We start from the raw sequence: 56,066 nt of genomic DNA, 5'->3' as shown, positions 1-56,066 counted from the left end.
GAGGATTACCGCATAGGCTGGGCAACAGCCAGAGTCCATCAGGTGATTGAAGCAGCAGAGGGCGTAATCGAAGAGGGTGACGTTCTCACTCTGAAGTACCCGATCTCAAGTTGTGGCCCTTGGCATAAACCCGGCGAGACTGGTGCCATCATCGCGATTACAGGCACCGACAGCGATAGCAGTGTTGTGTGGTTTCCATATTTCTATCGTGAAAGTGACGATAGAACCTTTGCTCCAGAGACGGAGTTTGATTGGTGAGTGGCGCGCCACAATACGGTCGCAGAGCGGCCTGATCAACAATCCCGATAAACGTCTTTCCCGCGCAGGCGGAATCCAGTGATACGGCCAGCCCGCTTGGATCCTTGCCTGCGCGAGGATGACGAGTGGGGGTGTCGTCATGCGCTCGGCAACAACCGCGCAGCCCTATTTCCCCAACACCAACTCCCGCGCCAACGCATTGTGCTCTTCAATAATCAGCGGCAGTTCCCGCGTCAGCAGCACGCCGTCCTCAATAACCTGTCGACCGTTGATGATGCTGTGGGCGACGCGTTGCGGGGTGCAGAAGACGAGGGCGGCGATGGGGTCGATGAGGGCGCCGGCGAGGGCGATGTCGTCGGTGCGGAAGGCGATGATGTCGGCGCAGTAGCCGGGCTGGACACGGCCCAGCACATCGCTGCGGCCGAGCACGTCGGCGCCGCCGCGGGTGGCGATGTAGAGGGCTTCGCGGGCGCTCATGGCGGTCGGGTTTTCATCCCGTACGCGGGCCGAGAGCATGGCCTGGCGGGCTTCGTCGAGCAGGTTGTTGGTGTCGTTGGAGGCACTGCCATCGACGCCCAGCCCGACCTTGACGCCAGCGTCGCGCATCTTGCGGATCGGTGCGATGCCGGAGGCCAGGCGCATGTTGGAGCAGGGGCAGTGGGCGACGCCGGTGCCGGTGCGGGCGAACAGGGCGATACCCGGGTCGTCCAGATGCACGCAGTGGGCGTGCCAGACATCGTGGCCAACCCAGCCAACGGATTCGGTGTATTCGGTCGGGGTCATGCCGTAGCGCTCCTTGCTGAAGGCGAGGTCCTTGGCGTTCTCGGCGGTGTGGGTGTGCAGGCCAACGCCGCAGGAGCGCGCCAGTGCCGCACCTTCGCGCATCAGGTCGGTGGTCACGGTAAAGGGTGAGCAGGGGCCGAGGGCGACCTTGATCATGGCGTCGGGCGTGGCGTCGTGCAGCTCTTCGACCACCCGCTGCATTTCCTTGAGGATGGCGTCTTCATCCTGTTCGACCAGCGCATCCGGCGGCAGCCCGCCCTTGCTCTGACCCAGACTCATGGCACCGCGCACGGCGTGAAAACGCATGCCCATTTCCTGCGCGGCCTGCACGCTGTCATCCAGCCGGGTGCCGTTGACGTAGAGGTAGGCGTGATCGGCCGCGGTGGTGCAGCCCGACAGCATCAGCTCGGCCAACGCGGTGCGGGTGGCGGCGCGCTGCATGGCCGGGGTGATGTTCTGCCAGACCGGGAACAGCGCGGTCAGCCAGTCGAACAGCTCGGCGTCCTGGGCGGCGGGCAGGGCGCGAGTCAGTGACTGGAACATGTGATGGTGGGTGTTGATCAGGCCGGGGATCAGCACATGGCCGGTCATGTCGATGACCTTATCGGCGGTGGATGGCAGCTCGCTGGCGGGGCCGACCGCTTCAACGCGGTTGCCGCGAATGAAGACCGAACCGTTGGCGATTTCACGTTGCTCGTCATCCATGGTGGCGATGACCAGCGCGTTTTTCAAAAGCAGGGTTGAAGACATGCAATGCTCCTGGACAGGGCGGCGACGTTGGCCGCCCTACTGTTGATTCACTTGGCAAACGCCAGCAGCGCCTCGGCCACCGCCGCGGTCTGCACTACCTGAGGTACGTGCCCGCAGGCCAGGCTGACCACCTGCGCGCCCGGCACCAGCGCCTGCATCTTGCGCTGCGCGGCCAGCACCACCGAACGATCCTCGGTGGCTTCCACATACAGCCGCGGCAGGCGGCCAAAACGCTCGGCAGTCCATTCGGCGACCAGCGCTCGGGTGCCTTCGGGCTGGCTGCAGAAGCGCTGCGCCGCTGCCATCGTCTGTTCGCGCGGCAGATCCTGCAGGAAGATTTCGCACACCGCCTCCGGCGGTACTGTCGAGGATTGGCGATCCTCCGCCCAGTGTAGATGCGGCCAGATGCCGGCGGCTTCGGGATGGCGCTGCATAAGCTCGGTGGTCAGCTCAGCAAAGCCGAGCCCGGAGGGGAGCATCATGCCGGCCAGGTAGGCTACGCCAACGACCCGTTCAGCGAGCATTTCTGCTGCCTGGGTGGCGATCACGCCGCCGCCGGAATGGCCGACCAGCAGCAGCGGACCTTCGATCTCGGCGCAGGCGGCGGCGATATGCGCCATGCAGCCGGCCATGCTGATGTCTTCGGCTGTGGCCGGATGCTGCGGGTTGCCCGGCATGTCGAGCGCCAGCACGCGATGGCCGGCGGCTTCGAGTTCCGGTTTGAGGGCATCCCATACCCAGCTGCCGGCCCAGGCGCCGTGGATCAATACAAAGGTCGGCTTGTTCACTGGCTCAGGCATAGGTCCTCCGGTACATCTCCTGCAGATGCGCCTCGACCGTGGTCACCGGATAACGCGGCGCATCGCCCGGCTGCAGACAGACCGGCAGACAGCGCACTTCGTGATCGGGGTTACCGCTGTAGAAGAACGGCACCGAGTAGCGCTCGGCACCGGAGGTGTTGACCACCCGATGCAACGTCGAGCGGTAGCGATCATTGGTCCAGCGGGCAATCATGTCGCCGAGGTTGACCACGAAGGTGCCAGGAATCGGGTTGGCGTCGATCCAGCGCTCGCCCTTGGCGTCCCAGACCTGCAGGCCGGGTTTGTCGTCGAGCAGCAGTACGGTGATGCCGCCAAAGTCGGTGTGTGCGCCGCAGCCCTTTTCGCCGGGCTCGGGATTGCCGGGCTGAGGCGGATAGTGCAGCAAACGCAGGGTGCACAGCGGCTGCTCGCAGAAGTCGGCGAAGAAGTCTTCCGGCAAGTTCAACGACAACGCCAGCGCGGCCATGATCTTGGCGCTGAGCTCAGTCATTGCGGCGTAATACTGCTCCATCGCCGGGCGGAAATCGGTAACACCCTGTGGCCATTGGTTAGGCCCCATATTGAAGCGGGTCAGCGCGCGCGGATCATCGGCGGGCACCTCCTCACCGATATAGAAGCCTTCCTTCAAATCCGGCGGCGCTCCGACCTCCAGCGTCTGGCCGCGCAGCGGCTCGTATCCGCGGTTTGCCTTGGACTGCGCCTTGTCGACCGCCAGCTTGTCGGTCATCGGCAGGCCAAAGAACTGTTTCGACGCAGCGAAGACCTGCTCGATCAACGCAGGTTCGATACCGTGACCGCTAACGTAGAAAAACCCGCTCTGCTCGCAGGCATCGCGCAGCGTCGCAGCCATCGCTGCCTTGCCCTGTGCCGAACTGCCGCGCATCGGGCTGATGTCGATCACCGGCAGGTTGGCTGCCTGCGCCCCGTACTGTTCTGTCATGTCATGCTCCGGAAGATGAAATACAAGGTTGTCCATCTGGTCAGGTATTCATATTGCATGCCAGCCCATGTAGCGATTTGTTCAAACTCACTCAGGAGCATCCATTCATGACCCCATCGCGCATCACCATCGTTGTTGATTCCCGCTACGGCACCACACTGACACTGGCCAAGGCCATCGCTGCAGGCGCTGCCCATGAGCAGGCTGAGGTCCGTTTGCGCCGGGTGGCATTGTCCGAACCGGAGTTCAGCGTCGATACCGAACGCGCCGATTTTATTGCCGCCCAGGCCGAATACCGTGATCTGCCGCAGGCCAGCATGGCCGATCTGGAGTGGGCGACCGGCATCATCTGGGGCTCGCCGACCCGCTACGGGCTGATGAGTACGCCGCTGCGTGCCTTTATCGACGAGGTCGCACCGCTGTGGCGCCAGGGCGCGCTGATCGGCAAGGTGGGCGCTGCCTTCACCTCCACCGGCGGCATGCACTCCGGCAATGAGATGACGCTGATCTCGCTGCTGCTGCCGTTCCTGCAGCACGGCATGATCCTCGCTGGCGTGCCGCACAGCGTGCCGGAGCTGGTGCACACCCGCAGCGGCGGCGCGCCCTACGGCGCCTCGGCGGTCACCGGTTTCAACGGCACGCTGGGCGTGGATGAGGGTGAGCAGGCGATTGCCCGCGCACTCGGTGCACGGGTTGCGCGTCTGGCCGGGCAGATCACCCCGGAACCGGCGTCGGTCGATCTGGCGGCGGGCCAGTCGCACTGAGCCGATAGCAACGACCCAATGCGGTGCGAAAACCGCGCCGCAACGGGTAGCTCGCCACAAAGCTGTGCAAAAGGTCAGCATTTACTAGAGAGGTTGGGGTTGCCAACAACAGGCTCGCTCCCCTATAAGACTCTCAAGTTCACTTGAGGTGTTGTCATGACCAAGGCGGCAGTGACCCAGCGCATTCTGAGCATCGGCGAGGTGAGCCGTCGCAGCGGCTTGCCAGCATCCACCCTGCATTTCTACGAGTCCATTGGACTGATCACCAGCACCCGCTCCGCCGGCAACCAGCGCCGGTATTCGTCCCGCGTGCTGCGCTATCTCGCGATCCTCAAGGTGGCGCAGCGCGTCGGCGTTCCGCTGGAAGACGTACGCGCCACCCTGGGCCCGTTCGACCCCACGGTAAAACCCTCATCTCGTCAATGGAAGGAAGCAGGCCAGCGCTGGCGAGCCCATCTGGATGAGCGCATTTCTCAGTTGCAACGGCTGCGCGACGAACTGTCCGGCTGCATCGGCTGCGGCTGCCTTTCGCTGGAAGATTGCCCTCTGCGCAACCCGAATGACGTGATGGGCGAAAAGGGCCCGGGCGCGCATATTCTCGAACGTCCCTGACGTACCTCCTACCCTCCATCGCGATGATTCTCGCAGTGTATTCGGCGCTTGACCTTAAGTTAGCTTGAGGATTTATAACTGCCGCCGCTTCCTGAGAACAGCCTTGCAGCAAGGAAGCTGCCTTTGCCGAATACACCCGTTTCTGCCTTGGCAGGCGGGGTGGCGTTTGCCCCCCGCCAATGCGCTTCCAACAGCACCTTGAACCACCCACGCCGACCAAAGAAGCCGGCGAGTTCAGGGTGCGGCTTGCGAGCCAACTGGCCGCGCAGGGGAACTCGACAACCGTCTGCTTTGGAGTAATTACCGCATGACTGATTCACTGCCATCCGGGCGTGGCACCGGCTGGAAGGCCATTGCTACCGTTCTTGTTGTTATCGTTCTGATCGTCGCCGGACTCTGGTTCTGGCGTGCCGCCCGCAACGACGGCGGGGGCTGGCACGGGGGCGGCCCGATTGACGTGATCGCGCGCCGCGTCATCCGGCAGGACGCGCCCGTCAGTCTGCGCGCCCTGGGCGAGTTGCGTGCGGCCCGTCAAGTGGTGTTGTCCGTCGAGGCCTCGGGCCGCGTCGCACAGATCGCCTTCGAGCCGGGCCAGCAGGTTGAGCGCGGCAGTCTGCTGGCCAGTCTGGATGATTCAGTCGAGCAGGCCGAGCTGATCGCCGCCCGCTCGCGCCTGACCTTCGCCAAGGAGCAGCTTGAACGCGCTCGGACACTGTCTGCCAGCGGCGCCATGTCCCGCGAGCTGCAGCAGCAGCGGCAGGCCGAGTACGACGACAGCCGCAGCCGGGTTGAACTGCTGCAGGCACAGATCAGCCAGAAGCACATTCGCGCGCCGTTCGCCGGTCGACTGGGCATTCGCCACATCGACCTGGGGCAGTACCTGAATCCGGGTGATCGCGCAGTCAGCCTGACTGACCTCAGTGAACTGCAGATCAACTTTGACGTGCCCCAGCAGGAGCTGGCCCGCGTGCGCCTGGGCCAGACCGTGCGCATCGACACGGGCCTGTCTGGCGTCGAACCAGCAACGGCAACCATCACTGCCATCGAGCCGCAGGTCGCTGAAGATACCCGCAATGCTAGCGTCCAAGCGACACTGCAAAGCCCTGGCGCGCAATGGCTGCCAGGTATGTACGCGAGTGTGGAGGTAATGCTACCGGCTGAACCCGAGGCGCTGCTGGTACCCGCAACCGCACTGATTACCAGTGCGTCGGGCAACCTCGCGGTGGTGGTACGCGAGATGAACGCCGAAGGCATGGGCAGCGCCGAGCAGGTTCCGGTCACGGTCAGCCGCTACATCGGCGAACAGGCCGTAATCGCCACCGGGCTGAACACCGGTGATCTGGTCGTGACCGAAGGTCAACTGCGCATCCAACCCGGCAGCACTGTGCATGTCGTGAGCCCGCAAGCGTCCGCGCCCGGGGGTGAGCAATGAAGTTCACCGACCTGTTCATTCACCGGCCAATCCTGTCGATTGCGCTCAGCGTGATGATTCTGCTCACCGGCCTGGCGGCGCTGTTTTCACTGCCGATCCGCCAATATCCGCAGATGGAAAGCGCGACCATTGTGATCACCACCCAATACCCCGGTGCGTCACAACAGACCATGCAGGGTTTTGTCACCACGCCGATCGCGCAGGCCATCGCCGGCGCCAACGGTATCGAATACCTGACATCAACGTCCACGCTCGGCCGCAGCGAGATCAAGGCCAAGCTGGTGCTGAACGCGAATGCCGACCGCGCCATGACTGAAATTCTGGCCAAGGTGCAGCAGGCCCGCTATCAGCTGCCGCCAGAGGTCTATGACCCGGAGATTCAGAAGCTCACCGACGGCGTGTCCGCGGTGCAGTACCTGACCTTCCGCAGCGATCAACACAGCATCGCACAGATCACCGACTTCATGGCGCGGGTCGCCCAGCCGCTGATCACCTCGGTGCCGGGGGTGGCGTCTGCGGACATCAGCGGAGGCCAGACCTACGCCATGCGGCTGTGGATTGACCCGATCAAGCTGGCTGCACGTGATCTGACCGCCAGCGATCTGGTCAACGCGCTGCGCAGCAACAACGTGCAGGCCGCGCCCGGTGCGTTGCGCGGCGACAACATTCTGGTGCCAATCACCGTCGCGACTGATCTGCGCACGCTGGATGACTTTCGCAGCATGGTGATCAAGCAGGGAGCAGGTGGCGTGGTACACCTGAGCGATGTCGCCACCGTCGAGCTGGGAGGTCAGAACTACGACAGCAGCTTCCTTGGCAACGGCGAATCAGCCGTATCGCTGGCCATCTCGCCAACACCCGACGGCAACCCGCTGGAGATCGTTGCCGGGGTCAACGCGCTGCTGCCTGAGCTGCAGGCAGCAGCGCCGCCCGGCATCAAGGTCGCCAACGTGTTCGACACTGCCCGCTTCGTCAACGCCTCGATCGACGAGGTGCTCAAGACGCTGCTGGAAGCCGTCATCATCGTAGTGGCGGTAATCTTCCTGTTCCTGGGCTCGTTCCGCACGGTACTGATTCCGATCGTCACCATCCCGCTGTCGCTGGTGGGCGCTGCAGCACTGATGCTGGCGTTTGGCTTCTCGCTCAACCTGCTGACGCTGCTGGCCATGGTGCTGGCTATCGGTCTGGTGGTGGACGACGCCATCGTCGTCGTGGAGAACATCCACCGGCATATCGAAGAAGGCAGCAGTCCGGTGCAGGCCGCACTGCTGGGTGCGCGAGAGATCGTCTGGCCGGTTATCGGCATGACCATCACACTGGCTGCGGTGTACGCACCGATTGGCTTGATGGGTGGCCTGACTGGCGCGCTGTTCAAGGAGTTTGCCTTCACCCTGGCTTGCTCGGTCATCGTCTCCGGGGTGGTCGCGCTGACGCTGTCACCGATGATGAGCAGCTATCTGCTGTCCTCCAAGGTCTCCGAAGGTAAGCTGGCCCAACGCATCGAGCACAGCATGCAACGGCTGTCAGCCGCCTACGGCCGCGTGCTCGGCCATGCTCTGCACGCCCGCAGCGCGGTGGTGCTGGTATGTGTTGCCGTGCTGGCGGGTATCGTCGTGCTATTCCTCGGGGTCAAGCGTGAACTGGCGCCCAGTGAAGATCATCGTCGTGCTATTCCTCGGGGTCAAGCGTGAACTGGCGCCCAGTGAAGATCAGGGCTACGTGTTTGTCGCCACGCGGGCACCGCAGTATGCCAGCGTCGACTACACCGAACGGGCGGCGCGCGCGGTAGAGCAGCAGTTCCGCGCGTTGCCGGATTATGAGGCCAGCTTTTTCGTCAACGGCACCAATGGCCAGAACAACGGCTTTGGTGGCGTGGTACTCACGCCCTGGGATCAACGTCAGATGACAGCTGCGCAGGTCGAAGGCGCACTCAACGCGGTCAGCTCGCGGATCACCTCGGCCTCGGTAACGGCTTTCCAGGCTGCTCCGCTGCCAGCCGGCAGCGACGGGCTGCCGGTGCAAATGGTATTGCGCGCACCGAACGATTTCAGCGCACTGTATCAGGCGATGGAACAGATCAAGGGCGCCGCCTGGGGCAGCGGTCTGTTTGCCTACGTCGAAAGCGATCTGGCGTTTGACAGCCCGCAGGCCCGGCTGACGATCAACCACGAAAAGGCCGGTGAAATGGGCATCAGCATGCAGGACATTGCCGATACTCTGGCCACGCTGGTGGGCGAAAACTACGTCAACCGCTTCAATTGGTTTGACCGTTCCTACGACGTCATCACCCAGGTGCCTCGCGCCCAGCGGCAGGCACCCGATGACCTGACCGGCTACTACGTGCGTGCCAGCTCCGGCGAGTTGGTGCCGCTGGCCACTGTGGTCGACGTGCACACCCAACCCGAAGCCAACCGGTTGCCGCAGTTCAACCAGATGAACTCGGCCACTCTGTCTGCCGTGCTGATGCCCGGTGTGACCATGGGGGCGGCGGTCGACTTCCTGAAGAACCAGCCGCTGCCACCCGGCGCCAGCATTGACTGGCTCTCCGACAGCCGCCAGTTCGTCAAGGAGGGCAACCGGCTGGTGGTGTCGTTCGGCTTCGCGCTGGTCGTCATCTTCCTGGTGCTGGCGGCTCAGTACGAAAGCTTCCGCGACCCGCTGGTGATCTTGATGACCGTACCGCTGGCGATCTGTGGCGCGCTGCTGCCGCTCTGGCTTGGCTTTGCAACCATGAACATCTACACGCAGATCGGACTGGTGACGCTGATTGGACTGATCTCCAAGCACGGCATTCTGATGGTGTCGTTCGCCAACGACATCCAGAAGCACGAGGGCCTGAGTCCGCTGGACGCCATGCACAAGGCAGCGATTATCCGCATGCGCCCGGTGCTGATGACCACCGCCGCCATGGTGGCAGGCCTGATCCCGCTGCTGTTTGCCGCTGGCGCCGGGGCCTCCAGCCGCTTCGCCATCGGTATCGTGGTGGTGGCCGGCATGCTGGTCGGTACGCTGTTCACCCTGTTCGTCCTGCCCACCCTATACACCTTGCTGGCCCGTGATCACCGCGCAGCCAGTGCCTCGACCCGCGCCCGCGAGCTGGCCGAAACGGAGCTTCAACATGCCTAGACTGCTTCCCTTACTGACCCTCGGGCTAGCCATCAGCGGCTGCTCGCTGGCACCGGAATACCAGCGCCCGACAGCACCGATTCCAGACCAATGGCAACTTGGCGGGGCCAACCGGGCAGTTACCGAACAACAAACTGACTGGCAACAGTTTGTCGTTGACCCTGGCCAGCGTGCACTGGTCAAACAGGCTCTGAGCAATAACCGCAGCCTGCGTCAGACCCTGCTGGACATGGAAGCGGCCCGAGCCCAGTACGGCATTCAGCACGCCGACCGAATGCCGAACATCGGGCTTGATGCCAGCGGCCAACGCCAGCGGATGCCCGCAGACGTCAGCACCAGCGGTGGTGCCGAAACACAGAGTCAATACCAGGTCGGGCTGGGGCTGGCCACCTTTGAACTGGATCTGTTTGGTCGCGTGCGCAATCTGTCGGAAGCCGCACTACAGAGCTACCTGGCATCCGAGCAGGCGACGCAAAGCGCGCGTATCAGCCTGATCGCCGACGTCGTAGCGGCCAGCCTGCAGCGGGCCGGCTCCCGGCGCCAGCTGGCTATTGCCGAAGAGACATTGGCTGCCCGCAATGCCAGCCTAGAGCTGATCGGCCTGCTACGCACGACCGGCGCCGCCGATGAGCTCGATTACCAGCAGGCGCTTGCCGAGCAACAGGCGGTGGTCGCGCAGATCGAGCAACTGGGCCGTGCCGTGGCCCAGGCCGAGAATGCCCTGCGCCTTCTCACCGGCGCCCAGCAGTTGGGCTCGCTCCCGCCATTGACCGCCGAGCCATTACAGCTTGGATCTCTGGCGCCCGGTGCTCCCTCCAGCTTGCTCGAAGCCAGGCCAGACATCCGGGCAGCAGAGCACCAACTGTTGGCGCGCCAGGCCAATATCGGCGCGGCGCGGGCAGCGTTCTTCCCACGCGTCAGCCTGACCGGCGCGCTTGGCAACACCAGCAGCGATCTGAGCAATCTGTTCAATAGCGGCCAGAACAGTTGGGCATTTAGCCCGCAACTGACCCTGCCGCTGTTCGACGGCGGGCGCAATCGTGCGGCTCTGGATCTGGCGGTCGCCCGCCGCGATGCTGCCGTTGCCGCCTACGAAGAGCGCATCCAAGTTGCGTTTCGCGAGGTTTCCGACGCGCTGGCCGCAACCGGTACGCTAGCCCGCGAGAGCGAGGCCCTCAAGCGCCGGTCTACTGCCAGCCAGCGGGCACTCGAGTTGGCTCAGACCCGTTACATGTCGGGCGCAACCGACTACTTCCGGGTGCTGGATACTCAGCAAAGCGAACTGCAGGCAAGGCTCGCGCATGTGCAGGTGCAAACCCGACAGCAACTCGCGCTGACGGACCTGTTCCGTGCGCTGGGCGGGAGTTGGCAGTCGACCAGACAACCCCGCTCGGCGCCCGTTCAGCAGGTCATCTCCCAGCGCTGAGCACATTGGCGGAGTCCCGTTGCGGATTCCGCCACTCCCACCTTGCCTCCCCGGGCGTTCATTTACGGTGCAGCGCCATCAGCAGGTGCACCCAAATTGCTGACTTTTCGATCAGGAAATGCCTCTAGCCCACCATATACAGCCATGGCATGGCTGTTGCTTTCTGATTTGCGCGTTACATAAAAAACTGATTACCTGGTCAGCTTTCAAAAAACCACAAGCTCAGCCCACTGAGCACTCGAACCTGAAGTCTGGGTTCGTCAACGCCCGCCCAACATTCAAAGCAGTCTAATGAACAGGGGTACTTGATGAACAAGGCAACACGTGCAGCACATTCCTCATTTCGTCAGCGCGCAGGCCAAAAGGCCATAGCAGCGCTGCTGGGTTCCGCTCTTCTGGCCATGCCGCTCGCAGCATCCGCGCTGGAAAAGGTCAGCTATCGAACCAACTGGTTTCCGGAAGCCGAGCACGGTGGCTGGTATCAGGCAGCCGTGGACGGCACCTACGAAAAATACGGTCTTGAGGTAGAACAGGAGCCGGGCGGCCCGCAGGTCAACAACCTGCAGTTGCTGCTGGCTGGCAAAGCCGATTTTGTCATGCTGCACTCCAGCGGGCAGATTCTCGAAGCCATTTCTCAAGGGCTGCCAATCGTCGCAGTCGCCGCCTTTTACCAGAAAGACCCGCAGGCCATCATGACCCACAAGGGCGTTGGCCACGACAGTCTGGAGGATCTCAAGGGCCAGCCGATTCTGTTGTCGCAGGATGCGCATCAGTCATTCTGGCCATGGCTGAAGTCGCAATATGGCTACACCGATGAGCAGATACGCCCCTATACCTTCCAGATGGGGCCGTTCATCGCCAATACCGGCGTGATCCAGCAGTGCTACATCAGCGCAGAGCCGTTCGTAGTCAAGCAGGCGGGTATCGACCCCAACCTGTTCCTGCTGTCCGACTATGGCTGGAACTCCTACTCGACCCTGATCGTCACCACCACCGATACCGTCGAGAACCGCCCCGAGCTGGTGGAATCCTTTGTCAATGCCTCGGTTGAGGGCTGGTACCGCTACCTGACTGATCCTGCGGCAACCAACATCGAGATCAACCGGCTGGATGCCAACCAAACGCCCGAGCAACTTGCCTACTCGTTCGACGCGATCACCTCACGCGCCATGCTGGTTTCCGGTGATGCGCTGGAGTTGGGCATTGGTGCCATGACCGACGCTCGCTGGAAAGACATCAGCGAACAGCTCAAGTCCCTCGACCTGCTCGACGCAGACACCGACTACACCAAGGCTTTTACCACTCGCTTCATCGGCACTGATGCGATCAAGGCGATGATGGCCGAGTATCCCGAGGCCGCTCGCGGCGCTGCCAACTAAGCACGCCCCACGCCGACGCCTTCGCGCGTCGGCTTTTTACTTCTACAGAGGCATCCGTAATGACACTTGAGGCCAATGCGCCCGCAGCCCGGCGCATCCTGACCGCCGCCATCGTTCTGCCGATGACCCCCGACAACCCGGTGCTGCAGCACGGCGCCGTGCTGGTGGAAGGCGACCGCATCGCCGCCGTCGGCCCGCTCGACGAGATTCGCACCCAGGCCCCCGAGGCCGAACTGATCGATTACGGTCAGGCCGTGCTGCTGCCCGGCCTGATCAATACCCACAGCCACTCGGGCTTTTTACGTGGTACCGCTGAAGACCTGCCGGTGTGGGATTGGCTGCGGCTGTTCATCGACCCGATGCACCGCGTACTGACCGCCGAGGACGCCGAGATCGCCTCCTGGCTGTGCTATGCCGAAAGCCTGCTGTCCGGTACTACCACTTCGGTCGACATGTGGCGCTACATGGCCGGCTCCGCCCGCGCCGCCGAAGCCCTTGGCAACCGCGTAGTGATGGTGCCTTACGTCGGCGAGGCCGAAGGCTACGACTACTTCGATACGCTCGATGACAACGAGGCGCTGATCCAGCAATGGCATGGCAAGGCCGATGGCCGCATCAACGTCTGGGTCGGGCTGGAACACATGTACTACGCCACACCGGAGGCGTGCCGCCGGGCGGTCGCCATGTGCGAGCGCTACAACACCGGTCTGCATACCCACTCCAACGAAGCGGAAGCGGAAATCGGCGAAGCCATGAAGCGCTTTGGCTGCAGCCCGATTCGCGCGCTGGAACAACTCGGCCTGCTCGAACCCGAGCGCGTGCTGCTGGCCCACTGCGTGTGGCTGGACGAGGATGAAATCGCGCTGCTGGCGGAGAAGAACATCGGCGTGGCGCACAACCCGTCGAGCAACATGAAACTGGCCAGCGGCTCGGCCCCCATCGAGCAGTTGATTGCCGCTGGCGTGGCGGTCGGTATCGGCACTGATGGCGAGAAGGAAAACAACAATCTGGACATGCTGGAGGAGATCAAGATCGCCTCGCTGCTGGCCAAACTGCGCTGCATGGATGCCGCCGCCTACGGCGCTTGGAACGTGCTGCGCAGCGCCACCATCGAAGGCGCCCGCGCCATCGGCATGGACGACCAGATCGGCTCACTGGAGCCCGGCAAGCAGGCCGACATCATCGCCGTACGCGCCGACACCCCGCGCATGACGCCGTTCCTCACCGACGGCCCGTTCATGAACGTGCACCACAATCTGGTGCATGGAGCGCTCGGTGGCGACGTCTGCATGACCATGGTCGCCGGGCGCATCGTCATGCAGGACCAGCAACTGCTCAACGGCGACCTACCGCGCTACATGAGCGACGCCGAACGCGCCTGCCGCGCCCTGCTGGAACGCCGCGCCGAATGGCTGGCCGAGCATGAGGATGGGGCGTTGTCGCCGTTGTGATGTACCGGCATGCGTTCCCACGCGGAGCGTGGGAACGATCAAACGAGGGGCCGTGCAATTTTGGCCTCGGGCACGGCGTGCCGTGCCCCTTGTATGTTGACTGTGGTTCCTGTGACCTGCGTTATCGGAATCGACATTGCCAAGCACACCTTCGACATCGCCAAGCCGCTGGAGCGCGATAAATACCGCACCAAAGCCAAACTGGCGAACTCCCCCGAAGGCTTCAAGCAATTTGACCAATGGTTAGAGAAGCATGCTGAGCCACATTGCTGGGTGCTGATGGAGGCAACGAGCGTGTACCACGAAGCGCTGGCGACGCATCTGCATCAGCAGGGCTATCAGGTCTGTGTCATCAACCCTGCACGCATCGCCAAATATGCGCAAAGCGAGCTGCGCCGGGTTAAAACCGACAAGACCGACGCCAAATTGATCGCCCGCTACGCATAGCGCCATCTGGAAGAACTGCGTCCTTGGGAGCCCGAGCCAGAGAGCATCCGTCAGCTACGCGGCCTGGTGCGTCGGCTTGCCGACCTGAAGGAGTTGGCGCAGATGGAGCGCAACCGTCTGGACGTCAGCGCAGAATCAGCCCAAGCCTCCATCCGCATTCATCTGGAGCACCTGGACGGCCAGATAGCCTTAATCAACACCGCTATCAACGACCACATCGACAATGACCCGGACCTACGAGAGCAAAAGCGGCTAATGAAGAGCATTGATGGTGTCAGTGATGGCACCACCGCCACGCTGCTGGCAGAGCTGGGCAGCCCCCTGCGATTCGACAGCGCAAGGCAGCTGGCAGCGTTCTGTGGTCTGACTCCGCGTTTGCAGGAATCTGGGATATACCGAGGCAAGTCGACCATCTCGCGCACCGGGTCAGGCCGGTTGCGCGCAGCGCTATACATGCCAGCGCTGTCGGCGATGGCCTACAACCCGGTCATCAAAGCGATGAAAGTGAGGCTGGCTGAACGCGGTAAAACTGGTCGGTTGGCCGTCTGCGCGGCCATGCGTAAGCTGCTGCACATCATCTACGGCGTACTGAAATCAGGTCAGCCGTTCGACCCGATCAGAGCGCTTGCACACTGATCAGGATGACGGTATCTACGATGTGATGTAATGCCGATCCATTTGTTTGCGTAGGGGCACAGCATGCTGTGCCCGGGTGGCGAATGTTGCTCGACAAATCATGCGCACAAAAAAGGCGACCCGAAGGCCGCCTTTTTCAGTTCCCGCTCGCTCACACGCTGAGCAAGACAAAATCATCCTTGGTTACCAGACATTCCGGGCACATCCAGTCGTCCGGGATATCCTCGAAGCGGGTGCCAGGGGCGATGCCGGAGTCCGGATCGCCGACGGTTTCGTCGTAGATCCAGCCGCACACCTGACAGATCCACTGCGGCTTGTCACTGCTCGGCAGCGCGGCGATGCTGTCGCGGGCGATGGCCTTTTCACGCAACCTGCGCTCGAAGGCCAAACGGCCTTTCTGCTCCAGTTCGAAGGCATCCCACACCCGCTTGGTGACACGCTCCTGCCGGTCAGCCGTGGTGGCGAAACGTTGTACCGCCATGCGCCCGAGGGAGACGTGAAACTTCTCGTCCGGGGTGATTTTGGCGAGCACCGCCTGAGTGGCCTCCGGGATGCGCGGCAGAATACCTTCAAAGGCATTAATCGCGCCCAGTTCCCCAGTGATGTTGTGCGCAGCAATACGCTCCAGTGTGTCGTCACCAGCTGCGTAGAACTCGCTGACCCAGGCGACCCACTCCGGTTCCGGCTTCCAGCCGTCCATCGAAGCACCGAGCGACTGCAGATGCGAGGCCAGCAGCTTATAGTGCTTGCCTTCGTCAGCGACCTGCCGGCAAAGGCCGACAAATACCTCGCTCTCGGGCGTATCACGCAGCCAGGAGCCAATGAAGCCAGCCGCTTCGCGCTCGTACCAGCACTGGAACTGCAGCCATTCGATCAGCTCCTCACGGCCAAGCGGGGCATAGCCACCAAAGCTCTGTTCCGCTTCCGACAACGCCTCGCGGCGGGCCGCCAGATCAGCCACCAACTGCTCGTAAAACTGCGTGGAATCCACCGCCGCCAGTGCGGCGACGGCCGTCACACGGCCTCCTGCAGCGCATCCGGTGCGCTCTTGAGGTCGTGCACAGCGTCATGCCAGATGCCGGCGCGCAGGCAGCCCACCGCGCGCAAGCGGCGGCTGGCTTCGATGGTTTCATGGCCGTCGCTCAACTGCACGGTACCTTCTTCGATGCGCAGCACGCTGACCTCGGCGCTGCGACCCACTTTCAGCTCACCGTATTCCTCACCACGCTTGATCGCAGCGGCGGCGTTGACGGTGTTCATGCGGATGATCTCAATCAGCGGCACGCCCAGCGCCCAGATCTTCGACATGGTGGTCGACAACGAGAATACCGGACCGTCGACGTTGAACACGTTGAGGTCAGTGGAAATGGTACTGGGCATGTAGCCGCGCTCGATCATCCGCCGTGCGGTACGGAAGTGGAAGTCACCGGCGGAGTGGCCGATGTCCAGCAGCACGCCGCGCTCGTAGGCGTCGATGAATGGCTTGGTCGGCTCACCTTGCGCATCGAGTTGACCGCCGCCGCCGCGGCAGGCGTGGGTGATGATGTCGCCCTTGCGCAGTTGATAAAGCAGCTTGTTAGTGTCCAGCACCGGGGTGTGCGGGAAGGAGCCGAGGTGAATCATGACCGGCAGGTCCGGGGCGATGGCGTGAGCGGCATCCAAGAAGGGTGAGCGGTCCGGATTGTCGGTGATAGTGGGGCGCACCTTGAAGCCGACAATCACGTCGCGATTGGCATCCACCACCGCCTTGGCGGCTTCGATATCGATATTGCGCTCGTCACCTGCGATACGCAGGTAATGGCAGATGAAACTCTTGTTGGCCAGATAGATCTGCGACGGATCCATCAGCGCGAACACCTTGGTCTTGGTATCCGGGTGGTCAATGATCGCCTTGCGCGCCAGCTCGATGATGGTGGTGCTGGCAGTGCCGGCATCGACAATCACCGGTACACCGGAGTCGACGCCCATCAGGTCGGTCGGCAGACAGAAGTCACCCAGGCCCGGGTAGCAGTGGGTGTGGATGTCGATCAGCCCCGGCGTAACCAGATGGCCGCTGACGTCGCGCACCTTGGCAGTGGGGTGATTGGCCGCCGCATTGGCGCCTACTTCGACAATGGTGCCATCCCGCACCACAACATCAGCGACGGCATCCAGCCCTGAAGCCGGGTCGAGCACCCGGCCGCCTTGCAATACCAGATATGCGGTTGACGCAGACATGGTGATTCCTCTTTCACGGATGAGAACCGTACGCCAGGGCGGCGTTATGACAGAGGAGCGTCATCTTGACTCAGGAGTCTGATCCAGGAGGTTCTCTCGGCCCGGAAATTCCCTGCCTGAGCCAAAGCAGGTTTTATACCAGTTGCCCATTTCGCCCCATTCGCAGTGGGCTTGCGACGAAATGTCGCTGTGCGTGTGCATTTGGGGTGCAGCGGTGCATGCAAAGGGCGCAATGCGGTGCACGATTTTTGCTGACCAACTGATCAGGAAATGTAAAACCGGGCCTTACAGGCATCTGGCACGGCGCTTGCTGGATAGCAAATATTGAATAACTGGTCAGCTATCACTGAATCGAAGGAGCACCACATGCGCCACTCCCGCAAGAACCTGAAGTCGTCTGCACTGCTCGGCATGGCCGGCGCCGTGCTTGCCAGCAGTCTGTCTGCGCCGTTGATGGCCGCCGACCTGGAGCACGTTGTCTTCGGCACCAACTGGTACGCCCAGGCCGAGCACGGCGGTTTCTATCAGGCCAAGGCCACCGGTCTGTATGAAAAATACGGTCTTGATGTCTCTATCGAGATGGGCGGCCCGCAGGTCAATGGCATGCAGCTGCTGGTGGCTGGCAAACGCGACTTCTCCATGGGTTACCCGATCGGCAACGTCAAAGCCGTGATGGAAGGCCTGCCGGTAAAAACCGTGGCTGCCGCCTTCCAGGGTGACCCGCAGGCGCTGATCGCCCACTCGGACGTGACCTCGCTTGAGCAGATCAAGGAGCGCAACATGCCGGTCTACATCGCGGCATTTGCCAACACCACCTTCTGGCCCTGGCTGAAATCCAAGTACGGCTACACCGACGACATGATCCGCCCGTATACCTTCAGCGTGGCGCCGTTCCTGGCTGACGACAGCATCGTTCAGCAGGGCTATCTGTCCTCCGAGCCCTTCGCGATGGAACAGGCCGGCGTGAAGCCCTCCGTGTTCCTGCTGGCTGACTACGGCTATCCGGCCTACGCAACCACCATCGAAACCACCGACCAGATGATCGAGCAAAACCCCGATCTGGTCCGTCGCTTCGTGCAGGCAAGCATGGAAGGCTGGGCCAGCTACTTCAAGGATCCGGCACCGGGTAACGCCCTGATCAAGGAAGCCAATCCGGAAATGACCGACGAGCAGATTGCCTACGGCATCGCCAAGATGCAGGAGTACGGTCTGGTCACCGGTGGTGACGCAGCTACCCGCGGTATCGGCGTAATGACCGACGCCCGCTGGGCCAAGCTGTATGACTTCATGCTCGAAGCCGGTCTGACCACCGAGGACCTGGACATTCACAGCGTCTACAGCCTCGACTACCTGCCCGCCGAACCCGTTCTGCCCTGATTCTTTTTACCAGCTGGCGGCCCGCCTGCGGGCCGCCCACGGGAGACCCGCATGACTTCCTCAAGAGTGACGCCTATCAAGCCCGGCCCCCAAACGGAGCCGATGGCCGACGCGGACAACAGCGACGGCAGCACCAGCTCACGCCCGGTACTGCAGGTCGAAGGCGTCAACAAGATTTACGCCAACGGCACCGTTGCCCTGAAAGGGGCGGACCTGACTGTCCGCCAGGGCGAATTCGTCAGCCTGCTCGGCCCCTCAGGTTGCGGCAAGAGCACCCTGCTGCGGATTATGGCCGGCCTTGGTGAGGTAACCACCGGCACCGTCAGGTTCTGGGAACAGGGCATTGATGTAGTTGGCGACAAGGGCCGCAAGCTGGCCTTCGTGTTTCAGAACGCGACCCTGATGCCCTGGGCACGGGTGCGCAACAATGTACGCCTGCCGCTGGACCTGGAGCACCAGAGCGGCGCAGACGTGGAGCGCAAGATTGACGACGCGCTCGAAATGGTCGGCCTCAAGGGCTTCGACAATGCCTTCCCGCGGGAGCTGTCCGGCGGCATGCAGATGCGTGCCTCGATTGCCCGCGCCATGGTCACCGAACCCAACCTGCTGCTGATGGACGAACCCTTCGGCGCGCTTGATGAGATGACCCGCAACAAGCTCAACGACGACGTGCTCAAGCTCTGGCAGAAAAACGGTTGGACCATCGTCTTCGTTACCCACAGCGTCTACGAGGCGGTCTATCTGTCCAGCCGGGTGGTGGTGATGGCCGCTCGCCCTGGCCGCATCGTCGACGACATCAGCATCGATCAACCCTTTCCGCGCAGTGCCGACTTCCGCGTCTCGACCGAATTTGCCGGCTACTGCCGTCAGGTGTCGCAGGCGCTGGAACGCGCCAGCGCGATGGGTCAGCCACAGGAGATCAAGGCATGAGCACGCCGCTGATCCACAACGAGACCTTCGTCAAGGTCGCCGCGCCGCTCGCTGTTGGCGTGCTGTTTCTGCTGTTCTGGGAAATCGCCGTGCAGGCGCTGGAAATGCCCAAGTACATCCTGCCGGGGCCGGCGGAGATCTTCAAAGCCCTGATCAGTGACTGGAGGCCGCTGCTCGGCGCGCTCTTCATCACCCTCAAGGTGACCTTCCTGGCGTTCGCCATCGCCGTGGTGCTGGGTGTCGCGGCATCACTGCTGTTCGTGCAAAGCAAATGGATTGAGCTGAGCCTGTTCCCCTACGCGGTGCTGTTGCAGGTAACGCCGGTGGTGGCGATTGCGCCGCTGATCATCATCTGGGTGGACGACACCACCTGGGCGCTGACGGTCTGCTCGGTGATCATTGCCATCTTCCCGATCATCTCCAACACGACTCTGGGCCTGCGCAGCGTTGATCCCAACCTGCTCAGCATGTTCCGCATGTACCGCACCAGCCGCTGGCAGGAGCTGACCCGTCTGCGCATTCCGGGCGCGCTGCCGTACTTCTTCGGCGGCCTGCGCATCAGCTCGGGGCTGGCGCTGATCGGTGCGGTCGTCGCCGAGTTCGTTGCCGGTACCGGCGGGGCCAAGGCCGGGCTGGCCTACATGATCCTGCAATCAGGCTACAACCTGCAGATTCCGCGGATGTTCGCCGCGCTGCTGCTGATTACCCTGACCGGCATCGCGCTGTTTGCGCTGATGGTCTGGCTGTCCGACCGCGCGCTGCGCAACTGGCACGAAAGCGCCCTCGAAGTGGAGCACTGAGGTGGCGCGGTCACCGGCCGCCGGGCACACCGGCGGCCACAGCTACGCCTTCGGCCTGGGCTACCTGCTGCTGTGCTTCAACGCCCTCGGCTGGGGGCTGAATTTTCCGATCCTCAAGCTTGGGCTGGCCAACAGCCCGCCGATGCTGTTCACCTGCATGCGCATGGCGCTGGGCACGGTGGCGATGTTCATCATCGCCGCCGCGCTCGGTGTGTTGCGCCTGCCTCGACGGGCCGACCTGCCGGTGCTGCTGTCGGTCGGCGTGTTGCAGAACATGGCCTTCATCACTCTGGTGACCCTCGGCGTGCAATACCTGCCGGCGGGGCGAGCGGCGATTCTGGCCTATACCACGCCGATCTGGGTGGTGCCGGCGGCAGCGCTGTTTCTCGGTGAGCGCTTTACCCTGCCGCGCGCCATCGGCGTCGGCCTGGGGCTGGCCGGCCTGCTGACCGTGTTCAACCCCTTGAGCATCGACTGGAGCAACCACGAGGTGTTTATCGGCGGCGGCTTGATCATGCTCGGCACCATCCTCTGGACCGCCGGGCTGATTCATGTGCGCCGGCATCACTGGCAGGGCGACGTGCTGTCGCTGATCCCCTGGCAATTGCTGACCTCGGTGTTGGCGCTATTGCCGCTGGCGTTACTGGTAGAAGACCCGGGGCAGATCGACTGGCAGCCGGACTTCATCTGGATGCTGATTTTCAGCGGGCCGATTGCCTCCGGCATCTGCGTTGCGGCGCAGGTGGCAGCGATTCGCTCCCTGCCCGCGGTCAGCCTGTCACTCAGCTCGGCCTCGGTACCGGCAGTCGGCATGCTCTCGGCTGCCTGGTTCCTGCATGAGGTACCCACACCAAGCGACCTGACCGGCTTTGCGCTGATCGCACTGGGCATTCTGATCGTGGGCCTGGCAGATCGCCGCCTTGCCCTGCGCAGCCGCAAGGTCGCCCCGGACCCGTCCGGCTGAGAACGCACGAGACTGGTTCACGCCGCACCAAAAACGCGCGGCGCCCTGGTCAGGAATTCAGGTGCACCGCCGGCCAAGCCCGTGACAGAGCAATAAGACCCTGAAAATACGGGGTTTTCAGCCAATTTCCGACATTTCCGAAAGCTGGCCCGCAACTTGCTGAATAGAAATAAAACCTGCCCAACTGGTCAGGATAAAAAGCCAAGCACATCACTCTGGAGAATGACTCATGTTGAAAAAAGCGTCCGGCGTTCTGGCGATGGTCATCGCCATGTCTGCCAGCGGGTTCGCCGCTGCAGCCGACAAGGTTACCTACCAACTGGACTGGCTGCCGGGGGGCGACAAGGCTCCGGTCTACGCCGGTATCCAGCAAGGCTTCTTCGCCGACGAAGGGCTGGAAGTCACCGTTGCCAGTGGTCGCGGCTCCACTGATGCCATCACCAAGATCGCCACCGGCCAGGCTGACATCGGCAGCGCCGATATCGGCGCCCTGATGGCCGCCCGCGCGCAGGACACCGTGCCGGTCAGCGCCGTCTACATGATCTTCAACCAGGGCCCGCACGCCTTCTTCGCGCTGTCCGACAGCGGCATCAACAGCTTCACCGACATCGCTGGCAAGAAGGTCGCAACCTCGCCGTTCACCTCCTCCAACGCATTTCTGCCGCTGGTGCTGGAAGCCAACAGCATGCCCGCCGATTCGGTCAGCCTGACCAAGTCCGACCCGGGTGCCCTGGGTCCGATGCTGGTCACCGGCAACACCGACGCGATCATCGCCTGGGTCACCAACATCGCGCTGTTCAAGCAGCAGGCCGCTGCCGCCGGCAAGGACATAAACGTGATCCGCTGGTCGGATGCCGGCCTGTCGCTGTACAGCTCCGCCGTTGTTGCTGCAGACAAGTTCCTGACCGAGCGCCCGGACGTTGCCAAGCGCTTCATGCGCGCCTATGACAAGTCCCTGCGCTTCACCCACGAGCACCCGGAACTGGCTGCCGCCGATCTGCACACCATGGTGCCGGAAGTCGACGCCGCGGTTGCCACCGCGCAGATCGCCGACTCCATGCCGCTGACCTTCAACGAGATCAGCGAAGCCGACGGTCTGGGCACCATGACCCCCGAGCGCATCGCTTCCACCTGGGAGTGGGTCGCCAAGGCCAACGAGCTGAGTGTTGACTCGCTGGATCCGGAAACCATCGTCAACCGCGACTTCATGCCTGTAGCGGAGTAACCATGGAGCACACTAGCGAACGCGCTTTCGTGCGGATGTCAGGGGTCGGTCATCGCTATGACCCGACCCCCGGCAGTCCGATGGCGGTGCAAAACATCGACCTCGACATCAACCGCCACGAGTTTGTGGCGGTCGTAGGCCCCTCCGGTTGCGGCAAGTCCACCTTGCTGCGCATGGTGTCGGGTCTGCTGGTTCCAAGCGAAGGCACAGTCAGCGTCTTCGGCAAGCAGGTAGACGGCCCCCGTGACGACGTTGGCATCGTGTTTCAAAAGCCGACCCTGCTGCCGTGGCTGACTGTTCGCAAGAATGTGCTGTTCCCGCTCAAGCACAAGTTTGGTCGCTACTCGCCCCAGGACGAGAAGCGCGCCAACGAACTGCTGGCGATGGCCGGTCTGGAGGCCTTCGCCGACAAGATGCCGGACGAACTGTCCGGCGGTATGCAGCAGCGGGTCGGCATTGTCCGCGCGCTGCTGCTCAACCCCGATATTCTGCTGATGGACGAACCGTTCTCGGCACTGGATGCAATGACCCGCGAGCAGATCGGCTTCGATCTGCTGAAAATATGGGACGAAAATCCGAAAACCGTGCTGTTTATCACCCACTCGATCTCCGAGGCGGTGCTGCTCGCCGACCGCGTGCTGGTGATGAGCAAGCGGCCGGGCAGCGTGCTCGATCTGATCGAGGTCGACCTGCCCCGTCCGCGCAGCGCGAATACCATCAAATTGCCCCGCTTCAGTGAGCTGACTGACCGCATAAGGAAACACATCTATGAGCCAGATGCCCACTGACGCCGCCGCGCGTCGCGCGCTGCTGTTGAACCTGTCGCCGTGGCTGTTCTTTGTCGGCCTGATCGTGCTTTGGGAACTGGTCTGCCGCGTCTTCGAGCTGCCGACCTACGTGCTGCCGGCACCGAGCGAGATCGCCAAGGCGTTCTTCGACGTCGAATTCAGCCGCTGGATGATGCACCTGTGGGCGACCCTGCGGGTGGCGCTGATGGGCTTTGCCCTGTCGATCGTGATCAGCATTCCGCTGGCCATCGCGATGATGCGCTCGGAGCTGCTCTCGCGCACCCTGTATCCGATGCTGGTGGTAGTGCAATCCACCCCGGTGGTCGCAGTGGCGCCGCTGATCATCGTCATGATGGGCTCGGACGATCCGTCACGGGTGCTGATCACCTGCCTGCTGACCTTCTTTCCGCTGGTGGTCTCGACCGCCACCGGGATCAACGAGACGCCGGCCGAACTGATCGAACTGAGCCGCTCGCTGGACGCACCGACCCGCCGGGAAACCTGGCAGATCCGCATTCCCTATGCGATCCCGCACATTTTCAGCGGTCTCAAGGTGGCGATCACCCTGGCGATCATCGGCGCGGTGGTGGCGGAGTTTGTCGCCGCCGAAGAAGGGCTCGGTTACTTCATCCAGTTCTCGACCTCGTTCTTCAAGATTCCGCAGGCCTTTGCCGGACTGTTCTTCCTCGCCGCCGTCAGCCTGTTGCTGTTCAAGTCGGTGCAGTGGACCCAACAGATTTTCTTCGCCTGGAGCCTGCCGAAGAAGAAGTGATAACAGCCGGCGGTGCCTGCGCCGCCGGCCTTCAAGATACAAGCAAGGACACCCCCCGTGAGTCATACCGAACGCGATATTCATTTTCTGCGTGAAAGCTTCCGCCTGGCCGAAGAAGCCGGCAAACAAGGCATCCACCCGTTCGCCGCCATTCTGGTCGACGCCGACGGCAACGTGCTGATGGAGCAGCTGAACGCCTTTCTGCCCGATCACGACATGACCGGCCACGCCGAACGGGTGCTGATGACCCGCGCCAATACCACCTACAGCCCCGAGGTGCTGGCTGGCTGCACCATGTACACCAGCGCCGAACCCTGTGCCATGTGCTCCGGCGCGGTCTACTGGGCCGGCGTTGGCCGGGTGGTCTACGGCGCCAGCGAAAAGCGCCTCAAGGACATGACCGGCAACCATCCGGAAAACCCGACGCTGGATCTGCCATGCCGTACGGTATTCGAGTCAGGCCAGCGCAGCGTCGAGGTAATCGGCCCGCTGCTGGAGGAAGAATCCATCCGCGTCCATGAAGACTTCTGGAAAGACTGATTATCGGGGCTGCAGGCGACTCTCCCGGCTCATCTGCCACCGCAGCCCCTCTACCTCCCCCTGACCGTTGCCCATCCGCAGGCCTAGGGAAGCACTGATCAATTCCACATGCCCTCTGGCGTTCAGGCTGGGCTGCAATCAAGGCGTGGTTTCGAAGGCATGTCTGGACCTGTCGAGAAATCACAACGCAGAGTGCGGCCAAGCCTGAACGCCCCGTAGGGCGAGCGCTCAAGCATGCATCTACTGCGTTGCGCTGCTTGCCAATAGAACCACTATTGGCCGCACATCGCGCCTTGCATCTGCATGCTTGAGCACTCGCAGAGGGCGTGTGGAATTGATCAGTGCTTCCCTAGCACCTGCGGCGACGGTCAGGCTTTGTCGAGAGTAAGCCTGTGACCCTTTGGAAACGCAGTATTCAATGGCAGCTGATCATCAGTATGGGCGCCGCGCTGGGCGTCACCACCCTGATTGTGGTGCTGATCTACTCCTCGGTGCTACGGCAGATGACCGAGCGCTATCTGATCAATCAGGCATTGCCCGCGCAGGTCAGCGCCATTCGCAACGACCTGGAACGCACCCTGGCCGGACCGATTTCGGCGACCGAGGCCATCGCTGGCAACAGCCTGGTGCAGGACTGGCTGGCCTATGGCGAGAACCCGATCCGGATGAGTGCCTTCGCCCGCTATCTGGATGGCGTCAAGCAGCAGCAGAACGCACTCACCACCAGCATCGCCGTGCTGGAAAGCGGCAACTTCTACTCCGAGCAGGGCCAAGTCCGGGTACTCGACCGCAACAACCCGGCAGACCGCTGGTTTTATGCATTGGTCGACGGCGACCAGGATCAGGTCGCCTCAATTGACACCGACAAGACCTCGGGCCTGCCGACGCTGTTCATCAATCAGCGTATTGCCCTCAAGGACAAGACCCTTGGCGTCGCCGGTCTGGGCTACAGCCTGCAGAGCCTGTCGGAGCTGATCGGCGGCTTTCAGTTTGGTGAGCGCGGCGTGGTCTTCTTGGTCGGCGCCGATCAGCAGGTCAAGGTCCACCCCAACGCCAGCTTCAACGACAGCCGCAGCCTCAGTGACCTGACCAGCCCGGAGGCCGCTAGCGCACTGCGTGTGGCCGGTAGCGACGCGGTGCACTTTCAGCGTGATGGCGAAGCCTGGCTGGCCAACGCGCAACCGCTGCAACGGCTTGGTCTGACCCTCGTCAGTCTGGTGCCGGAAGACGAAATCTACGCCGAAGCCCGCGCCGCGCTGCTGCGCACCAGCCTGATCGCAGGTGCCGTGGGACTGCTCGCACTGGCGCTGATGGCGCTGCTGGTACGCGGCCTGGTGCAACCACTGCGTCGGGTGTCGCAAGCACTCGCGGCGATCTCGGCCGGCGGCGGCGACCTGAACGCACGGCTGGATGACAAGCGTGACGACGAACTGGGCGAGTTGGCCCGCGGCTTCAACGCCTTCGTCGCCAGTCAGCGCCAGCTGATCAGCGATGTGCTTACCACCAGTCGTCAGCTGAGCAGCGCCGTAACCCAGGTGACACAGGTAATCGACAACACTGCCGAGCGCGCCGGGCGCCAGCACGAAATGACCGACCTGGTCGCTACCGCTGCCCACGAAATGGGTCTGACCGTGCAGGAGATCGCGCGCAATGCCAACAGCGCTGCGCACAGCTCCAGCGCCGCGCAGGCCGAAGCGGTCGAGGGCAGGGCCGTGGTTGGTCGCTCAATCGAGGCGATCGAGCGCATGTCCGCCGACATTGGCCGCGCCGCCGACTCAGTGATCGAACTGGCCGACCAGGTCACCTCCATCGACCGGGTGCTGACGGTGATTCGCAGCGTTTCCGAGCAGACCAATCTGCTGGCGCTGAACGCCGCCATTGAAGCGGCGCGGGCAGGGGAGTCGGGCCGCGGCTTTGCCGTGGTCGCCGACGAGGTGCGCACCCTGGCCAGCCGCACCCAGGCCTCGACCGACGAAATCCAGCAGATGATCGAGTCGCTCAAGAGTCGCGCCGAGCAGGCGGTTAGCGCCATGCGCGCCGGGCAGGACGCGACCGCCAGCGGGGTGGAAGCCAGCCGCACGGCCGGTGAGTCGCTGCAGACCATTGCCGGCCAGGTGGAACAGATCAGCGACATCAACCACCAGGTCGCCACCGCTACCGAGGAGCAGTCCAGCGTCACCGAAGAGGTCACCCGCAACGCGCAGAGTATCGCCGACCTCGCCCACGCCACCGCCAACGAAGTACGCGCCTGTCAGGCCGATTGTCAGGCGCTGGCCCAGCTGGCAGTCAGTCTGCGTCAGCAGATGGAGCGCTTCCAACTTTAGGCGGATTGACTTTTCAGCACGGGTGCCGGGGCCGGCCGACGGACTGTAACCCGCGTCACAGAGCGGCGCGAGGTCAAAACGCCAGCAGCGAGCAAAGCTCGCCAAGCTGGTAGACTTACGCCCCCGCGTCACCCCGCCGCACCTGAAGGAGCACCATGAACGCCCCTGACATTGTCATGCAGAGCTACGGCCGCTGCTGCGCCTCGGCCACTTTTTTCGATGACTTCTACCAGCAGTTCCTGCAGAGCTCACCGGAAGTCCGTGCCAAATTCACCAATACCGACATGCCGGCGCAGAAACTGCTGCTGCGCCAGGGCATCCTCAACCTGGTGCTGTTCGCCCGCGGGCTGCCGCCCACCAAGCTGCAGGCGCTGGCAAAATCGCATTCGCGCGAAAACCTCGACATCCAGCCGCACCTGTACAACTACTGGGTCGATGCCCTGATCAACACGGTTGAACAGCACGACGGGCAAGCCAGCATGGAGACCCGCCAGGCCTGGCGTGAAGTGTTGGCCAAGGGCATTGAGGTCATTCAGTCCGGATATTGAGCCAACAGCACAATGGCAGCGACAGATAGCAGATTGTCATAAAAAGCCATGCAACATTTTCGTCAGCGCTCTAGGATCGTGACAGACATGCACCCTGGAGTCCTGAATGGACAACCTAGAACAATTCCAACAACTTGGTGTGCAGCTGGCTCATGGCATTCTCGGTCAACAGGCGTTGATCGAGGGGCTGCAGCTGGCGCTGCTCGCTGACGGCCATCTGCTGGTCGAAGGGCTGCCCGGCCTGGCCAAAACCCGCGCCATCAAGCAGCTCGGCCACTCCCTTGAGGCCGACTTCGTCCGCCTGCAGTTCACCCCGGACCTGCTGCCCTCGGACATCACCGGCGCCGAGCAATACCTCGGCGAGCTGGGGCAAGGTCACCTGACCTTTCGTCCTGGCCCGTTGTTCGCCAATCTGGTACTCGCCGACGAGATCAACCGTGCCCCGGCCAAGGTTCAGTCCGCGCTGCTGGAAGCGATGGAAGAGCGCCAGGTCACGGTTGCCGGGCAGCGCCACCCGCTGCCGGAGCTGTTTCTGGTCATGGCGACCCAGAATCCGGTCGAACAGGAAGGTACCTACCCGTTACCCGAAGCCCAACTCGACCGCTTTCTCATGCACCTGACGGTTGACTATCCGGACGAACAGTCCGAACTGGCGATGCTGCAGCTGGTGCGCGGTGAACACGACCGCGGCAGCCCGGCCGAGCAGCCGAAAATGGCGCAGGCGACCGTGCTGGCCGCTCGCCACGAGGTTGACCGGATTCACGTCAGCCCGGCCATTGAGCAGTACATCGTCGATCTGGTGCGCGCCACCCGCCAACCCGAACGCTTCGATCCAGCGCTGGCCGGGCAGGTCGAAGTCGGCGCCAGCCCGCGTGGCGCCATCGCGCTGGATCGGGTTGCCCGTGCCCGCGCCTGGCTGCGCGGTGGCGACTTCGTGCTGCCCGAAGACGTGCAGCAGGCGGTGCTGCCGGTACTGCGCCACCGACTGATTCTGTCCTACCGAGCGCAAGCAGGTGGCATGACCGCCGATGCGCTGCTGCAGCGGTTGCTGCAGTTGGTGGCTGTCGCCTGACCATGCAGCCGTCGTCGGCCGCCTACGTCGACCTGGAACAACTCAGTGCGCTGCGCGAGCAGGCCCGGGGGCTGCCGCTGCACGCCCGTCAGGTGGCGGCCAGTGTACTCTCGGGCCGCCATGAAACCCGGCTGCGCGGTCGCGGCCTGTCGTTCGAGGAGCTGCGCCCCTACTGGCCCGGTGACGACGCCCGATTAATCGACTGGAAGGTGACCGCCAGGCTGCGCCGGCCATTTCTGCGGCTGTACAGCGAGGAACGCGACCAGCCGGTGCTGCTACTGGTCGACCAGCGCATGAACCAGTTCTTCGGCAGCCGCCGGACGACCAAGTCGGTACTGGCCGCCGAAGCCGCCGCGCTGTTCGGTTGGGCCGCGCTGCAGCGCCATGACCGGGTCGGCGCGTTGCTATTCAACGATGAAACCATCGAGGAACTGCGGCCCGCGCGCGGCAACCGCGCCTTCATGCACCTGCTCGGCCGTCTGTGCGACCTCAACCAGCAACTCCATGCACGTCACCACGGCGACAACCCGCAGGCGCTCAACGCCATGCTCGAACGCACCCGCCGACTGGCTGGCAAGGATCACCTGCTGATCCTGATCAGCGATTTCAACGGCCTGAACGACGAAACCCACGACCTGCTGGCAGCGCTGCGGCGACACAACGATCTGCTGCTGTGCTGGACCCAGGACCCGCTGCTGATCGAGCTGCCGAGCGGCGGTGAACTGCTGGCCAGCGACGGCGATCTGCAGATGCGCCTGAACCTGGACAGCAGCAGCCAACGCGAGACCTTGCAGCGCCTGCACCGGCAGCGCCAGCAGCAGATTCTCGACTGGCCGGCCGGGCTGCGCATTCCGGTGCTGCCGTTGTCGGCGGCGGAGCCCGCTGCGGACCAGCTGCGCGCGCTGCTCGGAGGCGAGCATGGCTGATCTGGTCATCCCGCCATTGCACGATGTGGCCCTGCCACCGCCGATTTCGCCCTGGCCACCGGCCCCCGCAGCCAGCACCATGCTGATCCTGCTGGCGATGGTCGCGCTATGGCTGCTGCTGCGCCGCTACCAGCGCTACCGGCAGAACGCCTACCGCCGGCAGGCCCTGCGCCAGCTCGACCGGTTGCAGGCCAGCTGCAGGCAACACCCCGAACAACTCCAGCAACTCCCCCGACTGCTGCGCCACACCGCGCTGCAGATCTGGCCGCGCGAGCACGTCGCCAGCCTGCACGGCGACGCCTGGCTGCAGCGGCTGGAGCAGCAGAGCGACCGCCCGCTGCCTGCTGAACTGGGCGCGCTGGCCTATTGGCCCACCGAACGCTGCACCAGCCTCAGTGAGCAGGCTCGCGTCCGGCTGTTCGAGCACAGCCGCTACTGGATTCAACACCATGTACGTCCTTGACCTGCCCTGGTTGCTGCTGTTGTTGCCGCTGCCCTGGCTGCTACAACGCTGGCTGCCCGGCACCCGACAACGCCAGGACGCGCTGCGACTGCCTTTCTTCCACCAACTGGCAGGCCCGCTTGGGCTGACCCCGGCCAACGCCGCCGGCAGCAGCGCCGGACTGCTGGCAACCCTGCTGGAAGCACTGGCCTGGTGCCTGCTGGTGCTGGCACTGGCCGCCCCCAGCCGGCTGGAACCGCCGCTGGTCAAGCAACAGCCGCTGCGTGACCTGTTACTGGCGGTAGATGCGTCGATGTCGATGGCGAACACCGACACCAGCGACGGACGCACCCGGCTGCAGGCGGTGCAGCAGGTGGTCGATGACTTTGTTCAGCGCCGCGCCAGCGACCGTCTCGGCCTACTGGTATTCGGCGATCAGCCCTACACCCAGACCACTTTCACCCAGGATCACGCCACCCTGCGCCAGCTGCTGGCCGAGCTGCAGCCGGGCATTGCCGGGCCGCGTACCGCACTGGGCGACAGCATCGGCCTGGCCATTCGTCTGTTTCGGCAGAGCCAGAGCCCGGAGCGGGTGATGATCCTGCTCAGCGACGGCAGCGATACCAGCAGCCGCAAGTCACCGGACGACGCCGCGCTGGTCGCCCGCGATCAAGGCATTGTTATCCACAGCATCGGCTTCGGTGACCCCAACGCCGAGGGCGAGCAACGGCTCGATGCCGAACAGCTGCAGCGCATTGCCGCTATTACCGGCGGGCGCTACCTGCACGCCAGCAACCAGCGCGAGCTGGCGGCCGCCTTCGACGCGCTCGACCGGCTGACCCCGCAACTGCAGCAACGGCTCGAATTCCAGCCGCGTACGCCGTTGTACTGGTATCCGCTGGCCGCGATGATTGCAGTGCTGCTGCTGCGCCTGCTGCTGAGTCTGCCGTTACCACGGAGGGCGGCATGATCGACTGGCTGCCGCTGCACTTTCTGCGTCCGCTCTGGCTGCTCGCGCTGCCGCCCTTGCTGCTGCTCGGCTGGTGGCTGCGCCGCACCCGCTTAAAAGCCAGCTGGCAGCGGCTGATTGCGCCGCAACTGCTGCCGTTTTTGCTGGTCCCCGGCGGGCGCAGTAGCGGCAGCAGCGCGGCACTGGTCAGCATATTGTTGCTGGCCTGCCTGGCAGCTGCCGGCCCGACCTGGGACCGCGAAGCGCCGCCCTTTGCCGAGCGCCATGCGCCGTTGCTGATCGCACTCAACCTGAGCACCGACATGAATCAGCGCGAGCGCGGCGTATCACGGCTTGAGCGCGCCAGATTGAAGATCCACGACCTGCTCGCCCAGCGTCCCGGCGCCCGTCACGCACTGCTCGCCTATGCCGGCAGTGCGCATCTATTGCTACCGCCCACCGACGATGCGGCACTGTTCACGCTCTACCTCGACAGCCTGAGTACCGACCTGATGCCCCGCCTCGGTCGCAACACCGCTGCGGTGCTGGAGCAGATGGACCAGCTGCAGGCCAGTGCCGAGCAACCCTACCTGCGCCTGCTGGTCACCGCCGATGTGGAATCCGGCGCAGAGGCTGCGCTGGCCGCCAGCCACAGTCTGCTCTGGGACGCCGGCGGCGACAGCAGCGAACTGGCCGCCCGGCTCGACTCTCCGGTGATCAAGATGCGTGACGATGACAGTGATCTGCCGGCCCTGCTACGCGCCCTCGACGCCAGTCAGCGGCTGGCCCGGCAGGCCGATCCCGACAGCCGCTGGCATGACCGTGGCTGGTGGCTGCTCTGGCCAATCGCGGTGCTACTGCTACTGCGCCTGCGTCGCGTCGCCCCGGCGCTGATATTGTTGCCGTTGTTGTTACCCAGTCACGGCGAGGCCGCCGAGCTGGAGCTGTGGCGGCTCTGGCGCAGCGAACAGCAACAGGCCATGCAGCTGTATCGCCAGGGTAACTACAGCGAAGCCGCAGCGCTGTTCAGCGATCCACGCTGGCGCGGCGTCGCGCTGTACCGCGCCGGTGACTGCGAGGCCGCACTGGCCGCCTTCGAGCAGGGCATCAGCGCCGAGGACTACTACAACCAGGGTAACGCCCTCAGCTGCAAACAGCGCTACGGTGAGGCCGTCGAGCGTTACCAGCTGGCATTGGCCCAGCGGCCACAATGGCAGGAGGCGCAGGACAACCTGGAGCGCGCCCTGCTGCTGATCGCCGTGCAGCGGCAGCAGCAGGGCAAGGACGGAGACATGGACCCGGATGAAATCCGCTACGATCTGGAGCGCAAGCGCAACGGTGCGGCGACCGAGCAGCAGAGCCGAGAGCAGCAGACCGAACTTTGGCTGGACAACCTCAAGGCCAGCCCGGCTGGCTATCTCAAACGGCGCATGCTGATGCAGCTGGCACCAGCGGAGCCGTCACCATGAAGCCCTATCTGCTACTCGGCCTACTGCTGCTGACGCTGCCCGCGCTGGCCGCCGAGCCACGGCTGCAATGGCAGAGCAACGCCGACGCAGGCCTGCACAGCGGACAGGGGCTGGAGCTGCAACTGCAGCTACTGGTCCCGAGCTACTTCCTTGCCGCCCCGCAGTTCCCGATCCTGCAGCTGGACGAACACCACCAGGCCGCCCCCGAGGCCAGCCGCAACCTCAGCCCCCGCATCGACGGCCACAGCTGGGCCGGCATAGAGCGCACCTACCACTTTGCACCACTGCCACCCGGCGACTATCAGCTGCAGCCGGGCCAGATCACCGTGCGCTACGCTGACGAACAGCGCCAGCCACGCGAACAGACACTCAAGCTGCCCGCACTGCACTTTGTCGTCAACGCTGGTCCGGCGCAGGCGGATTCATCACTACCCGCGCAGCTGCGGCTGACCGAGAGCTACACCCCGGTGCGCAGTGAGTGGCAGGTTGGCGACATTCTGCTGCGCCGCCTGCGCATCGAGCTGGATGACGTCGGAACCCTGCTCCCGCCTGAGCTGCCGCAGGCCCCGGTGCCCGGCACGCGGATCTATCGCAGCCCGCCGCGGCTGGACCAGCAGGGCGAGCGGGTTATCCAGCGCTACGTGCGTGAAGAAGACGTACGCTATCTGCTGCTCGAAAGCGGTACGCTGGAAATCCCGGCGCTGACCCTGCAGTGGCGCGACACCCGCAACGGCCAGCTATTGCAGTTGAGTCTGCCGGCACGGCGTCTGCAGGTTGGCGCGCCAGCCGCAACAACGGCGCCGACGGTCAGCGCCTGGCAACATCTGGCGCTGATTGCAGCGGTCATCGCGCTGCTCGCCAACGCACTGGTCTGCTCGGCTCAAGGCACCCGTTGGCAACGCAAGCGCGCGCTGATGCGGGACTTAGGTCGCGGCCAGCCAACGGCCGTCCTTCATGCACTGCAGCGCTGGCTGGCGAGCCTGCCGGCGTCGCAGCGCGCCGACATCCTTGAACAGTTGGCTGCGCCTGTTGCCGCGCTGCAGGCCGCCTGCTACGGCACGGCGAGTGACTGGCAGCCAGACGACCTGCGGCGGGCGCTGCGGCGCCTGCATATGTCACCAGCCAAAGCCACCGGGCAGAGCGCCGCCGACTGGCGTCTCAACCCCTGAAACGACAACGCCCGGGCACAGGGCCCGGGCGTCGCTGACCGCAAATGCAGCCTTTACTGCTGCTGCATGTTCATGAACTTCTCCATCATCTGATCGATGGTGAAGCTGGCCGGACGTTGACGCGGAGGGAATTCCTGGAAGGTGCTCAGGAACTGCTGCACACGAATCATCGCCGGCCCACCTACCACGGCGACTTTCTTGTCCCACCAGACGTTGTAGCTGTTGGAATCGGTATCAGCGCGCTCAAACGGGTCACGCCGCAGGTTGAACACCTTGGGAATACGCAATTCGACGAAAGGGTCGCGCCAGACGTCGAAACGACGCGACCGCTGCTCCTGGAACACCACCTTCCAGTCACCATCACGGATGGCGAGGAACTTGCCATCATCGCTGAAGTAGTAGAACTGGTTGCGCGGCGAGGTTTCGCTTTCACCCTGCAGATACGGCAGGAAGTTGAAACCGTCAAGGTGCACCTTGAACTGCTTGGCGCCAGCCCGGTAGCCGGTCAGCAGCTGCTCCTTGACGTCCGGCACACCAGCCGCGGCCATCAGCGTCGGAACCCAGTCCTGGTGCGACATGATGTGGTTGGAGACCACGTCCTCGGCGATATGCCCCGGCCAGCGAACCACCGCAGGAACGCGGAAACCGCCTTCCCAGTTGGTATTTTTCTCGCCACGGAACGGCGTAATACCGGCGTCCGGCCACTGGTTATAGTGCACCCCATTGTCGGTGGTGTAGAGCACGATGGTGTTGTCGGCGATGCCCAGATCGTCAAGCTGCTTGAGCAGTTCGCCAACCTGTCCGTCATGCTCGACCATGCCGTCGTTGTAGAAATCCTGTCCAGACAAACCGGCGGAGTCCGGTGACAGGTGGGTGTAGTAGTGCATGCGGGTGGAGTTGAACCAGACAAAGAACGGCTTGTCGGCCTTCACCGAGCGATCGATAAAGTCCATCGAAGCTTGCAGGAATTCACGGTCAATGGTCTCCATCCGCTCGCGGGTCAGTGGGCCGAGGTCTTCGACCTTGCCGTCGGCGCTGCTGCGAATCACACCGCGCGGGCGCAACAGCTTGTCGATTGTCGGATCAGTGGTCCAGTCCGGATCTTCCGGACCTTCCTCGGCATTCAGGTGATAGAGGTTGCCGAAGAACTCGTCAAAGCCGTGCTCGGTCGGCAGGAACTCGTTGCGATCACCCAAGTGGTTCTTACCGAACTGGCCAGTCGCGTAACCGAGCGGTTTGAGCAGCTCGGCCAGGGTCGGATCTTCCGGCTGAATGCCGACCGGCGCGCCCGGTACACCGACCTTGGTCAGGCCGGTGCGTACCGGATGCTGCCCGGTAATAAAGGCCGAGCGGCCGGCGGTGCAGCTCTGCTCGCCGTAGTAGTCGGTGAACATCATGCCTTCGTTGGCCAGCCGGTCAATGTTCGGGGTCTGATACCCCATCAGGCCGTGGCTGTAACTGCTGATATTGGTAATGCCGATGTCATCCCCCATGATGATCAGGATGTTCGGCTTGTCGGCGGCGTTGGCCATGGAGGCGGCGCCGAGCGTCACTGCGCAGAGCGCAGCACGAGCCCAGTGCCTCAACGGACGTGAATGTTGCATGTGAGTGCTCCCTTTTCTTCTTGTCAGAGTCTGTTCGGATAACGCACCTTGCCCGTCGCGCCATCACACGGGCGGGCAGCAGACAGGAAAAACGATCAACGACCAGAGCGATCTGCGCTGCGGAAAGGGAGGCATGCATACTCCCGTTCGCACATCAGGGCGCAGGCACACTCATGTCATTATCGTTGCTCACATCATGGTCGCTGCGCCGGCCGGCCGCTTGTCAGTTCGCGTCATCTGGCGGCAAATAGCACGCCCGGCAGTGTCAGCCGGAGCCATCCGGCTGACCGTAGAGCACCTGCGCAGAAAACCGAGGTCAGCATCAGCCCGGCTGAACCTGCACCAGCAGCAGGCGCCAGCCACTGCCATAGCCGTCCAGCTTCACCTGCTCACCGACCCGCGCTCCCAGCAGGCGCGCACCAAGCGGGGAAAAAATCGACACCTCATCGGCGCCTCGGCTGCGCTCGGCAAGACGCAGGTTGAACAGACTCTGACTGTGCAGGTCCAGCAGCAACAGGCGGCTGCCCGGGCGCGCCAGTTCGGCGCAGGGCTCGCGCTCAAGCCGCTCCAGCCGACCAATTACGGTGGCCAGCTCCTGCGGGCCAGTCAGATACCAGGCGCCACGCTGACGCAGCAGCGCACGCAGGCGCGGATAGGCGCCAACAGCAACAGACGTCATGTCTGCAGTCTCCAGCAAAAGGGAAGGGAACAGGTACCGGCAGCCGGGTGCGGACGAACCGCCCCGGCTCAGATCAGGAAGGCAACAGCTTGGGCGCTGACAGCGAAGGACACGCGCACGGCTCCAGTCAGAAGGTCAGAACAAGGATGAGAGCCCTACCATACGCCAGCAGAAATTAAAGGCAAGCCAGCAAGACGCCAGCCACGACCACCCGGCAGAGCGATCAGGCCGGGTATGTCGCTGCGCTAACGCCCCGCCTTGTAGCGCGCCGGCGTCGCACCCTGCCAGCGGCGGAAGGCACGGACAAAGGCGTTCTCGTCGGAGAAGCCCAACTGCTCGGCAATCTGCGCGACGCTCAGGCGCCCCTGCTGCAAGGCCTGGCAGGCCATTTCCTGCAGTACCGATTCGCGCAGCGTCTTGAACGAAAGGCCTTCCTCAGCGAGCTTGCGGTTGAGGTGGCGACCGCTCAGCCCGAGTTGTTCGGCAATCCGCTCCTTGCCCCAGCGCGGCTGGCTGCGCACCTGCGCCTGTACCTCGGCGGCAAGGCTGTGCTGACCGAGGCTGGCGAGGGTCTGGTCGGCGAGCTGGCGCAGGTGATCACGCAGCGCGCTGTTGGCCTGAATCTGTGGCAGCTCAAGCTGATCGGCAGGGAAGGTGATGCGGTTGAAACCGGCCTCGAAGTACAGGGGCACGTCGATCAGGGCGCGGTAGTCCGCCAGCGGCGCCAGCGGGGCGTGGGCCAGCCAGATGCCGCTCGGGGTGAATCGGCCACCGGTCGCCCAGCGGGTCAGATTCAGTTGGCCGGCCAGCACCGCCTCGACCCGTTCGGCCTGCCGCACCTTGAGCTGCGGCAGGTAGTCGATGGCCATTTCCTCGCCGTCGCGCAGCAGTTGAAACTCACCACCCGCGCCGATCAGCGGTGCGTACTCAACCTGCTCGGCAAGCGCTTCGCCGAGGGTCTCGCAGGTCACCAGCAGCATGCCGGCACTGTCGAGATGGCCGACCTGAATGTCCAGCCCCAGCCGCAGACCGGCCAGCGGGTCGGCAGCCAGCTTACAGTAGCAATCCCACAGCTCATCCTGCACCGCCAGCGGGATACGCTCGTTGCCCTGCAGCCGCGCAACCAGCTCGGCGGGCAGGGCAATCCCCTGCCGCTGGGCCGACTGCAGCAGCGCCTGGGCATAGAGGGGAGTAACGCTGTGATCGACGCTCGACATGGCTTGAATTGCCGGATTCCTGTCCCGTTTTGTCCGATACCGCCGCAGGGCGTTTGGCTAGACTCGTGATCATAACCCTGCCACCGCCCGGATGTAACAGGTGACGGGCAGGGCTCATAACAACGACAAAAACAAGTTGAGGTATCCCCATGTACGCTGTCATCGGCGCCGGCCCTATGGGTCTGGCCACTGCCCGCAACCTGCAGAAGCTGGACATTCCCTTCATCGGCCTTGAGCTGCACAGCGACGTTGGCGGGCTGTGGGACATCGACAACCCGCACAGCACCATGTACGACAGCGCGCACCTGATCTCTTCCAAGCGGATGACCGAGTTCGCCGAATTCCCGATGGAAGACAGCGTCGCGCTGTACCCGCATCACAGCGAGATGAAGCGCTACTTCCAAGCCTACGCCAAGCACTTTGATCTGTACCGTCATTACGAATTCAACACCCGGGTGCTGAGCGTGACCCGCGACGGTATGTACTGGACCATCGTCACCGAGCGCGACGGCGAACAGCAAAGCCGCCGCTTCGAGGGCCTGCTGATCGCCAACGGCACCCTGCACACGCCCAACCGGCCGACCCTGCCGGGCCACTTCGACGGCCAGATCATGCACTCGGCCGAGTACCGCAGCGCCGAGGTATTCAAGGGCAAGCGGGTGCTGATCGTCGGCTGCGGCAACTCCGGCGCCGACATCGCGGTCGATGCGGTGCACCACGCCAAATCAGTTGATATGAGCCTGCGCCGTGGCTATTACTTCCTGCCCAAGTTCATCAAGGGCAAGCCAACCGATACCCTCAGCGCCGGCCGCAAGTTCAAGCTGCCACGCCCAGTGAAGCAGAAAATCGACGCCGCCCTGATCCGCTTCATCATGGGCAAGCCCTCGGACTACGGGCTGCCCGATCCGGACTACCGCATGTACGAGTCGCACCCGGTGGTCAACTCGCTGATCCTGCATCACCTGGGGCATGGCGACATCCACGCCCGCCGCGACATTCGCAGCATGGACGGCAACCGGGTCGATTTTGTTGACGGCGAAAGCGCCGAATACGACCTGATTCTGCTGGCTACCGGGTATCAGCTGGATTACCCCTTCATCGGGCGCGAGCACCTGAACTGGCCGGCCACGCTGGATGCGCCACAGCTCTACCTGAACGTCTTCCACCCCGAGTACGACAACCTGTTCATGATGGGCATGATCGAGGCCGCCGGTCTCGGCTGGGAAGGCCGCAACCTGCAGGCCCGGCTGACCGCGCTGTATATTCACCAGCACCGTCAGGGCAGTGCCCAGGCAGCCAGCTTTGCCGCCACCAAGCGGCAGCAGGCCAGCACCAATCTGGATGGCGGTTACGACTACATCAAGCTCGCGCGCATGGCCTACTACGTCAACAAGGACGCATACCTGCAGGCCCTGAACCAGCACATTGCCGAGCTGGAGGCCGGTCTTGAGCAGGCCGCACCGCAGCCGGTGCCGGCGACATGAGCGGCGCGCTGCCGATCCAATTCGACCCGGCCAGCCTGATCACCCTCAACCTGATCATGGCCTGCATGATGTTCGGCGTATCGCTGAGCCTGACGCTGGATGACTTCAAGCGCATCATCAAGGCGCCGGTCGCGCCGGTGGCTGGACTGATTGCACAGTTTCTGCTGCTGCCGGCCGCCACCTGTCTGTTCACCTGGCTGCTGAACATCGACCCGGAACTGGCGCTGGGGATGATTCTGGTCGCCTCCTGCCCAGGCGGCAGCTTCTCCAACGTCATGACCTGGCTGAGCCGCGGCAATGTCGCCGTTTCCGTCAGCATGACGGCGGTTTCCAGTCTGGCCGCGACGGTGCTGACGCCGCTCAACTTTGCCTTCTATGGCTGGCTCAACCCGCACACCCGCGAGTATCTGACCCAGATCAGCCTCGATCCGGCGGGCATTCTGGTCATCGTGCTGCTGGTGCTGGCCCTGCCGCTGCTGCTCGGCATGTTCAGCGGCAAGCGCTGGCCGGCGCTGGTAACGCGCAGTGAAAAACCGCTGCGGGTGATCTCCCTGCTGGTGTTCCTCGGCTTTGTCGCCATCGCCTTTACCAACAACTTCGACCTGTTTATCGCGCGCTTCCACAGCTTCTTCTGGCTGGTGGTTGCCCACAACCTGCTGGCGCTGAGCCTGGGTTACGGCATGGCGCGGCTGCTGCGCCTGCCGCTGGCCGATCGCCGCGCCGTGACCATGGAAGTGGGTATCCAGAACTCCGGTCTGGGGTTGGTGATTCTCTTCACCTTCTTCCCCGACGCCGGCGGCATGATGCTGATCACTGCCTTCTGGGGCGTCTGGCATCTGGTCTCCGGGCTGACCCTGTCGCAGCTGTGGGCGCACCAGAGCCGCCGCGTCGAGCAACGGGAAAAACAAGAACAACAAGACGCCGCGCGCCGCGGCGTAACGCAGGGCCTGTAACCATGAGCAAACGCATTCTGATCACCGGCGCCGCCGGCTATATCGGTCACCAGCTGGGCAACCGTCTGGCCAAGGACTTCTTCGTTATCGGCACCGACATTCGTGGCCGTGACGATCTGGATTTTCCGATTCAGGTCATGGACATCCGCGACGCCAGCCTGGTTGACCTGCTCAAGCGCGAACAGATCACCCACGTGGTGCATCTGGCGTCCATCCTGCAGGCCTCGAAAGACCGTGATCGCGACTTCGACATTGACGTCAACGGCACCCGCAACGTGCTCAAAGCCTGTGTGGAGGCTGGGGTGCAGCATCTGACCGTCACCAGTTCCGGCGCGGCCTACGGCTACTACGCCGACAATCCAAGCTGGATTGACGAGCAAGATGACATCCGCGGCAACCGTGAGTTCGCCTACTCCGATCACAAACGGCAGATCGAGGAGACGCTGGCGCTCTATCGTCATCAGCATCCACGACTGCGCCAGCTGATCTTCCGGCCGGGCACCGTGCTCGGCAGCGAGACCCGCAACCAGATCACCAACCTGTTCGAAGCCAAGCGGGTGCTGGCCATAAAGGGCAGCGACTCGCCGTTCGTGTTCATCTGGGATCAGGACGTGCTGGCCGCAGTGGAAATGGGTATTCGTGGTGACCGCCAAGGCATCTTCAACATGGCCGGCGACGGCGCCCTGACCATGCGCGAGATCGCCCAGCGACTGAACAAGCCGCTGCTGACGGTTTCTCCCTGGCTGCTGAAAAGCGCCCTGCAGGTTGCCAAATGGCTCGGCAAACCCACCGGCCCGGAGCAGATCAACTTCCTGCGCTATCGCCCGGTGCTAAGCAACCGGCGGCTGAAGGAGGAGTTTGGCTATCAGCTGCAAAAGACCTCGGCGGAGACGTTCGAGTATTTCATCGAGCAGCGCGGCCTGCGGCAGTAATAGCTGCAAGCGACAAGCGAAAACCACTCAGCGCGCCCGGCAGTGAGGCGCCAACCCCAAATGCGAAGGATGCAGCGGCCAGCTTGGGGCTTACAGCTTGAAGCTTACCGCTGCGACCAAAGGGAGCTCCCCCATGAAAGTCATTCTGATCACCGGCGCTGCTTCCGGCCTCGGCTGGGCGATGGCCAAGCGCTGGTTCGACGCCGGCCACAGCCTGGTCATGGCCGACGTCAACGAAGCGCTGCTCAAGCAGCGCGAAGAGGAACTGAACGCCCCCAAACGGGTGCTCACCGTCACCGCCGACATCACCAGCGCCGACGATATCCAGCGGCTGATCAAGGCCACCAGCGACCACTTCGGTCGCCTTGATCGACTGGTCAACAACGCCGGCATCACCCACCGCTCACCAGCGCATCAGACCGATCCGGCGGTGTTCCGCAAGGTCATGGCGGTGGATTGGCAGGGCCCGGTCGAGCTGACCATGGCCGCGCTGCCACTGCTGCGCGCCAGTGCCGGCGAGATTCTCTGCATCGGTTCAATGGCCGGCTGGATGCCGGTACCGGGCCGCGCCGCCTACTGCGCGGCCAAGGGTGCACTGACCCAGTTCTTCGAGGTGCTGCGGCTGGAACTGGAGCGCGACAACATCCACGTGCTGATGGTCTATCCGAGCTTTCTCGACACCCCGATCGAGCACAACGCCCTCGGCAAGGACGGCAAGCCCGCCAGCCACGCGCGCTCCATGGTCGGCGGCATGCGCACCCCGGAATGGATGGTCGGTCTGATTGACGAAGCACTGGTAAAACGGCACCGTTGGCTGCTGCCCGAGCCGGTTTCCCGCTTCGGCAGCCTGCTCTGGCGTTTTGCCCCGGCGCTGTATCTGCGCCAGGTACGCAAGCGTTTTGCCGGCGAGCTGGGCTGATCACCAACCGGCGGGACGCAGAATCCGGCTCAGCGCCAACGCGTGATGGCGCGGACGTTCTCCGGATTCCTTAAACACCCGCGACAACAAGAAGACACCATGTCCCTCGACACCCTGCTGCTCAATCCCTGGCTCTGGCTCGGGCTGTTTATTCTGCTGGCCTACACCATCGAAGCCATCACCGGCTTCGGCAGTATCGTCATTGCCCTGTCGCTCGGCGCATTGCTGTTGCCGATTCCGGCCATGCTGCCGGTACTGGTGCCGCTCAATATCTGTATGAGCGGCTATCTGGCCTGGCGCAATCGCCAGCACATCCACTGGCCAACACTACTCAAGCTGATCTTGCCGCTGATGCTGATCGGCATGCTGCAGGGCTACGGCCTGCGACCGTGGCTCAGCGGCGAGCTGCTCAAGGCGCTGTTCGGTGTGCTGGTGCTGTGGTTTGCCGGTCGTGAGCTGCTACGCATGTTCCGTGGTCATATCAGCCCGCCGCACCCGAGCTGGCTGAGCCGCAGCCTGACCCTCGGCGCCGGCCTGACCCACGGCCTGTTCGCCTCCGGCGGCCCGCTGCTGGTCTACGCCCTGGCCGGCACCCGACTGGACAAAAGCCAGCTGCGCGCCACCCTGATCAGCGTCTGGTTCACCCTCAACAGCAGCATGACCGTGCTGTTCCTGCTCGACGGCAGCCTGCTGCCCAACCTGCCACGCATCGCCAGCTACCTGCCGCTGCTGGTAATCGGCGTGGTACTCGGCGAGATCCTCCACCACCGCCTGAACGAACAGCGCTTTCGGCAGGTGGTGTACAGCCTGCTGGTGGTGACAGGATTACTGCTGTTGGGCAAGGCGGTACTTTGATACCAAGCGTTTTCAAGAAAGCTCTGACCGCCGCAAGACCGCTTGGCAAATAAGACCAGAGATTGCACTATGCCATCAGCTGCGAGCTGCGCAGCGCTACTAGCTGGAGCAAGGATGCCTCGTCACCAACGGCCCCCCGCGGCAACGTCGTCAGCCGCAGCAAGCGAGAATGCCATTGGCACTCGCAATCAGAATGCCTCCACCCAGCCCCTCAGGCCCGCCTCTCAACGCACCAACCCTTTGATAAGGTCGACAACCACCCCGGGGGTAACACAATGGCACTAAGCTCCCCAAGCATCGGACGACGCGTAGCTGCACGATTTCTGGACATGCTTGTCGCACTGCTCCTGGTTCTCTGTACGAATGTCGCTTTTATAGGCCACCAGCAGGCCGATGCGATCTCCATGCTGACGTTGCTGTTATTCATTCTCTACCTGCTGTTTGGTGAGGGTCTGACCGGTCAGAGCATTGGGAAAAAGATAATGGGCATCGCCGTGATCAGCACCAAAACGGGCATGCGTGCTCACCCCCTGCAGTCGCTCGGTCGCAACTTTTTCATATATTTCTTTTTCCCTATAGGCTTTCTGATCGAGCTGATATCCCTGCTCATGTCAGGCCCGCGCATTGGGGACCTGATTGCCAATACCAGAGTTGTCGACCTCAGACATACCGGCCACAACAACGAGCCGGCTATCTCGCCGTTAACACCCGATTTGGAGCGTGACTCGAGCAGCGCTACGAATGCGTGGATCGCAACATCAAAGGCCAATACGTCGCAGCTTAAGGGGCAGGAGTCACAAGGAGGTGAGCATGACAATACAGCGGGAAGGACTTAATCTGGCGCGCCCTGAGCCAGCGTTTGCAGAGCTGGACGTCAGTCACATCCTTGGTGACAGCCCGCAAACCTATGACTTTCGCAACGACAGCTACTTCAGCTCGGATAAGGGCGAGGGCACATCGCGGCAGCAGTTTCCCGTCCTAACCTCGGCACTGACGCTGGCACTAGGCATCTATGCCTGGGCCTGCATGCTGGCAGCGCTGACGGTACTTGGGTTCATCAACATATCCAGCTTCGTGCTTATCCCGACCATCGTTCTGAGCATGATAGCCATGGTCACACTGATAGATCGACTGTCAGAGTGTAAGCGCGGTACGCCGTTATTCTGGCTTGCCATCACTACGCTGACGATACCGCTAGGCTTCTTCGTGATCGTGCCGATATTGCTGGCGCTAAGGCCAATCCCTCCCGCATGCCGCCCGGCCAAAGCGGCCTCCTGACAAGCCCCACACCAGTGCACGGAGCCCTTGCTGCTGCAGCAAGCCTACATGCTGCCGGTCACGGCAATATCACTGATGCCGGGAAAAGCGTCTATTTGGTGAGTGATTGTTTCGACGACACGGCTGCGGTAGCCAGCTGCGCATTGCATACCATATATGCTTCATATACGATTTGCCCTCTTTTCATATAGTCAGGTTCAGGTATGGGTATCGTCAAGATCAACGATGAGCTGCACGAGGAGGTCCGCAAGGCCAGCTCGGTCATGGTTCGCTCGATCAACGCGCAGGCGGAGTACTGGATGAAGATCGGCATGCTGGCCGAGGCCAACCCAGGTATGTCGTTTACCGACATCATGCGCGCGCAGCTGCGGCATGCCGAGGTCGAGATGAGGATGCTTTCCGATGCCTGAGATCAGGCTGAAAACGCCGCAGGAGATGGCGCTGATGCGCGAGTCGGGCAGGCTGCTGGCGGCGGTGTTTGCCTACCTCGATGGGCAGATCAAGGCTGGCATGTCGACCATGGCGATCAACGATCTGGCCGAGCGCTACATTGTCGACCAGCTCGGCGCGCGACCGGCCAGCAAGGGCCAGTACGGTTTCAAGTACGTACTCAACAGCTCGGTCAACCATGTCGTCTGCCACGGTGTGCCGTCGGACAAGCAGGTGCTGGCTGATGGCGACATCGTCAATATCGACATTACCCTGGAGAAGGGCGGGTTTATCGCCGACTCCAGCAAGATGTACCTGATTGGCGAGGTGTCGGCAGCGGCAAAGCGGCTGGTCGCCAAGACCTACGACGCCATGTGGGAGGGCATCAAGGAGGTCAAACCCGGCGCCACCCTGGGCGATGTCGGCCACGCCATTCAGCGTCATGCCGAGGGCAGTGGCTACACGGTGGTGCGCGAGTACTGCGGGCACGGCATCGGCCGCGAGATGCATGAAGCGCCTGAGGTTCTGCATTTCGGTCGCCAGGGCAAAGGTCTAGTACTGCGCGAGGGCATGACCTTCACCATCGAGCCGATGATCAATCAGGGCACGGCACGAACCAAGACGCTAAAGGACGGCTGGACCGTGGTGACCTGCGATCAGCAGCTGTCCGCCCAGTGGGAGCACACCATCGCGGTGACCGCGGACGGTTACGAGGTACTCACCCTGCGCGAGGAAGAGCGCGTCTGACCCGTCCCACAAAACACGTCAGCGCCCCGCCCGGCGGCGCTTCATCACCCCTCTGATTGCTGCTCAATCAGCCGCACTGCCGATTGGCTCCCAAGGCCGGCCCGCGGTGCTACCGTCAGCTGATCTACAACACCAACAAGAGGATGGGCGTATGACACTGGCAGCAGGGCGGCAGTCGATTTTCATCACCGGCGCGGCATCGGGTATGGGCCGCGAAACCGCGCGTCTGTTTCGCGAAAAGGGCTGGTTTATCGGTGCCTTCGACCTGAATCTGGACGGTCTGCAGGCACTGCAGGCAGAGCTGGGCGCCGACAACTGCGTAATCCAGACGCTGGATGTCAGTGACAAGGGCCAGTTTGATGCCGCCGTGGCAACGTTTGCCGAAGCCACCGACGGGCGCATGGACATTCTGTTCAACAACGCCGGCATCGTCATGCGCGGCTTCTTCGATGAGCTGCCCTTTGAAGATCAGCTGAAGATTATTAACGTCAACGTCATCGGTGTACTCAACGGCACCCACAGCGCGCTGCCGCTGCTCAAGGCGACACCGAATGCGCTGTGCTTCAACACCTCGTCATCCTCGGCCACCATGGGCATGCCGCTGATCGCGGTGTACTCGGCCAGCAAGCACGCAGTCAAAGGCCTGACCGAGGCGCTGTCCAACGAGTTTCGCCGCTACGACATCCGCTGCGCCGACGCGCTACCGGGGCTGATCAAGACCGGGATGCCCAGCGAGGAGATGATGGCGGCAGCGCCGGACAAGGGGGCATTCCGGCTGATTGAGGCGATTGAGGTGGCCAAGGCGGTGTGGAACAGCTACCACTCGGATCAACTGCACTGGTACATCCCCGAAGAACTGGCCGAGCTGGACAAGGCCGCCAGCAACAACCCGGAGCTGCTGCGCGACAAGCTGGGTCGTAACATGCAGCCCTGAGCGACATATCAACGCACCCCTCCGCCCAGATGCTTGCGAGCCCTGGCTGCAGAGGGGTAGCCTTGCAGCCTCTGTCCGACAACCACGAGTCTGCCCTGATGAAAACCCTGGTCTGGGATCTTCCCCTGCGTCTGTTTCACTGGCTGCTGGCACTGACCGTCACCGGCGCGCTGGTGACCATCAGTCTCGGTGGCAACTGGATTGAATGGCACGAGCGCTTTGGTATCGCCGTGATCGGCCTGCTGGCCTTCCGCCTGGTTTGGGGGCTGTGTGGCTCGACCCACTCGCGCTTTGCCAGCTTTTTCCCTACTCCGGCCCGTCTCAAGGCCTACCTGAGCGGCCGTTGGCAGGTGCTGGGGCACAACCCAATCGGGGCGCTGTCGGTATTTGCCCTGCTCGGGCTGATGGCGTTTCAGGCAGTGACCGGCCTGTTCAGCAACGACGATGTAGCCTTCTATGGCCCGCTCAGCCGGCTGGTTTCGAGCGACACTGGCAGCCTGCTCAGCGGCTGGCACCGTTCTACCGAAGAACTGATCTACGCCCTGCTGGGGCTGCATATCCTGGCTATCGTGCTGTATCGGCTGCGCGGCAAGAACCTGCTAGGGCCGATGATTCACGGCAAGGCAGAGGTGCCGGCCAATCAGGTTGAAGAGGTGAAGGGCGGCGGCTGGGTTGCACTGGTGATCGCGCTGGTCATCGCCGCGGCCGCTATCTGGTTTGCCTCCGGTGCCTGGATTCCCGCGCCGCCGCCGGCGCCAGCCGTGCCGGCCTGGTAGGCCTTCTCAACCGGCGCCACCAGTTACGCCTATAAAACAAAACCCCGCCAGATGGCGGGGTTTTGTCGTCACGCATAGCGCATCAATCCAGCCGATACTTGTCGTGGCAGGCCTTGCAGGTCTTGCCTACCTCGGCAAAGGCCATACGGATTTCCGACTGGTCACCGGTCGCCGCCTTGGCGGCCAGGGTATTGGCAGCGGTACCCATATTGCCGGCCAGCTGGGCAACGTCCTGCATGTTCTCAAACAATGCCGGATCGACACGGGTATGCACATCGCCGATATCCTGCTCGGTGCCCGGACCGAACAACGCGCCGATACCCGAGTTGGCAATCGCAGCAATGGTGTTGGCCGCGGCCTCGACCTGTTGCTGGTTGTATTCAACACTGCCGTCGATTACCTGGGCCTTGATCTTGCCCATGTTCCAGGCCATATAGGTAAAACCGGCCTGGCGGGTTTCAATCTGCTTTTCCGGGTCCATCGCGGCAGCAGAGAGGCTGGTAGCGAGCAGGGCAGAGCCCAGCAGGGTGGTCATCACGGATTTCATACAAACTCCTTTTTTGGTTGTTCTGGCGGTTCACTTCCCGCAGGTGTTGATCCCCAGCAGCGGATACAGCGGGCAGAAGCGGAACGCTCCGGTTGCCAGCGGCACCACACCGATCCAGCCCCAAAGTCCGATTGTGCCGGTCAGGGTCAGGGCAATCAGCAATACACCCACAAGGATGCGAAGAACACGATCAATAGTACCTACATTGGCTTTCATGGCTACTCTCCTGAGTGCTCTGGGGCGCGGTCTCTGACCTTGCCCAGGGTGTTAAAGGCGATATCGGTGCTGGGGAAAACCTGGGCGATCTGCTGCCGGATCCAGTCGGTATGCTGCAGTTGGTCCATCACCGGCCCCTTGACCTCTGCGAGGTGCAGCCGGATATCACGCTCGCGCAGGCCCTCGGTCAGCTCGCTGAGCATGTCCAGCCCGGTGCTGTCGATGTGATTGACCGCCGACAGAATCAGTAACACTTCTCTGGTGTCCGGGTACTCGGCCAGCGCCTGCGAGATGGCCTGCTCGACCGCCTTGGTGTTGGCAAAGAAGATGTTCTCGTCGATTCGCAGCGCCAGCAGGTGCGGTTCGGTTTCGACCAAATGGCGCTTGGTATTGCGAAAGTAGTGGGTATCCGGCACCCGGCCGACCACCGCCACATGCGGGCGACTGCCGCGCCAGAGCTGGGCAACGATGGCGAAGCAAACGCCCAGCACGATACCCGCCTCAATGCCCAGCACCAGCACACCAGCGGCGGTGCTGAGCAGGGTCAGGCCTTCCGCCCGGTCGTAGCGCCAGGCGCGACGCAGACTGGCCAGATCGACCAGCGGCACCACTGCAACCAGAATTACCACCGCCAGCACCACCTGCGGTAGCCAGGCAAACAGCGGCGCGATGCTGATCAGAATCAGGCCAATTACCAACGCGGATATCACTCCGGCCAGCGGTGTGTTGGCACCAGCCTCGATGTTCACACTGGAACGCGAAAAGCCGCCGCACACCGCAAAGCCGCCACTCAAGCCGGCGCCAATATTGGCAGCGCCAAGCCCCAGCAGCTCGCGATCCGGGTCGATGCTCTGGCGTTTTCTCCGTGCCAGCGACTGGGCAATCGAGACGCTTTCAACAAAGCTGACCAGACTGATCAGCGCTGCCGGCAGCAGCAGCGAGCGTAGCGCCGACAGGTCGGGGGGTTGCCATACTAGTGCCGGCAGCCCGGCCGGAATCTCACCCACCACCGGCACACCATGACTCGGCAAATCAGCCAGCAGGGTGAGTACCACACCAAGCACCACCACCAGAATCGGCGCCAGCCGGGCCAACAGGCCGGCCACGGTCGCAGACAGGCCCAGCGCACCGAGGTGCGCAGCCAGCCTGCTGCGCGCATAGATCAGCCAGCACAGTGCTGTCAGGCCCATGGCGAGCACCAGCGAATTGCTGTTGTCCCAGCTGCTCGACAGGGTCAGCGGGTCGTCCGGCCAGGCTGCCAGGCCAAGCATCTTCGGCAGCTGGCTGAGCACGATCAGAATCGCCGCACCGCTAATAAAACCGCTGATCACCGGATGACTAAGAAAGTTGGCCAGAAAACCCAACCGCAATAACCCGAATGCCAACAGCATGCCCCCAGACAGCAGCGCCAGCCAGATTGCCAACTGCAGGTAATCGGCCGAGCCGGCAGTGGCCAGCGGGGCGAGCAGGGTGGCGGTCATCAACCCGGTGACCGCCACAGGGCCGACCGACAGCGTCATACTGCTGCCCAGCAGCGCATAACCAATCAGCGGCAAAATGCTGGCATACAGGCCGATCTGCACCGGTAATCCGGCCAGCATCGCGTAGGCCATGCTCTGCGGGATGATCATGATGCCAACCACCAGCCCGGCTGTCAGATCACCCGCCAGCCAGGCACGTCGGTAGTGGCGCATCCAGCCGAACAGCGCATTGCTGCCCGGCGGTTGCAGGCGCAGATCCTGACTCACGCCTTCACCCGGCGGTCATATTGGGCAAATAGCCACATGCCCAGCAGCATCGCGGCGACAAACAACAGCGCCTGCGGAATCAATGCGGAGGCCGCGACCAGCCCCGGCCCCGGGCAGAAACCGGCCACGCCCCAGCCAGCGCCAAACAGCAGGCTGCCGATGACCAGGCGGCGATCGATCGTCCTGCTGGTCGGCAGCTGCGCCTGCTCGCCCCGTAGGGTCGTACCACGGCGCTGAACCCACTGCATGGGCAGGAAGGCAACACCAATCGCGCCCGCCATGACCAGCGCCAACGACGGGTCCCAGGCACCCGCCAGATCAAGAAAGCCAAGCACTTTGGCCGGGTTGGCCATGCCCGAGATCAGCAGGCCGAAACCGAACAGCAGGCCGCTGGCCAACGCAATCAGTCCACGCATGATTCAGACTCCCAGCAGGTGACGGAGAACGAACACGGTAATAAAACCCGCGCCCATGAAACTCAGGGTAGCGACCAGCGAGCGCGGCGACAGCCGGGACAGGCCGCAGACACCGTGGCCGCTGGTGCACCCCGAGCCCAGCCGGGCGCCGAAACCGACCAGCAACCCAGCGACGATAAGGGCAACGGGGCCGGCCTCGACCTGCACGTTAATTTCACCGGCCAGCGCCATGTACAGCCAGGGTGCCAGCAGCAAACCAAGCACAAACAACAGCGCCTCACCGTTACCCGCCTGGGGCGTCAGCAGCCGGCCAACCAGCCCGCTGATGCCGGCAATGCGGCCGTTGAACAGCATCAACAACGCCGCTGCCGCGCCAATCAGCGCCCCGCCCAGCAACGCTGACCACGGGGTAAAGGCAGCCCAATCAATGCTCATCAGGGGTCTCCTCGGCACAGAACAGGCCGTAAAGGGTATGGAGAATGGCTAATGCCTCGCGGCTGGCCACCCGGTAGTAGACCTGCTTGCCTTCACGACGGGTGTCGACCAGCCCTTCACGACGCAATACCGCCAGTTGCTGCGACAGGGTCGGCTGGACGATGCCCAGCAACGTCTCCAACTCGCTGACATTGCGCTCGCCATCAACCAGCTGACAAAGCAGCAGCAACCGGTCACGATTGGCGAGCGCCTTGAGCAGTTGATGGGCCTGATCGGCAGAATTGCGCAGGCGCTGGATATCGGATTGATTGTTCATGACAGCAGTACGATCTCTTGGAACATTCTATTGACTAACAATATATAAAAAAATAGATTGTTTGCAAGCAAGCTAACGAAAATGGAGCCAGCAATGAGTGAGGATCGCGTAGAAGTCACCCTTGAACAGCAGCAGGGCTATCGCTTTGAAGCCCGCTTCAGCAACGGCACGCCACCGCTGATCACCGACGAGCCGGCACCACTGGGCAACAACGAAGGCCCCAGCCCGGCTCAGCTGCTGGTTACCGCGCTGGCCAACTGCCTGAGCGACAGCCTGATCTTCGCCCTGGCCAAATTCCGCCAGCCGAACGATGGCATCCGTACCGAGGCGGCTGGCCTGATCGGCCGCAACGAGCAGAACCGGATGCGCGTAGTCAGCGTGGAGGTGACCCTGCATCTCGGCCATCCGGCCAGCAGTTTTGAACGGCTGGAGCGCATCCTCGACCAGTTCGAGCAGTTTTGCACAGTCTCGCAAAGCGTCGCCGCCGCCCTGCCGATCCAGCTCAAGGTACTCGACAGCGAAGGCACCCTGCTCAAGGGTTGAACAGCTTGAACTCAAGCAACGTCTGCACCAGCGTCGCGTTGGCGATGTCGATAAAGAAGGCACCGAGCAGCGGGATCACCAGATAGGCCTTGGGGCTGGGACCGTAACGGCTGGTCAAGGCATCTATATTGGCGATGCCGACTGGCGTTGCGCCCAGCCCCATGCCGATAAAACCTGCGCTGATGCAGGCTGCATCGTAATTACGCCCCAGCAGCGGAAACACCAGAAACACGGTAAACAGGGTGATCATCAGGGCCTGCATCAGCAGCATGATACCGATCACTCCGAACGCGCCCTGCAATGACAGCAGCGGCAGGCTGATCAGACTCATGCCGAGAAACAGCTGCAGGCTGAGGTCGCCGACCAGTTGGATCGGTCTGGCATCGACCTCCACGCCCGCCATATCCAGCCCGTTGGCGAGCAGGATGCCGAGGAACATGGAAGTCAGAAACGCCGGCAACCGCAGACCCAGCCCCGACAACCAATCGTAAACACTGGCACCCAGCGCAAAACACAGCGCGATCAGCAGCACCGCGGTCAGCAGATGATCCAGATCGATCAGGTAGGTCGTCTTGCCGTGCGCTTCCAGCTGCGGCATCTCGCTCTCGACCTCGCGGCTGGCCAACTGGTGACGTCGAATCAGCCAGGCCGATACCGGCCCACCCAGCAGGCCACCGCTGATCAAACCCGCGGTCGCCATCGCCAACCCCAGGGTGCTGGCGTTAGCCAGCTGGAAGTGTTCCTCGAACAACTGCCCCCAGGTGAGCGCGGTGCCGTGGCCACCAGCCAGCGAAATACTGCCGCCAATCAGCCCATACAGCGGGCTTTCCCCCAGTCCCAGCGCCAGCAGCGTACCGACCAGGTTCTGGCACAACAGAAACACCACCGCCAACCCCAGCATGATCGCCAGCGCGCGCCCACCGGCCAGCAATTGTCGCAATCGCGACGACAGGCCAATGGTGCTGAAAAACGCGATCAGCAACAGATTGCGCAGTTCCAGATCAAACAAAATCTCGCGATCAGACAGCAGCTGAATCACCGCCACCAACGCACTGACAGTCAGCCCGCCGCTGACCGCCGCCGGAATGTTGTAGCGACTCAGCAGACTCACTCGCCGATTGATCCAGTAGCCCAGCCACAGCGCAATCACCGTCAGCGCCAGGGTGGTTGGCGTATTGATCAGCAGGGCAGTCTGTTCCATGACAGGTCTCGGGTTGGTGGCGTGGAGAGCAGGGGACAGGATATACCCCGGCATGAGGAAGCGCTCAACCCCGAAGGGGGCGGGCACGGCATGTCGAGCCCCTACGCACATGGAGAAATTTCGCGGGCGGGCTGCACCGGATCTGCGTCAATCGTAGTGTCACAGCATGCTGTGACCGAGCGGAATCCAATATCTCACCTCGCCCGATCAGCCCCCTCGCACGAGCCCCAAAACCACGTCATCCCCGCGCAGGCGGGGATCCATCACGGTGCCCGCGTCTCGGTGGATTCCCGCCTGCGCGGAAATGACGAAAATGCAGCAAGCATCGATCAATAGGGCTTCGCTTAAGCCGATCTTAAGATTCGCCCGCCATTCTCCTCCCCAACATGAGGAGGAATGCCATGTCACAGACCCCGGTTCCACAGGCTCGGCAGCTCGCCCGCCTGGGCGATGACGCCACCTTGCTGCACGCACCCCAGCATTCCGACTGCCGACTGCGGTCACGGCTGGAGCACTTTGTTCACGATTGCTTTGCCGCCACCTACGGTGCCGACGTCCAACAATTCATGCCGGAACTGCTGGGCCTGTGCCAACTGGGCGAACTGCGCGCCGGTGTCGGCATGCGCGGCGGTGCTGAAGGCCCGCTGTTTCTTGAGCACTATCTGGATCAGCCCGTGTGCGACGCCATCCGTCAGCACACCGATCTGCCGGTGCACCGCGAACAGGTGGTCGAGGTCGGCAACCTGGCGGCCCTGGCCCCTGGCGCCGGTCGTCTGCTGATCATCGCACTGACCCACTACCTGGCGACCAGCGGATACACCTGGGTGGTATTCACCGGCACGCCAATGCTGCTCAACAGCTTCCAGCGCCTGACTCTCAGCCCGATTGATCTGGGCCCGGCCGATCCCCTGCGCCTGGGCGAAGCACGCCTACAGTGGGGCAGCTACTACGCCACCCAACCGCGGGTAATGGCCGGCTATATCCCGGAAGGCTTCAACCAGCTGGAGCGCCGCGGCCTGTTTGAGCGTATGCGCTACCAACCCGACTACCTGCAAACTGGCCCGGAGATCGCCAATGATTGCGCCTGAAACCCTCTGGCACAGCCTCGACCGTTTCGCGGCTGAGCGCCCCAACAAGCTCGCGCTGAGCGACGAGCAGGGCAGCATCAGCTACGCCGAGCTGCCAGCAGAAATCAGTCGTCGCGCCGAGCACCTACGCGCCGTCGGCTGCCGCTGCGTCGCCCTGGCGTTGCCCAACGGCCGCGAATGGCTGCTGTGGGATCTGGCATTGCTCAAAGCCGGCCTGACCTGCGTGCCCATCGCCCCCTTCTTCACCCACCAACAACGTGAGCACCTGCTGACCCGCGCCGGTGTCGATACCGTGCTGGGCATGGCTGACGACGCCGCGGAGCTGCAACCGTTGGGATTTGCCGCCACGTCACTGGGCTGGCAGCGGGCGCCGATCGGCGTAGGCATACCGGCCGGCACCGCCAAGATCACCTTTACCTCCGGCACCACCGGCACACCGAAGGGCGTCTGCCTGTCGGCCGGCGCCATGCTGCAGGTCGCTGACAGCCTGCGTGAGGCCTGTTCTTCGGTCGATCCGCAGCAGCACCTTATTCTGCTGCCACTGGCCGTGCTGCTGGACAACCTGGGCGCCATCACCGCCTTGCTCAACGGCGCTAGCATCAGCGTACCGACCGATACCGGCCTGCAAGGCGCGCAGATCAACCCGACCCGCTTGCTGGGCGCGCTGAACCAGAGCCAGCCACACAGCCTGATTCTGGTACCGCAACTGCTGCAGGGGCTGCTGCAGGCAGCCGACGCCGGTATACCGTTGCCGCGCAGCCTGCGCTTTGTTGCCGTCGGCGGTGGCCGGGTTGCACCGTCACTGCTGGAGCGCGCGGCCAAGCACGACCTGCCGGTCTTCGAAGGCTATGGCCTGTCCGAATGCGCCTCGGTCGTGTGTCTCAACCGCCCCCGCCACAACCGTCCGGGCACGGTCGGTCAGCCCCTGCCGCACGTGCAGATCCGGGTTGCCGATGACGGCGAAATCATGGTCCGTGGCGCTCGCGCACTGGGCTATCTCGGCGAGCCGCCGCTGACCGCCGACGAGTGGCCGACCGGTGATATCGGCAAGCTGGAGGATGGCTACCTGAACATCCTCGGCCGCAAGAAAAACCAGTTCATCACCGCCTACGGCCGCAACGTCAACCCCGAATGGGTCGAGGCCGAGGTCGCCGCCCATCCGGCCATTGCCCAGGTCCTGGTCTACGGCGAAGCCCTGCCGGTCAACGTGGCACTGATCGTGCCGCGCAGCCCGGCCTTCCGAGTAACCGACATAGAAGAGGCGATTGCCCAGGCCAACAGCCGCCTGCCCGACTACGCCCGCATCGGCCCCTGGCTGACCGCCAGCGAACCCTTCACCCCAGACAACGGCCTGCTGACCAGCAATGGTCGCCTGCGCCGTGAGCAGATCATTGAACACTATCGTCCGGCCCTGTTGGGCCTGCTGACCGAGGACATTGCGCTATGACTTTCTTTGAGCAACTGCAAACCGAAACCACCAGTGAGCGCGAATACCTGTTCAGTTCGCCGCTGATCCAGGCCGCCCTGCGCGGCGAGGTGCAACGCCACAGCTACATCGCCTTTCTCGCCCAGGCCTTCCATCACGTACGCCACACCGTGCCACTGCTGATGGCCTGCGGCTCGCGATTGGACAGTGACCACGAATGGGTGCGCGAAGCCATGGCCGAGTACATCGAGGAGGAAATCGGCCATCAGGAGTGGATTCTCAACGACATCCGCGCCTGCGGTGGCGACGCCGAGGCGGTCCGCCACAGCACGCCGGCGCTGGCCACCGAGCTGATGGTCAGCACCATGTACGACCGTATCAACCGACTCAATCCGATGTCGATGCTGGGCATGGTGTTCGTGCTGGAAGGCACCAGCATCGCGCTGGCTACCCAGGCTGCCGGCAGCCTGAAAGAAGGTCTCGGACTGCCGCCGCAGGCGTTCAGCTACCTGACCTCGCACGGCTCGCTGGACCTGGAGCACATGAAGTTCTTCGAGCAACTGGTCAATCGCATCGACAACGACGCCGACCGCACCGCGGTACTGCACACCGCCAAGGTGATCTATCGGCTCTACGCCGAGATGTTCCGCAGCCTGCCCGGCTCGGTTGAAGAGGAGGTGCGCCATGCAGCTGTCAGCTAGTCGTGTGCTGCTGACCGGTGCGACCGGCGGCATGGGCCGCGCCATCGTAGCCGCGCTCTGCGCGCGGGGAGCGCAGGTGCTGGTCGTCGGCCGCCAGGATCAGGCGCTGCAGGCGCTGGTCGAACGCAACCCGTCCCAGGTCAGTTGCCTGCAGGCAGACCTGCGCCGCCCGGCCGACCGCGCCAGCGTGCTGCGCCAGGCCCAGCAGTTGGGCAACATCAACCTGCTGATCAACGCCGCCGGCATCAATCATTTCGGCCTGTTCGAGAACATGCAGGAGCAGGCCATCAACGACCTGATCGAGACCAATCTGACTGCCACTCTGCAGTTGACCCACGCTCTGCTGCCGCTGCTGCGCAGCCAGCCGCAGAGCTGCGTAGTCAATATCGGCTCGACCTTCGGGTCCATCGGCTACCCCGGTTTCAGCGTCTACTGCGCTACCAAGTTTGCCCTGCGCGGTTTTTCCGAAGCGCTGCGCCGGGAGCTGGCCGATACCAACGTGGGCGTGCTCTACATCGCTCCGCGGGCGACCCGCACCGAGATGAACAACGCCGCAGTGGAAGCCATGAACGCCGAACTGCAGGTCAGCATGGACAGCCCCGAGCTGGTCGCCGAGCGCCTGGTTCAGGCGCTGGATGCCGATCTGCGCGAGGTCCATCTGGGCTTTCCTGAGCGGCTGTTCGTGCGCCTCAACGGCCTGCTACCGCGACTGGTCGACAAGGCCCTGCGCCGCCAGTTGCCGACTATCCGCCATTACGCCACACCTTCTGTTCACACCAAGGAGCACTGATCATGTCCATCTGGGTTCGTTATCTTCTCGCCGGTCTGCTGGCCACGTTCAGCCTGAGCACCTTTGCCGCCGATATCGCTCCGCTGCAGAAACGCTGGGCAGAAATTCAGTATCAGTTGCCGGAAAATCAGAAAGCCGATGCCTTCGAAGCACTGGCAGCCGAGGCCGAACAGGCCCTGGCACAGGAACCGGACAGTGCGCCACTGCTGATCTGGCGCGGCATCATTCTCAGCAGTTGGGCCGGCGCTGAAGGCGGACTCGGTGCGCTGGGCAAGGTGAAGGAGGCCAAGAGCCTGTTCGAACACGCTTTGCAGGTTGACCCCCAGGCCCTGCAGGGCTCGGCCTATACCAGTCTGGGAGCGCTCTACTATCAAGTGCCCGGCTGGCCGATCGGCTTTGGCGACGACGAGCAGGCCGAGACGTTGCTGCAACAGGCACTGGTGCTGAATCCGGACGGCATCGACAGCAATTTCTTCTGGGCCGATTACCTGATCG

The 56,066-nt window shown here is 63.2% G+C and carries 57 protein-coding genes and 1 pseudogene (1 of these 58 running past the window's edge); 43 read left to right on the top strand and 15 right to left on the bottom strand.

Annotated features, from left to right (window positions below):
* A partial coding sequence (locus C1949_RS19245; protein WP_211287040.1) for a hypothetical protein occupies positions 1–258 on the top strand: 258 nt, incomplete at its 5' end.
* Positions 259–423: 165 nt separating this feature from the next.
* On the opposite strand, the gene C1949_RS02135 is transcribed toward C1949_RS19245, so the two are convergent.
* The 3 genes from C1949_RS02135 to C1949_RS02125 are packed head-to-tail and all read right to left on the bottom strand — an operon-like array spanning position 424 to position 3,552.
* Positions 424–1,791, bottom strand: a complete 1,368-nt coding sequence (locus C1949_RS02135) for an 8-oxoguanine deaminase (protein ID WP_104736807.1) — start codon at positions 1,789–1,791, stop codon at positions 424–426.
* Positions 1,792–1,838: 47 nt separating this feature from the next.
* Positions 1,839–2,591, bottom strand: coding sequence for an alpha/beta fold hydrolase (locus C1949_RS02130; protein WP_104736806.1), 753 nt, complete (start codon positions 2,589–2,591; stop codon positions 1,839–1,841).
* Positions 2,584–3,552: an isopenicillin N synthase family dioxygenase gene (locus tag C1949_RS02125; protein ID WP_104736805.1), complete on the bottom strand. Its 969-nt coding sequence runs from the start codon at positions 3,550–3,552 to the stop codon at positions 2,584–2,586. The genes C1949_RS02130 and C1949_RS02125 overlap by 8 nt, the downstream gene beginning before the upstream one ends.
* A 107-nt stretch (positions 3,553–3,659) precedes the next feature.
* On the opposite strand from C1949_RS02125, the gene wrbA reads away from it, so the two are divergent.
* The 9 genes and pseudogenes from wrbA to C1949_RS19590 all read left to right on the top strand — a co-directional run bounded on the left by wrbA (position 3,660) and on the right by C1949_RS19590 (position 14,825).
* Positions 3,660–4,316 carry an NAD(P)H:quinone oxidoreductase gene (gene wrbA / locus C1949_RS02120; protein WP_104736804.1) on the top strand — a complete coding sequence of 219 codons (657 nt, stop codon included), beginning with the start codon at positions 3,660–3,662 and terminating at the stop codon, positions 4,314–4,316.
* Positions 4,317–4,472: 156 nt separating this feature from the next.
* On the top strand, positions 4,473–4,928 hold the full coding sequence (gene soxR, locus C1949_RS02115) for a redox-sensitive transcriptional activator SoxR (protein WP_104736803.1): 456 nt from the start codon (positions 4,473–4,475) through the stop codon (positions 4,926–4,928).
* 307 nt (positions 4,929–5,235) lie between these two features.
* Positions 5,236–6,360 (top strand): efflux RND transporter periplasmic adaptor subunit, encoded by a 1,125-nt coding sequence (locus C1949_RS02110; RefSeq protein WP_104736802.1) that lies wholly within the window; start codon positions 5,236–5,238, stop codon positions 6,358–6,360.
* Positions 6,357–9,486, top strand: a pseudogene (locus tag C1949_RS02105) (efflux RND transporter permease subunit). Before C1949_RS02110 ends, C1949_RS02105 begins: the two are co-directional and overlap by 4 nt.
* Positions 9,479–10,912 (top strand): efflux transporter outer membrane subunit, encoded by a 1,434-nt coding sequence (locus tag C1949_RS02100; protein ID WP_104736801.1) that lies wholly within the window; start codon positions 9,479–9,481, stop codon positions 10,910–10,912. The pseudogene C1949_RS02105 and the gene C1949_RS02100 overlap by 8 nt, the downstream one beginning before the upstream one ends.
* A 308-nt stretch (positions 10,913–11,220) precedes the next feature.
* Positions 11,221–12,291: an ABC transporter substrate-binding protein gene (locus tag C1949_RS02095; RefSeq protein WP_104736800.1), complete on the top strand. Its 1,071-nt coding sequence runs from the start codon at positions 11,221–11,223 to the stop codon at positions 12,289–12,291.
* A 59-nt stretch (positions 12,292–12,350) separates the two neighbouring features.
* Positions 12,351–13,742: an amidohydrolase family protein gene (locus tag C1949_RS02090; protein ID WP_104736799.1), complete on the top strand. Its 1,392-nt coding sequence runs from the start codon at positions 12,351–12,353 to the stop codon at positions 13,740–13,742.
* Between the two features lie 9 nt (positions 13,743–13,751).
* The gene (locus C1949_RS19595) at positions 13,752–14,189 is read left to right on the top strand and encodes an IS110 family transposase (protein WP_244908235.1); all 438 of its coding nucleotides are present in this window, start codon (positions 13,752–13,754) and stop codon (positions 14,187–14,189) included.
* 102 nt (positions 14,190–14,291) lie between these two features.
* On the top strand, positions 14,292–14,825 hold the full coding sequence (locus tag C1949_RS19590; protein WP_229744307.1) for a transposase: 534 nt from the start codon (positions 14,292–14,294) through the stop codon (positions 14,823–14,825).
* Between the two features lie 151 nt (positions 14,826–14,976).
* On the opposite strand, the gene C1949_RS19785 is transcribed toward C1949_RS19590, so the two are convergent.
* Together C1949_RS19785 and C1949_RS02075 are read right to left on the bottom strand one after the other, a co-directional pair.
* Positions 14,977–15,843, bottom strand: coding sequence for a rubredoxin (locus C1949_RS19785; RefSeq protein WP_321349495.1), 867 nt, complete (start codon positions 15,841–15,843; stop codon positions 14,977–14,979).
* Complete coding sequence (locus C1949_RS02075; protein WP_104736798.1) at positions 15,840–17,042, bottom strand: amidohydrolase/deacetylase family metallohydrolase; 1,203 nt, start codon at positions 17,040–17,042, stop codon at positions 15,840–15,842. Before C1949_RS02075 ends, C1949_RS19785 begins: the two co-directional genes overlap by 4 nt.
* A gap of 366 nt (positions 17,043–17,408) precedes the next feature.
* Here C1949_RS02075 and C1949_RS02070 point away from each other — a divergent pair, with 366 nt between their 5' ends.
* The 16 genes from C1949_RS02070 to C1949_RS01995 all read left to right on the top strand — a co-directional run bounded on the left by C1949_RS02070 (position 17,409) and on the right by C1949_RS01995 (position 33,337).
* Positions 17,409–18,419, top strand: a complete 1,011-nt coding sequence (locus C1949_RS02070) for an ABC transporter substrate-binding protein (protein ID WP_104736797.1) — start codon at positions 17,409–17,411, stop codon at positions 18,417–18,419.
* Positions 18,420–18,470: 51 nt separating this feature from the next.
* Complete coding sequence (locus C1949_RS02065) at positions 18,471–19,349, top strand: ABC transporter ATP-binding protein (RefSeq protein WP_229744308.1); 879 nt, start codon at positions 18,471–18,473, stop codon at positions 19,347–19,349.
* Complete coding sequence (locus tag C1949_RS02060) at positions 19,346–20,149, top strand: ABC transporter permease (RefSeq protein WP_104736795.1); 804 nt, start codon at positions 19,346–19,348, stop codon at positions 20,147–20,149. Before C1949_RS02065 ends, C1949_RS02060 begins: the two co-directional genes overlap by 4 nt.
* A 1-nt stretch (position 20,150) precedes the next feature.
* Entirely contained in the window at positions 20,151–21,113 is a 963-nt protein-coding gene (locus C1949_RS02055) for a DMT family transporter (protein ID WP_104736794.1), read from the top strand.
* A 229-nt stretch (positions 21,114–21,342) separates the two neighbouring features.
* Positions 21,343–22,338 carry an ABC transporter substrate-binding protein gene (locus tag C1949_RS02050; RefSeq protein WP_088277753.1) on the top strand — a complete coding sequence of 332 codons (996 nt, stop codon included), beginning with the start codon at positions 21,343–21,345 and terminating at the stop codon, positions 22,336–22,338.
* 2 nt (positions 22,339–22,340) lie between these two features.
* A complete protein-coding gene (locus tag C1949_RS02045) occupies positions 22,341–23,126 on the top strand; it encodes an ABC transporter ATP-binding protein (RefSeq protein ID WP_104736793.1) in 786 nt (261 codons plus the stop codon).
* Complete coding sequence (locus C1949_RS02040) at positions 23,116–23,898, top strand: ABC transporter permease (protein WP_373289783.1); 783 nt, start codon at positions 23,116–23,118, stop codon at positions 23,896–23,898. Before C1949_RS02045 ends, C1949_RS02040 begins: the two co-directional genes overlap by 11 nt.
* A gap of 57 nt (positions 23,899–23,955) precedes the next feature.
* Positions 23,956–24,438, top strand: coding sequence for a nucleoside deaminase (locus C1949_RS02035; protein ID WP_104736791.1), 483 nt, complete (start codon positions 23,956–23,958; stop codon positions 24,436–24,438).
* 392 nt (positions 24,439–24,830) lie between these two features.
* Entirely contained in the window at positions 24,831–26,762 is a 1,932-nt protein-coding gene (locus C1949_RS02030; protein ID WP_104736790.1) for a methyl-accepting chemotaxis protein, read from the top strand.
* A 155-nt stretch (positions 26,763–26,917) separates the two neighbouring features.
* Positions 26,918–27,310 (top strand): globin, encoded by a 393-nt coding sequence (locus C1949_RS02025; protein ID WP_104736789.1) that lies wholly within the window; start codon positions 26,918–26,920, stop codon positions 27,308–27,310.
* Positions 27,311–27,416: 106 nt separating this feature from the next.
* Positions 27,417–28,382, top strand: coding sequence for an AAA family ATPase (locus C1949_RS02020; protein WP_104736788.1), 966 nt, complete (start codon positions 27,417–27,419; stop codon positions 28,380–28,382).
* Between the two features lie 2 nt (positions 28,383–28,384).
* Positions 28,385–29,308 (top strand): DUF58 domain-containing protein, encoded by a 924-nt coding sequence (locus C1949_RS02015; RefSeq protein WP_104736787.1) that lies wholly within the window; start codon positions 28,385–28,387, stop codon positions 29,306–29,308.
* Complete coding sequence (locus C1949_RS02010) at positions 29,301–29,771, top strand: DUF4381 domain-containing protein (protein ID WP_104736786.1); 471 nt, start codon at positions 29,301–29,303, stop codon at positions 29,769–29,771. The genes C1949_RS02015 and C1949_RS02010 overlap by 8 nt, the downstream gene beginning before the upstream one ends.
* The gene (locus C1949_RS02005) at positions 29,758–30,720 is read left to right on the top strand and encodes a VWA domain-containing protein (RefSeq protein WP_104736785.1); all 963 of its coding nucleotides are present in this window, start codon (positions 29,758–29,760) and stop codon (positions 30,718–30,720) included. Before C1949_RS02010 ends, C1949_RS02005 begins: the two co-directional genes overlap by 14 nt.
* On the top strand, positions 30,717–32,168 hold the full coding sequence (locus C1949_RS02000; protein ID WP_104736784.1) for a VWA domain-containing protein: 1,452 nt from the start codon (positions 30,717–30,719) through the stop codon (positions 32,166–32,168). Before C1949_RS02005 ends, C1949_RS02000 begins: the two co-directional genes overlap by 4 nt.
* Positions 32,165–33,337, top strand: a complete 1,173-nt coding sequence (locus C1949_RS01995) for a BatD family protein (protein ID WP_104736783.1) — start codon at positions 32,165–32,167, stop codon at positions 33,335–33,337. Before C1949_RS02000 ends, C1949_RS01995 begins: the two co-directional genes overlap by 4 nt.
* A gap of 53 nt (positions 33,338–33,390) precedes the next feature.
* On the opposite strand, the gene C1949_RS01990 is transcribed toward C1949_RS01995, so the two are convergent.
* The 3 genes from C1949_RS01990 to C1949_RS01980 form a co-directional block, all read right to left on the bottom strand.
* On the bottom strand, positions 33,391–34,941 hold the full coding sequence (locus C1949_RS01990) for an arylsulfatase (protein ID WP_104736782.1): 1,551 nt from the start codon (positions 34,939–34,941) through the stop codon (positions 33,391–33,393).
* A gap of 322 nt (positions 34,942–35,263) precedes the next feature.
* Entirely contained in the window at positions 35,264–35,620 is a 357-nt protein-coding gene (locus C1949_RS01985; RefSeq protein WP_104736781.1) for a hypothetical protein, read from the bottom strand.
* Positions 35,621–35,865: 245 nt separating this feature from the next.
* Positions 35,866–36,837, bottom strand: a complete 972-nt coding sequence (locus C1949_RS01980) for an AraC family transcriptional regulator (RefSeq protein ID WP_104736780.1) — start codon at positions 36,835–36,837, stop codon at positions 35,866–35,868.
* Between the two features lie 149 nt (positions 36,838–36,986).
* Between C1949_RS01980 and C1949_RS01975 the strand changes: the two genes are divergently transcribed.
* From C1949_RS01975 to C1949_RS01925, 11 genes are all read left to right on the top strand, one after another.
* Positions 36,987–38,321, top strand: coding sequence for a flavin-containing monooxygenase (locus C1949_RS01975; protein WP_104736779.1), 1,335 nt, complete (start codon positions 36,987–36,989; stop codon positions 38,319–38,321).
* On the top strand, positions 38,318–39,274 hold the full coding sequence (locus C1949_RS01970; protein ID WP_104736778.1) for a bile acid:sodium symporter family protein: 957 nt from the start codon (positions 38,318–38,320) through the stop codon (positions 39,272–39,274). Before C1949_RS01975 ends, C1949_RS01970 begins: the two co-directional genes overlap by 4 nt.
* Before the next feature lie 2 nt (positions 39,275–39,276).
* Complete coding sequence (locus tag C1949_RS01965) at positions 39,277–40,206, top strand: SDR family oxidoreductase (protein WP_104736777.1); 930 nt, start codon at positions 39,277–39,279, stop codon at positions 40,204–40,206.
* A 133-nt stretch (positions 40,207–40,339) separates the two neighbouring features.
* A complete protein-coding gene (locus C1949_RS01960; protein WP_104736776.1) occupies positions 40,340–41,125 on the top strand; it encodes an SDR family oxidoreductase in 786 nt (261 codons plus the stop codon).
* Positions 41,126–41,224: 99 nt separating this feature from the next.
* Positions 41,225–41,980 (top strand): sulfite exporter TauE/SafE family protein, encoded by a 756-nt coding sequence (locus C1949_RS01955; protein ID WP_104736775.1) that lies wholly within the window; start codon positions 41,225–41,227, stop codon positions 41,978–41,980.
* Between the two features lie 275 nt (positions 41,981–42,255).
* Positions 42,256–42,816, top strand: coding sequence for an RDD family protein (locus C1949_RS01950; RefSeq protein WP_104736774.1), 561 nt, complete (start codon positions 42,256–42,258; stop codon positions 42,814–42,816).
* Entirely contained in the window at positions 42,791–43,258 is a 468-nt protein-coding gene (locus C1949_RS01945) for a hypothetical protein (protein WP_104736773.1), read from the top strand. The genes C1949_RS01950 and C1949_RS01945 overlap by 26 nt, the downstream gene beginning before the upstream one ends.
* A 203-nt stretch (positions 43,259–43,461) precedes the next feature.
* A complete protein-coding gene (locus tag C1949_RS01940) occupies positions 43,462–43,668 on the top strand; it encodes a ParD-like family protein (RefSeq protein WP_104736772.1) in 207 nt (68 codons plus the stop codon).
* The gene (map, locus tag C1949_RS01935; RefSeq protein WP_104736771.1) at positions 43,661–44,434 is read left to right on the top strand and encodes a type I methionyl aminopeptidase; all 774 of its coding nucleotides are present in this window, start codon (positions 43,661–43,663) and stop codon (positions 44,432–44,434) included. Before C1949_RS01940 ends, map begins: the two co-directional genes overlap by 8 nt.
* A gap of 151 nt (positions 44,435–44,585) precedes the next feature.
* A complete protein-coding gene (locus tag C1949_RS01930; RefSeq protein ID WP_104736770.1) occupies positions 44,586–45,368 on the top strand; it encodes an SDR family oxidoreductase in 783 nt (260 codons plus the stop codon).
* 62 nt (positions 45,369–45,430) lie between these two features.
* Positions 45,431–46,144 (top strand): cytochrome b/b6 domain-containing protein, encoded by a 714-nt coding sequence (locus C1949_RS01925; protein WP_211287038.1) that lies wholly within the window; start codon positions 45,431–45,433, stop codon positions 46,142–46,144.
* Positions 46,145–46,226: 82 nt separating this feature from the next.
* Here C1949_RS01925 and C1949_RS01920 read toward each other — a convergent pair whose 3' ends face one another.
* Genes C1949_RS01920 through C1949_RS01895 form a run of 6 tightly spaced genes read right to left on the bottom strand, consistent with a single transcriptional unit; the run spans position 46,227 to position 49,822 of the window.
* Positions 46,227–46,691, bottom strand: a complete 465-nt coding sequence (locus tag C1949_RS01920; protein WP_104736769.1) for a c-type cytochrome — start codon at positions 46,689–46,691, stop codon at positions 46,227–46,229.
* 30 nt (positions 46,692–46,721) lie between these two features.
* Positions 46,722–46,907 (bottom strand): YgaP family membrane protein, encoded by a 186-nt coding sequence (locus C1949_RS01915; protein ID WP_104736768.1) that lies wholly within the window; start codon positions 46,905–46,907, stop codon positions 46,722–46,724.
* Positions 46,908–46,909: 2 nt separating this feature from the next.
* Complete coding sequence (locus C1949_RS01910) at positions 46,910–48,655, bottom strand: SulP family inorganic anion transporter (RefSeq protein WP_211287036.1); 1,746 nt, start codon at positions 48,653–48,655, stop codon at positions 46,910–46,912.
* Positions 48,652–49,071 carry a DUF6691 family protein gene (locus tag C1949_RS01905; protein WP_104736767.1) on the bottom strand — a complete coding sequence of 140 codons (420 nt, stop codon included), beginning with the start codon at positions 49,069–49,071 and terminating at the stop codon, positions 48,652–48,654. Before C1949_RS01905 ends, C1949_RS01910 begins: the two co-directional genes overlap by 4 nt.
* A gap of 3 nt (positions 49,072–49,074) precedes the next feature.
* Complete coding sequence (locus tag C1949_RS01900; protein WP_104736766.1) at positions 49,075–49,506, bottom strand: YeeE/YedE family protein; 432 nt, start codon at positions 49,504–49,506, stop codon at positions 49,075–49,077.
* Positions 49,496–49,822: an ArsR/SmtB family transcription factor gene (locus tag C1949_RS01895; protein ID WP_104736765.1), complete on the bottom strand. Its 327-nt coding sequence runs from the start codon at positions 49,820–49,822 to the stop codon at positions 49,496–49,498. The genes C1949_RS01900 and C1949_RS01895 overlap by 11 nt, the downstream gene beginning before the upstream one ends.
* Before the next feature lie 93 nt (positions 49,823–49,915).
* On the opposite strand from C1949_RS01895, the gene C1949_RS01890 reads away from it, so the two are divergent.
* Positions 49,916–50,365 carry an OsmC family protein gene (locus tag C1949_RS01890; protein ID WP_104736764.1) on the top strand — a complete coding sequence of 150 codons (450 nt, stop codon included), beginning with the start codon at positions 49,916–49,918 and terminating at the stop codon, positions 50,363–50,365.
* Here C1949_RS01890 and gltS read toward each other — a convergent pair.
* On the bottom strand, positions 50,355–51,566 hold the full coding sequence (gltS, locus tag C1949_RS01885) for a sodium/glutamate symporter (protein WP_104736763.1): 1,212 nt from the start codon (positions 51,564–51,566) through the stop codon (positions 50,355–50,357). The genes C1949_RS01890 and gltS overlap by 11 nt on opposite strands.
* 401 nt (positions 51,567–51,967) lie before the next feature.
* On the opposite strand from gltS, the gene C1949_RS01880 reads away from it, so the two are divergent.
* The 5 genes in view from C1949_RS01880 to C1949_RS01860 are tightly spaced (at most 2 nt apart) and all read left to right on the top strand, a layout consistent with a single transcriptional unit that may run on beyond the window.
* Entirely contained in the window at positions 51,968–52,654 is a 687-nt protein-coding gene (locus C1949_RS01880; RefSeq protein ID WP_104736762.1) for a thermostable hemolysin, read from the top strand.
* Complete coding sequence (locus C1949_RS01875; protein WP_104736761.1) at positions 52,641–54,101, top strand: AMP-binding protein; 1,461 nt, start codon at positions 52,641–52,643, stop codon at positions 54,099–54,101. The genes C1949_RS01880 and C1949_RS01875 overlap by 14 nt, the downstream gene beginning before the upstream one ends.
* Positions 54,098–54,781 carry an iron-containing redox enzyme family protein gene (locus C1949_RS01870; protein ID WP_104736760.1) on the top strand — a complete coding sequence of 228 codons (684 nt, stop codon included), beginning with the start codon at positions 54,098–54,100 and terminating at the stop codon, positions 54,779–54,781. The genes C1949_RS01875 and C1949_RS01870 overlap by 4 nt, the downstream gene beginning before the upstream one ends.
* Positions 54,765–55,571 carry an SDR family oxidoreductase gene (locus tag C1949_RS01865; RefSeq protein WP_104736759.1) on the top strand — a complete coding sequence of 269 codons (807 nt, stop codon included), beginning with the start codon at positions 54,765–54,767 and terminating at the stop codon, positions 55,569–55,571. Before C1949_RS01870 ends, C1949_RS01865 begins: the two co-directional genes overlap by 17 nt.
* A 2-nt stretch (positions 55,572–55,573) precedes the next feature.
* A protein-coding gene (locus C1949_RS01860; protein ID WP_104736758.1) for a tetratricopeptide repeat protein crosses the window boundary here: on the top strand, positions 55,574–56,066 show its 5' portion. The gene runs 137 nt beyond the window's last position; the window shows 493 of its 630 coding nt (coding positions 1–493); its start codon is at positions 55,574–55,576; its stop codon lies off the right edge, out of view.

The organism is Halopseudomonas oceani (assembly GCF_002903165.1).
In the GTDB taxonomy this organism is placed as follows: Bacteria; Pseudomonadota; Gammaproteobacteria; order Pseudomonadales; family Pseudomonadaceae; genus Halopseudomonas; species Halopseudomonas oceani.
This window is presented reverse-complemented; position numbering and strand designations above follow the sequence as displayed.

Excerpts from the sequence above, each read along its gene's own strand:
- C1949_RS02135 (WP_104736807.1), bottom strand. The coding sequence starts at position 1,791 with ATGTCTTCAACCCTGCTTTTGAAAAACGCGCTGGTCATCGCCACCATG.
- C1949_RS02130 (WP_104736806.1), bottom strand. The coding sequence starts at position 2,591 with ATGCCTGAGCCAGTGAACAAGCCGACCTTTGTATTGATCCACGGCGCC.
- C1949_RS02125 (WP_104736805.1), bottom strand. The coding sequence starts at position 3,552 with ATGACAGAACAGTACGGGGCGCAGGCAGCCAACCTGCCGGTGATCGAC.
- wrbA (WP_104736804.1), top strand. The coding sequence starts at position 3,660 with ATGACCCCATCGCGCATCACCATCGTTGTTGATTCCCGCTACGGCACC.
- soxR (WP_104736803.1), top strand. The coding sequence starts at position 4,473 with ATGACCAAGGCGGCAGTGACCCAGCGCATTCTGAGCATCGGCGAGGTG.
- C1949_RS02110 (WP_104736802.1), top strand. The coding sequence starts at position 5,236 with ATGACTGATTCACTGCCATCCGGGCGTGGCACCGGCTGGAAGGCCATT.
- C1949_RS02100 (WP_104736801.1), top strand. The coding sequence starts at position 9,479 with ATGCCTAGACTGCTTCCCTTACTGACCCTCGGGCTAGCCATCAGCGGC.
- C1949_RS02095 (WP_104736800.1), top strand. The coding sequence starts at position 11,221 with ATGAACAAGGCAACACGTGCAGCACATTCCTCATTTCGTCAGCGCGCA.
- C1949_RS02090 (WP_104736799.1), top strand. The coding sequence starts at position 12,351 with ATGACACTTGAGGCCAATGCGCCCGCAGCCCGGCGCATCCTGACCGCC.
- C1949_RS19595 (WP_244908235.1), top strand. The coding sequence starts at position 13,752 with ATGCGTTCCCACGCGGAGCGTGGGAACGATCAAACGAGGGGCCGTGCA.
- C1949_RS19590 (WP_229744307.1), top strand. The coding sequence starts at position 14,292 with ATGGAGCGCAACCGTCTGGACGTCAGCGCAGAATCAGCCCAAGCCTCC.
- C1949_RS02075 (WP_104736798.1), bottom strand. The coding sequence starts at position 17,042 with ATGTCTGCGTCAACCGCATATCTGGTATTGCAAGGCGGCCGGGTGCTC.
- C1949_RS02070 (WP_104736797.1), top strand. The coding sequence starts at position 17,409 with ATGCGCCACTCCCGCAAGAACCTGAAGTCGTCTGCACTGCTCGGCATG.
- C1949_RS02065 (WP_229744308.1), top strand. The coding sequence starts at position 18,471 with ATGACTTCCTCAAGAGTGACGCCTATCAAGCCCGGCCCCCAAACGGAG.
- C1949_RS02060 (WP_104736795.1), top strand. The coding sequence starts at position 19,346 with ATGAGCACGCCGCTGATCCACAACGAGACCTTCGTCAAGGTCGCCGCG.
- C1949_RS02050 (WP_088277753.1), top strand. The coding sequence starts at position 21,343 with ATGTTGAAAAAAGCGTCCGGCGTTCTGGCGATGGTCATCGCCATGTCT.
- C1949_RS02045 (WP_104736793.1), top strand. The coding sequence starts at position 22,341 with ATGGAGCACACTAGCGAACGCGCTTTCGTGCGGATGTCAGGGGTCGGT.
- C1949_RS02040 (WP_373289783.1), top strand. The coding sequence starts at position 23,116 with ATGCCCACTGACGCCGCCGCGCGTCGCGCGCTGCTGTTGAACCTGTCG.
- C1949_RS02025 (WP_104736789.1), top strand. The coding sequence starts at position 26,918 with ATGAACGCCCCTGACATTGTCATGCAGAGCTACGGCCGCTGCTGCGCC.
- C1949_RS02020 (WP_104736788.1), top strand. The coding sequence starts at position 27,417 with ATGGACAACCTAGAACAATTCCAACAACTTGGTGTGCAGCTGGCTCAT.
- C1949_RS02015 (WP_104736787.1), top strand. The coding sequence starts at position 28,385 with ATGCAGCCGTCGTCGGCCGCCTACGTCGACCTGGAACAACTCAGTGCG.
- C1949_RS02010 (WP_104736786.1), top strand. The coding sequence starts at position 29,301 with ATGGCTGATCTGGTCATCCCGCCATTGCACGATGTGGCCCTGCCACCG.
- C1949_RS02005 (WP_104736785.1), top strand. The coding sequence starts at position 29,758 with ATGTACGTCCTTGACCTGCCCTGGTTGCTGCTGTTGTTGCCGCTGCCC.
- C1949_RS02000 (WP_104736784.1), top strand. The coding sequence starts at position 30,717 with ATGATCGACTGGCTGCCGCTGCACTTTCTGCGTCCGCTCTGGCTGCTC.
- C1949_RS01995 (WP_104736783.1), top strand. The coding sequence starts at position 32,165 with ATGAAGCCCTATCTGCTACTCGGCCTACTGCTGCTGACGCTGCCCGCG.
- C1949_RS01990 (WP_104736782.1), bottom strand. The coding sequence starts at position 34,941 with ATGCAACATTCACGTCCGTTGAGGCACTGGGCTCGTGCTGCGCTCTGC.
- C1949_RS01985 (WP_104736781.1), bottom strand. The coding sequence starts at position 35,620 with ATGACGTCTGTTGCTGTTGGCGCCTATCCGCGCCTGCGTGCGCTGCTG.
- C1949_RS01980 (WP_104736780.1), bottom strand. The coding sequence starts at position 36,837 with ATGTCGAGCGTCGATCACAGCGTTACTCCCCTCTATGCCCAGGCGCTG.
- C1949_RS01975 (WP_104736779.1), top strand. The coding sequence starts at position 36,987 with ATGTACGCTGTCATCGGCGCCGGCCCTATGGGTCTGGCCACTGCCCGC.
- C1949_RS01970 (WP_104736778.1), top strand. The coding sequence starts at position 38,318 with ATGAGCGGCGCGCTGCCGATCCAATTCGACCCGGCCAGCCTGATCACC.
- C1949_RS01965 (WP_104736777.1), top strand. The coding sequence starts at position 39,277 with ATGAGCAAACGCATTCTGATCACCGGCGCCGCCGGCTATATCGGTCAC.
- C1949_RS01960 (WP_104736776.1), top strand. The coding sequence starts at position 40,340 with ATGAAAGTCATTCTGATCACCGGCGCTGCTTCCGGCCTCGGCTGGGCG.
- C1949_RS01955 (WP_104736775.1), top strand. The coding sequence starts at position 41,225 with ATGTCCCTCGACACCCTGCTGCTCAATCCCTGGCTCTGGCTCGGGCTG.
- C1949_RS01950 (WP_104736774.1), top strand. The coding sequence starts at position 42,256 with ATGGCACTAAGCTCCCCAAGCATCGGACGACGCGTAGCTGCACGATTT.
- C1949_RS01945 (WP_104736773.1), top strand. The coding sequence starts at position 42,791 with ATGACAATACAGCGGGAAGGACTTAATCTGGCGCGCCCTGAGCCAGCG.
- C1949_RS01940 (WP_104736772.1), top strand. The coding sequence starts at position 43,462 with ATGGGTATCGTCAAGATCAACGATGAGCTGCACGAGGAGGTCCGCAAG.
- map (WP_104736771.1), top strand. The coding sequence starts at position 43,661 with ATGCCTGAGATCAGGCTGAAAACGCCGCAGGAGATGGCGCTGATGCGC.
- C1949_RS01930 (WP_104736770.1), top strand. The coding sequence starts at position 44,586 with ATGACACTGGCAGCAGGGCGGCAGTCGATTTTCATCACCGGCGCGGCA.
- C1949_RS01920 (WP_104736769.1), bottom strand. The coding sequence starts at position 46,691 with ATGAAATCCGTGATGACCACCCTGCTGGGCTCTGCCCTGCTCGCTACC.
- C1949_RS01915 (WP_104736768.1), bottom strand. The coding sequence starts at position 46,907 with ATGAAAGCCAATGTAGGTACTATTGATCGTGTTCTTCGCATCCTTGTG.
- C1949_RS01905 (WP_104736767.1), bottom strand. The coding sequence starts at position 49,071 with ATGCGTGGACTGATTGCGTTGGCCAGCGGCCTGCTGTTCGGTTTCGGC.
- C1949_RS01900 (WP_104736766.1), bottom strand. The coding sequence starts at position 49,506 with ATGAGCATTGATTGGGCTGCCTTTACCCCGTGGTCAGCGTTGCTGGGC.
- C1949_RS01895 (WP_104736765.1), bottom strand. The coding sequence starts at position 49,822 with ATGAACAATCAATCCGATATCCAGCGCCTGCGCAATTCTGCCGATCAG.
- C1949_RS01890 (WP_104736764.1), top strand. The coding sequence starts at position 49,916 with ATGAGTGAGGATCGCGTAGAAGTCACCCTTGAACAGCAGCAGGGCTAT.
- gltS (WP_104736763.1), bottom strand. The coding sequence starts at position 51,566 with ATGGAACAGACTGCCCTGCTGATCAATACGCCAACCACCCTGGCGCTG.
- C1949_RS01880 (WP_104736762.1), top strand. The coding sequence starts at position 51,968 with ATGTCACAGACCCCGGTTCCACAGGCTCGGCAGCTCGCCCGCCTGGGC.
- C1949_RS01875 (WP_104736761.1), top strand. The coding sequence starts at position 52,641 with ATGATTGCGCCTGAAACCCTCTGGCACAGCCTCGACCGTTTCGCGGCT.
- C1949_RS01870 (WP_104736760.1), top strand. The coding sequence starts at position 54,098 with ATGACTTTCTTTGAGCAACTGCAAACCGAAACCACCAGTGAGCGCGAA.
- C1949_RS01865 (WP_104736759.1), top strand. The coding sequence starts at position 54,765 with ATGCAGCTGTCAGCTAGTCGTGTGCTGCTGACCGGTGCGACCGGCGGC.